The organism is Sphingosinicella rhizophila, assembly GCF_032378825.1.
Taxonomy (GTDB): domain Bacteria; phylum Pseudomonadota; class Alphaproteobacteria; order Sphingomonadales; family Sphingomonadaceae; genus Allosphingosinicella; species Allosphingosinicella rhizophila.
Window position 1 is genome coordinate 564809 of the sequence record NZ_JAVUPU010000002.1, and the last position, 47252, is coordinate 612060.

The following is a 47252-nucleotide window of genomic DNA, read 5'->3' on the forward strand; positions in this document are numbered from 1 at the left end:
TTTCACCCAATGCCATTCGATCTGGTGCGGCCTGGCCGCATCCAACAGCTCCTGCCACAGATCGGCATTCTTGACCGGCTTCCTGTCGGCCGTCCGCCAGCCATTCTTCTGCCAGCCGAATATCCATTTGGTGATACCGTCGCGCACATAGACGCTATCGGTCGTCAGCGCGACGCGGCACGGGCGCTTCAGTGCTTCCAGCGCCCTGATCGCCGCCAGCAACTCCATGCGGTTGTTCGTCGTCAGCGCCTCGCCGCCCGACAATTCCTTCTCGCGGCCGCCGGAGCGGATGACCGCACCCCAGCCGCCAGGCCCCGGATTGCCCTTGCAGGCTCCGTCGGTGAAAATCTCCACCTGCGTTAACTGACTTTCAGGCAGCTTCCAGTCCCCTGGGCAGCTTGAAAACCATGCGCTCGACAATGCCCTGGTTTTCTTGGTGATGCACGTCGAACTTCTGCCCGAGCCACTCCACGACTTCCCGCACCAATGTCTCGGGCGCCGAAGCGCCGGCGGTAATACCAAGCGTGGTCACGCCCTCCAGCCAGTCGAGATCGATATCGTCGGCGCGTTCGATCAGTACCGCCCGGGCGCCTTCGCGCCTGGCGACCTCGACCAGCCGCACGGAATTGGAGCTGTTGGGCGCACCGATGACAAGAACCGCATCCGCCCGGCGCGCAATCTCCTTCACGGCCGCCTGGCGATTGGAGGTCGCATAGCAAATATCTTCGCCGACCGGACCTTTGATCGCCGGGAAGCGGCGTTCGAGGATGCCGATGATCTCCGCGGTATCGTCTACCGACAAGGTGGTCTGGGTCAGGAAAGCGAGATTGTCCGTATCCGGCGGCGCGACCGACTCCGCGTCGGCAGCCGTTTCGATGAGCGTCATGCGGCCTTCGTCGACCTGGCCGAACGTGCCGACGACTTCCGGATGGCCCGCATGACCGATGAAGAGGATGTGCCGGCCCTGATCCACGAATCTTTCGGCCTGGCGATGGACCTTGGAAACGAGCGGGCAGGTCGCATCGAGATAATCGAGGCCCCGTTCGTCGGCCTTCGCGGGCACCGCCTTGGGTACGCCATGGGCGGAAAATACCACGGGCACACCGTCCGGAACCTCGTCCAGCTCGGCGACGAAGATGGCACCCTTGGCCCGAAGATCGTCGACCACATATTTGTTGTGGACGATTTCGTGACGGACATAGACGGGCGCGCCATAGCGTTCGATGGCCAGCTCGACGATCCGGATCGCACGGTCGACACCGGCGCAAAAGCCCCGCGGCGCGGCAATGAGCAGACTGAGTGATGCCTTGGAAATCGTCATCGCGGCGCATCTACGCCATTGCTTGCCTCAGCGAAACCCGCTTCCTATGATCCGGGCGGTCGGGTAGTGCATGCCGCCATGCCGTGAGAGTGAGGGTCCGAAACACGTGTTCAAGCTTAAAGCGGCGGCCGCCGCCCTGACAATATTGCTCGTCGCCGGCTGCAGCTCCGATGGTCAGCTCACCGCGACAGGAATCACGATTACCCGCTCGGCCTGTCCTGCTGTCGCGATTCCGGCGGCCACCGGCGACGTTACGCTCTTCAACCCGGAAAGTAGCCGTGACGCCAGCGCCATTGATGTCGTCGCCAACATCACCAACATCCGGACGACCTGCGACGAATCCGGCGAACATATCGTCAGCAACGTGACCTTCGACATCCAGGCGCTGCGCCGCGACACGCGCGGTGATAGAGAGGTTGTGCTGCCTTATTTCGCGACGGTCGTGCAGGCCGGCAGCAACGTCGTCTCCAAGAGCCTAAGCCGCGTCAGTCTTCGCTTTGCCGACGGGCAGGCGCGTGCGAGTGCGACCGGCAGCGCAACCGGCAGGGTGCTCGCCTCGGCTGCCGCCCTTCCGGAGGATATAAGGCGTCAGATCACGCGTCAGCGCAAGCCCGGCGATGCCGATGCGGCAATCGATCCGATGGCGGATCCGAATGTCCGGGCGGCTGTGCAGAATGCCAGCTTCGAGCTTCTGATCGGCTTTCAGCTGACCGAGGATCAGCTGCGCTACAACGCCACGCGATAATTGTTCCAACCGCGTTGACTCGGCCGTGCACTGCGGCCACAGCTAAATTGTCTTCGGCGGGAAACCGCTGGTGACCGTGCGGGAGAGTGTAATGGACTTTGTCCGTTGCCGCCGAAGGAGCAACCGCCCCGGAATCTCTCAGGCAGACCGGACCGCACGGGCTCAAGACACTCTGGAAAGCGGATGGTGCGGAATTTTTCGCAGCTTCCCACCGAAGGGGTAAACCGCCAATGCGGCGGTGAAAGCTCTCAGGTCCCAGGACAGAGGGGGTGAAGAATGGAACCGGGTGCCGCGGCATCCTGTTCCGTCATCGCCTTGGAGTCTGGGACATGAACGACACCCCACCGGCCCTTCTTCCTCTCGATTCGTGGCACTCGGCTCATGGCGCCCGCATGGTCCCGTTCGCCGGCTATGTCATGCCGATCCAATATGAAGGCATAATCGCCGAGCATCTTTGGACCCGCGAGCAGGCCGGGCTATTCGACGTCAGCCACATGGGCCAGCTGATCGTCGCCGGCCCGGAAGCCGAAAAGGGGCTGGAAAGCCTTCTTCCCGCCGATCTTGCCATATTGGACGAAGGGCGCCTCCGCTATTCGCTGTTGCTCAACGAGGCCGGCGGCATCGTCGACGATCTGATGATCACGCGGCGCGGCGATCATTGGTACGTGGTGGTGAACGGCGCCACCCGCCAGAAAGACATTGATTATCTCCGAGAGAAATTGCCGCGCAACGTCGTCGTCGATCATATGAAGGAGCAGGCCTTGCTGGCTCTGCAGGGCCCGCGTGCCGCGGCAGCGCTGGAGCGGCTGGTGCCCGGCGTCGATCGACTCCGTTTCATGACCGCCGGCTCCTTCGAGTTTGGCGGCGTCACCGCATGGATCAGTCGATCGGGTTATACGGGTGAGGATGGATTCGAGATTTCCATTCCCGCCGGAAGGGCCGCGACGATCGCGGATTTGATTGCGGATCAACCCGAAGTGAAGCCGATCGGCCTGGGTGCCCGCGATTCGCTCCGCCTCGAAGCTGGCCTTCCGCTCCATGGACATGATCTCGATCCCGGGATCACGCCGGTCGAGGCGGATCTCGTCTTTGCCATATCGAAAAGGCGACGCGGCGATGGCGGCTTTGCCGGCTGGCCGCGGATCCTCCGGGAATTGGAGGAGGGGCCGATCCGTCGCCGTGTCGGTTTCGTGGTCGAAGGCCGGCAACCGGTGCGCGAGGGCGCGCTGGTGGTGGACGGCGAGGGCAGTGAAGTCGGAAAAGTCACCAGCGGCGGTTTCTCGCCGACGCTCGAGACGCCGATCGGCATGGCCTATGTTCCCGCCGCGTCAGCCGCGCCGGGAACGGCGATCACGCTCACCCAGCGGGGCAGGATATTCCGGGCGGAGGTCGTTGCCATGCCCTTCGTCCCCCACCGATATCAGCGCAAGGGAACAGGGATATGACCATCTACTATACCAAGGATCACGAATGGCTGTCGGTCGAAGGCGATGTCGCGACCGTCGGCATCACCGATTTCGCGCAAGGTCAGCTTGGCGATATCGTATTCGTTGAAATACCTGCGGCCGGCACGCAGTTCGTCCAGGGCGGCGAAGCGGCCGTGGTGGAATCGGTGAAGGCCGCGTCCGACGTCTACGCTCCTGTCAGCGGTCAGGTCACCGAAGGGAATCAGAAGCTCGAAGAAGATCCGTCTCTCGTCAACAGCGACCCGGAAGGCGAAGGCTGGTTCTTCAAGATATTCCTGTCCGACAATCATCAGCTCAACGGGCTCATGGGTGCGGAAGAGTATAAGGCCTATTGCGAAAGCCAATGAGCGCGAAGGTTCCCAATGCGGCCTCGGTCTGGTCCCCGGCGGACTATGCGACCAATGCCGCCTTCGTCCCCGCGCTTGGCGCGGCGGCGCTGGCGCTGCTCGATCCGCGGCCTGGCGAGATCATTCTCGATCTCGGCTGCGGCGATGGCGTGCTGACCGCCGAAATCGCGGCGGCCGGCGCCAGGGTGATCGGCCTCGATGCCTCGGAAGCGATGGTCGAGGCTGCGCGTGCGAAGGGGGTCGACGCCTTCGTCGCGGATGCCCAATCCCTCGACCTCGACAGCCAGGTCGTTCGCTTCGGCCAGTTCGATGCCGCTTTCTCCAATGCCGCTCTGCACTGGATGCTCGATCCGGGCGCTGTCGCCGCGGGCCTGTTCAAGGTCCTCAAGCCCGGCGGGCGCTTCGTCGGGGAAATGGGAGGGGAAGGCAATATCGCGACCCTGCGCCAAGGCATCAGGGACGAACTGGTTGCGCGGGGCTATTCCATGCCGGCCGACGATCCCCAATGGTATCCCGGCATCGACGAATTCGTTCGCCTCTATGAGGCCGCCGGCTTCGTGAATATCCGTGCCCAATTGATCCCGCGACCGACGCCCCTTCCTGCCGGCGTGAGCGGATGGGTCAAGACGTTCCGCGCGGGCTGGCTGGATATTGCAGGCGTTTCGCCCTCGGCGCGCGACGAGGTTGCCGCCGCCATCGAGCGCCGCCTCGCTTCCCAGCTTCAGCGTCCCGACGGCAGCTGGTTCGCCGATTATGTCCGTCTTCGCTTCACGATGAGAAAGCCCGATTGATGCGTTATCTTCCGCTCGCCGAAAATGATCGGCAAGCCATGCTCGGCGCGATCGGCGCCGGTTCGATCGAGGATCTCTTCGTCGATGTGCCGAAGGCCGCACGGCTGTCCGGGCCAATCGAGGGTCTGCCCGACCATGCCGGCGAGCTTGCGGTCGAGCGGCAGCTTTCGGCGCTGGCGCGCCGTAATCTCGTCGCCGGCGAGGTGCCCTTCTTCCTGGGTTGCGGCGCCTATCGCCATCATGTCCCGGCGAGCGTCGATCATCTGATCCAGCGGGGCGAATTCCTTACCAGTTATACGCCCTACCAGCCGGAAATTGCGCAAGGGACGCTCCAGGCGCTGTTCGAATTCCAGACCCAGGTGGCGCGCCTCTATGGCTGCGATGTCGCCAATGCTTCCATGTATGACGGCTCGACCGCCTGCTGGGAGGCGATCGGCATGGCCCGGCGCATCACCCGGCGATCCCGGACGATCCTTTCCTCGGGTCTCCATCCTCATTATGTCTCGGTCGCGAAGACCATGGCAAGATTCACCGGCGACCTGCTCGAGACGGCGTCGCCGGAACTGACGAGCGAGACGGACATGGCGCGTCTGCTCGCGGCCGTCGACGGAGAGGCGAGCAGCGTCGTCGTTCAATATCCGGACATATTGGGCCGTATCGCCGATCTGTCGGAACTGGCGGAACGGGTCCATGCGGCGGGCGCCCTGCTGATCGTCGTCGTCACCGAGCCGGTGGCGCTCGGCCTGATCCGTTCGCCCGGTGAGATGGGCGCCGATATCGTCGTGGGCGAAGGGCAGGGGATCGGCGTCGGTCTCAATTTCGGAGGGCCTTATGTCGGCCTGTTCGCGACCCGCGACAAATATGTCCGGCAAATGCCCGGCAGGCTGGCCGGCCAGACGGTGGACGCCGAAGGCAAGCGCGGCTTCGTTCTCACTTTGTCGACGCGCGAGCAGCATATCCGGCGGGAAAAGGCCACGTCCAACATCTGCACCAACAGCGGCCTGTGCGCGCTTGCTTTCTCCATCCACATGACCCTGCTCGGCGAAACCGGTCTCAGGCGATTGGCGGCGATCAACCATGCCAAGGCGGTGCAGGCGGCGGATCGGCTGACCCAGCTGCCTGGGGTGGAACTGGTCACGGCCGGCTTCTTCAACGAATTCACCTTGCGGCTGCCGCGGGAGGCGCGGCCGGTAGTTCGCACGATGTCGGAACGCGGCGTGCTGGGCGGCGTGTCTCTCGGCCGCCTTTATCCGGGAATCGAGGCGTTGCAGAACGGTCTCGTCGTCGCTGTCACGGAAACCGTCATGGATGAGGATGTCGAGGCGCTCGCCGACGCTCTTGGGGAGGCGCTGGCATGAGCATGAATCGAGAAGGTCGCCCGACCCGCCCCGAAGCGGGCGAGATTATGCCGCCCCAAACGTGGACCGGCAATCGGGCGCTGATGCTGGAAGAGCCGCTCATCTTCGAGATGGACGAGCGAGGCGGCACCGGGGTCGATCTGGCGCCCGCGCCCCAGACGGTCAACCGGCTCGGGGGCCTGGAGCGCAACCGCCCGATCGGCCTTCCGGGTCTCTCGGAACCGCAGACGGTCCGCCATTATACCCGGCTCAGCCGTCAGAATTATGCGATCGACCTCGGTCTGTTCCCGCTCGGCTCCTGCACCATGAAGCACAATCCGCGCCTCTGCGAGAAAGTGGCGCGCATGCCCGGCTTCGCCGACATCCATCCGCTGCAGCCCACCGACACGGTGCAGGGCGCGCTGGCTCTGATTCGCATGCTCGGCGAATGGCTGGTGACGCTGACCGGTATGCATTCGGTGGCGATGAGCCCTAAGGCCGGGGCGCATGGTGAATTGTGCGGCCTGCTCGCCATCCGCGCCGCGCTGGAAGCGCGGGGCGACGCGCGCGCGGTCGTCCTGGTTCCCGAAAGCGCCCATGGCACCAATCCCGCCACCGCGGCTTTCGTCGGTTATCGGGTGGAAAGCATCCCGGCGACGGATCGCGGCCGGGTCGATTTCGACGCACTGAAGGCGAGGCTCGGTCCCGACGTGGCGGCGGTGATGATCACCAACCCCAATACGTGCGGCCTGTTCGAACCGGACATGGCCGCGATTTCGGAAGCGGTGCATGCGGCGGGCGGCCTCGTCTATTGCGACGGCGCCAATTTCAACGCCATCGTCGGCCGGGTTCGTCCCGGCGATCTCGGCATCGACGCGATGCACATCAATCTCCACAAGACCTTTTCGACCCCGCATGGCGGCGGCGGGCCGGGCTCGGGCCCAGTGGTCTTTTCGGAAGCGCTGACGCCCTTCGCGCCTTTGCCTTTCGTCGAACGGCAGGGGGACCAATATGTCTTGGTGGAGGAAGAGACTGCCGGGGACCATCATGGCTCGACCTTTGGCCGTATGACCGCATTTCATGGCCAGATGGGCATGTTCACCCGCGCCATGGCCTATATCCTGAGCCATGGCGCCGATGGCCTGCGTCAGGTTTCGGGCGATGCGGTGCTCAACGCCAATTATATCCTTCGCCGGCTCGAGGATGTGCTCGACGCGCCTTTTGGCAAGAGCGGGCCGTGCATGCACGAGGCCCTTTTCAGCGACAAAGGCTTTGCCGGAGATTTGACGACGCTCGATCTCGCCAAGGGCCTTATCGATGAAGGCTATCATCCGATGACCATGTATTTCCCGCTCGTGGTCCATGGCGCGATGCTGGTCGAGCCGACGGAGACGGAATCGAAGGCGACGCTCGATCAGTTCATCGGCGCGATGCGTTCGGTCGCCGAGCGGGCGAAGGCGGGCGACCAGTCGCTGAAGGCCGCGCCGGTCCATGCCCCGCGCCGGCGGCTCGACGAGACGCTGGCGGCACGGAGGCCCGTTCTTGTCTATCGGCAGCCGGAGCAGGCTGAGGCGGCGGAATGAAACTCAGCGCGCCTTCGACCGAGCGCAACCGGGAGCCCATTGCGGCGGTCCTGCGCGAAATTCTTCCCGGACATGGCGATGTGCTGGAGCTGGCCAGCGGAGCCGGCGAGCATGCCGTTTACTTTGCCCGGCTGTTTCCCAATCTCGTCTGGCAGCCGAGCGACCCGGACAGAGATGCCTTGGCGTCGATATCAGCGTGGCGGACCGAGGCCGGGCTCGACAATTTGCGCGAGCCGCTGATCCTCGATGTCGCAGCCGATCCCTGGCCGGTGCGGCGGGCCGATGCTCTCCTCTGCATCAACATGGTCCATATCAGCCCGTGGACGGCGACCGTCGGCCTGATGCGCGGTGCGGGGCGGTTGCTGCCGCATGATGGCCCCTTGATCCTCTACGGGCCTTATCGTCGAAGGGACGTTCCCACCGCCCCGAGCAACGAAGCCTTCGATCAGTCGCTCCGGTCACGCAATCCCGAATGGGGCCTGCGCGATCTGGACAGCGTCCGGGACGAAGCCGCAGCGAACGGGCTTGGCTTCGATCGGCTGTTCGAAATGCCGGCCAACAATCTGATCCTGGTGTTCCGGCAAAGCGAGGCCGGGCCGTCCGGGCGTTCAGCATCAGAAATGCCCGCCTCCGCTACACGGGACTGACTATGGTCCCCTAATTGCGTTCATTGAAGCGCGGCAGATCGGCTTCCTCGGGCTTGTCGCTGCCGCGGGCGCGGGTGATGCCACCGTCGCCAACTTCTTGGCGGATTTCATCCCTGCTGCCGATGTCGCGGTTGAGATTGTGTCCGCTGGCGCCGCCTTGGCTCGGGGCCTCTTGCATCCGATCGATGATGTCGCTGTCGTCATGATCGCGCGCGCTTTCGGTGCGGTCCTTGGTCTCGTCATTCTTCTTGTCCATCCGTCTTCTCCTTCATTCCACCAATGAAGGAGTCAGCTTGCCGTTCCGCCGGTCGGCGCGCATCGGCCCCGGCCAGCCGAACCAGCGCCAATGTCCAGGCCGCACCGAATGTCCAGCCGCCAATGACGTCGCTGGGCCAATGGACGCCGAGCACCAGACGACTGGCGCCGACCAGGAAAGCGAAAAGAACTGCGAGAGTGATCGCTCCGCGCCGCATCCCCGGATCGGCTGTGCAGACAAGGGCGATGCCGAGCGCGGCAGTCATGCTGCCGGCGGCATGGCCGCTCGGAAAGGCCATCGAATGGACCGCCACCAGATGGCCGGCCGGATCGGGCCGCGCTCGGTCGAAGGCCATCTTCTGGACCTCGACCAGCAGGCGCCCGACCAATACCATGCCAAGCAGCACGAAAGCGCGTCGCTTCTCACCCCGGATTGCCATTGCCAGCGACACCGCGACCGACAGCGGGACCAGCACCGCGCCGCCTCCGAGGATTGTCAGCCATCCGGCCGCCGGAGCCAGATCCGCGATCGCTGCCGCTTCGAGAATTCCAAGGTCCTGGACTGAGCCTGGCCCGCCGAACAGCAGCATGAGGAACCAGACCATTGCCAGGGCGACAAACAGGAGAGCGGCCGGCCGGGGAAGGAGAGTCATGGCCGGGACTGTCTGCGAGATGGCCGTCCCTGTCCAGAATCGTCGCGGCTCCGCGCCTCTGCAGCGGGCCTACCCGCCTGACTTTGCCGCACATTTTTGATTTGGGAATGTCCTATGTTAGGAATGCGAGTCGCCGGGGAGCGAAGTCGATGGAATCGAGCCTTAGATATTATGAAAGAAGGGCCACGGAGGAGCTCCGGGCCGCCGGCAGGGCCGTCACTCCGGCGGGGCAGGCGCGGCGCAAGGCGCTGGCCGAAATGTTCGCCCGGAAAGCCATGGAGCAGAAGGAGCGCCGCGCCGCGCTCGTTCAATGGTAGCTGAGATTTTCGGGCGTCCCACCTGGTCCTTTGATCCGCTGGATTAAAAGGGCCGGGAGCCGGGATCTTTGACGGCGGTGAAAAAGCGCGCCAAAGCACCGCCGGCTGCCGGAACCTGATATGTGCCGCAGCGACATCGTTTGAAATGCCCCGGACGGGGCCACAGGAGCAAGCATGGCCGACCTGGTGTTAGAGATGGAAGAAACGGCGAAAGCCGCGAAACAGCAATTCAACGTGCGACCGAACGCCCAGGCCATTTCCGCGGCCGAGCGCGCGACCCTGCTTGAGGATCCGGGCTTTGGTCGCGTGTTCACCGATCATATGGTGGTGATCAAATATTCCGACGATCGCGGCTGGTACGACGCCGAAGTGACTGCACGCGCTCCTCTCTCGATCGATCCCGCCTGTTCGGTGCTCCACTACGCTCAGGAAATCTTCGAAGGCATGAAGGCCTATCGGACGCAGGACGGCGGTGCCGTCCTGTTCCGCCCTGACGCGAATGCGCGGCGCTTCCGTCAATCGGCTGAACGGCTGGCAATGCCGCTCATTCCGGAGGAGCTTTTCCTCGAGGCCGTTCGCCAGATCGTCAGCATCGACCGCGATTGGGTCCCGTCGGGCGAAGGCGCCCTCTATCTGCGCCCCTTCATGTTCGGCAGCGAGGTGATGCTCGGCGTCCGGCCGTCCTCCGAATATCTGTTCCTGGTGATCGCTTCGCCGGCAGGAAATTATTTCAAGGGCGGCAAGGATGCCGTCACCATCTGGGTCTCGAACGACTATACCCGGGCCGCGCCCGGCGGGACCGGTGCCGCGAAATGTGGCGGTAATTATGCGGCCGGCCTGCTGCCCCAGGCGCAGGCGGTGGCGAATGGCTGCGATCAGGTCGTCTTCCTCGACGCGGTCGAGCGACGCTGGGTGGACGAGCTTGGCGGAATGAACCTGTTCTTCGTCTTCGATGATGGATCGATCAACACGCCGCCGCTCGGCACCATCCTTCCAGGCATCACCCGTGACTCGTTGCTCACCATAGCCCGCGACAGGGGCATCAAGGTCAGCGAGAGCCCATATGCGATCGATCAATGGCGCGCGGATGCCGAGAGCGGTCGCCTGCGTGAAACCTTTGCCTGCGGCACTGCAGCAGTCATCACGCCCGTCGGCGAGGTCCGCAGCGTGGACGGGAATTTCAAGATTGGAGACGGCGGTGCCGGACCGGTCGCTAAGGAATTGCGCAAGACCTTGACCGACATCCAGCGCGGCAATGCGCCCGATCCGCACGGCTGGGTTCAAAAAGCCTATTGATCCGGTCGATCCAGACTGGTCGCGGCCTCCGTTCACGGGCCGCGATCGGCGGCCGGATCCTGTCCAGTTATCCTGGCGCGACGTCGGCCAGAAGCCCAGACAGGATGAATGTCATTCCAAGGCAGGAGGATAGTCCTTGCGGCGCCGCCCGCCAGCCGGATATGCCTTGCCCTGATTTTGATCCCAGGCAGGACAAAAAGGGGCTTCCACAACCAGATTTCGCCTCAGGTTTTTCAAGGTCCTTCGAGATCATGGCTGGCCGATAAAGGTCAGCGGCAGGCTCGCCGTATTCTTGATATTGCTGACGACGACGCTGGAATTCACCTCCCGGACGACGGATAGCTGGGAGAGTTTCTGGAAGAAGAATTCCTCGTAACATTTGATGTCGGCGACCGCGATCTTCACCAGAACATCGATCTCGCCGAGCAGGATGTAGCATTCGAGCACTTCGGGCCACGCCTGGATCTGGTCGCGGAACGCGCGCACCGCCTCGGGATCGTGCGCCGCCAGCCTGATCGTCGCATAAACGATCAGGTTTACGCCGACCGCTTCGGCGTTCACCGTCCAGACCTGGCGTTCGAGAACGCCTTCATTCTTCAGTCGTCGAACCCGGCGCCAGACCGGAGGCGGGGTCATGCCCAGCCGGTCCGACAATTCGCTGATCGAAAGCGATCCGTCTTCCTGCAGCATTGCGAGGATGGCCTTGTCGACATTATCCAAGGGTAATTTCATTACCGTATACCGCGATTAACAGATAAATTAATAACCATCATAGCCTGAACATGATCATTTTTGTCAATGAAATTACCCGTGGTCTGGCCGATTCTCCCCGCGTCGATTCGGAGGGAAGAATGGGTTTCATGGGAGACGGGCCGAGGCAGGATGGTGTGGGCCATGAACCGCTGATCCGCGAATATTATCGCCGGATCGACGCCGTGGACGTCGATTGGGTGGTGGACTTGTTCGCGCCGGACGCAGTCTACGAACGGGCTGACGCGACCTATGACGGCATCGCCGCCATCTCCAAATTCTTTCGCGAGGACCGCCAGATCAGGGGCGAGCATGTGATCGACCGCATCTGGACCGACGGGGACAGCGTGGCGGCGACGGGTGAATTTCGGGGGCGGGGCGCAGCCGGAGACGCACGCAATGTCCGCTTCGCAGATGTCTGGATGTTCGACGCCGATGGCCGCGTCCGGTGCCGTCAAAGCTATCTGGCGCTCGGCCACGCTTATGTGGAGCGCTAAGGATCCTATTGACTGGGGCAATTTCGGAGGGCGTCAGCTCCGCCCTCGATCCTGTGACGCTCGAGGATTAGTGCCTCGGAAACATAGGCCGTGAAAGTACGGATCCTGGCGGTTCCACGAAGGTCCTCATGAGTGAGCACCCATAAATGGTGCTGCGTCCCGGGCGCGATCGTTCCTCTTGAGACGCGCCGCAATCGGGGCATCGCGTCGCCCAGATAGCATGGGAGGGGGGCCAGCCCAACTCCAACTGCCGCCGCTTCCGCCATCGTCACGATGCTATCCGCCTGCAGCACCATTTCCGTGCCTGAAAGACGTTTGTGCATCCAGTGCGCTATCGCTGTTTCCGATAACGCGTCCGATGTCCCGATCCATCTTTGCTGCGGCCATTCATCCTCGTTCGGCAAGGTTTCCAACCCGACAGCCTGGTAGACTGCCATTCCCACCGGCGCGATGCGGCGTCCGATCAGCGTGCCGGGCGGGTCGGCCGAGACCCGGATGGCGACATCGGCGTCTCGCCGGGTGAGGTTGGCGACCGCGGTGGTCACCGAAACCTCGAGCCGGACTGCAGGGTGTTCCGCCTGAAAGCCGGCAAGGATCGGGGGCAATAGCGAGACCATCAAAGTGTCGATAGTGGTGACTCGGATCAGTCCCTCCAGCCGCAGGTCCCGGCCGGCGAGGCGGCGTTCAAGCGTGGTGACCATGTCCGCGACCGACTGGGCTGCGGCGAGCAACTCCTCGCCGCCGGCGGTGAGCGCATAGCCCGAGGGCAGGCGGTCGAACAGGCGGATGCCGTGCGCGCCCTCGAACCGCGCGATCCTCCGCAGCACCGTCGTGTGGCTGACGCAAAGCGCGCGGGCGGCCGCCGCCAACGAGCCGTGACGGCCCACAGCGAGGACATATTGAAGGTCCGACCAGTCGATCTCATTGTGCATTGACGCACATTATGAGCGCATAAACTCAAACTCACAACCTGTGCATGCACAGCCTAGAGTCTCGCCAGGACTTTTGGAGGATCAAGATGACAAGGTCGGCGGACAAGGTGGCGCTCGTCATGGGCGCGCAGGGTGTGATCGGGCGCAACCTGGTCGATCATCTGGAGCGATCGGGCAATTGGGAGATTATCGGCGTTTCACGCCGCGGCGGCACGAGCTTCGGCCGCGTCCGGCACGTCTCGGTCGATCTTCTCGACCAATCGAATGTGGCGGCAAAGCTCGGCAGCCTGTCGGAGGTCACCCACATATTCTATGCGGCCTATCAGGACCGGCCGCGCTGGGCCGAACTGGTCGCTCCCAATCTGGCGATGCTGGTCAATTCCGTAACCGCCGTCGAACGGGCGTCGCCGCGCCTGCGGCATGTGAGCCTGATGCAGGGCTACAAAGTCTATGGCGCGCATCTCGGACCGTTCAAGACCCCGGCCCGGGAAAGCGATCCCGGCCATATGCCGCCCGAATTCAACATCGACCAGCAGGATTGGCTGGAGAAAAGGCAGCGCGGGAAAGGATGGACCTGGACGGCCCTCCGTCCCTCGGTCGTATGCGGGTTCGCGCTCGGCAACCCTATGAATCTGGCCATGGTGATCGCCGTCTATGCCGCCATGTCGAAGGAGTTGGGTTTGCCGCTTCGCTTTCCCGGCGGCCCGGGCGCCTATCACAGTCTCATCGAGATGACTGACGCCTGTTTGCTTGCCCGGGCCACGGTCTGGGCGGCGACCGATCCCGCTTGCGCGAACCAGGCGTTCAACATCAACAATGGCGATCTCTTCCGCTGGAGCGAAATGTGGCCGGCAATCGCGGACGCGTTCGGCATCGAGGCCGCGCCGCCTCTGCCGATGGCGCTCGAGGACATCATGTCCGACAAGGCGTCGCTCTGGGGCGCGATGATCGAAAAACATGGCCTTGTGCCGACACGCTATGAGGAAGTTTCGTCCTGGCGTTTCGGCGACTTCGTCTTCGGTTGGGATTATGACGTGATCGCCGACGGATCGAAGGCGCGCCGGTTCGGCTTCCACGAATTCGTCGACACCAAGGCGATGTTCCTCGGCATTTTCGAGGAATTGAGGAACCGGCGCATCATTCCCTGATGCCGCCGCGCGGGAACGGCTACCAGATCCGGATCCGGTTTTCGGGTGCCAGATAGAGCGCCCCTTTCGTAACGCCGAACGCCGAATACCAGGAATCAAGATTGCGCACCACGTTGACGCGCAGATGATTGGGCGAATGCGGATCTATCGTCAGAACCTGGAGCAAGGCTGGTGCGCGATATTTGGTGCGCCAGATCTGCGCGAAACCCAGGAAGAAACGCTGGTCGCCACTGAAACCGTCGTTCACCGCATCGGTCTTGCCGTTCAGCGAGAGCTTGTAGGCGTCATAGGCCATGTTGAGGCCGGCCAGGTCGGCCAGGTTTTCGCCAAGCGTGAGTTCGCCGTTGACGTGGGTGCCGGCAACCGGCTCGTAGGCGGCATATTGCGCAACCACCTGGGCGGAAAGGGCCTGAAAGCGGCTGAGGTCCTCAGGGCTCCACCATTCGGAGAGATTTCCTTCCGCGTCGAATTTTCGGCCCTGGTCGTCGAAATGGTGGCTGATCTCGTGGCCGATGATCGCGCCGATCGCGCCGTAATTGACGGCCATGTCCGCATTCGGGTCGAAGAAGGGTGGCTGCAGGATGGCGGCCGGGAACACCACCTCGTTCAGCGACGGATTGGCATAAGCATTGACCGTCTGCGGAGACATGATCCACTCGTCGCGCGCCACCGGCTTACCGAGCTTGTCGAGGTTGCGCTGATATTCGAACCGCTTGGCGCGCATCATATTGCCCAGATTGTCGCCGGCGACGATCCGCAGCCTTGAATAGTCCCGCCAAGTGTCGGGATATCCGATCTTGGGTTTGAACGTTGCGAGCTTGGCGCGGGCCTTCGCCTTGGTGGCGGGGCTCATCCAGGCGAGACGAGCGAGCCTCGCGTCCATGGCGGCGATGAGATTCCGGACGAGCTCGTCGGCCTTGGCCTTGGCTTCCGGCGGAAAGTGGCGTCGGACATAAATTCGGCCGACCGCCTCGGCCATCATAGTGCCGACGAGATCCGTTCCCCTTTTCCAGCGCTCCTTGAGCTCCGGCGTTCCCTGGATCGCCCGGCCCTTGAACGCGAAATCCTGCTCGACAAATGGCCGTGACAGCATCGGCCCGGCGGCCGAGATCGTCTGGTAGGACAGATAGTCGCGCCAGTTCTGGAGCGGCTCCGATTGAAGGAGCGACGCCGCGCCGGCGATCGCGCTGGGATGGGCGACGATGAAGCTGCCCTGCTTCCCGGCACCGGCGGCGGCGAGATAGATTGGCCAGGGGAATCCGGGCATCTTGAGGTCGAGCTCGGCCCGGCTCATCGGGTTATGGAGCTTGTCGAGGTGGCGCTGTTCGACCCTGCTCCAATGGGCCTTCGCGATTTTCGTCTCGAGGTCGAAAATGCGCCGCGCACGCGCTTCCGGCTCCGACAGGCCTGCCAGCCGAAGCATGGCCGCGACATGATGCACATAGGCATCGCGCAGTGAGGCAAATTTTTCGCTGCCGTCCTGAAGATAATAATCTCTGTCGGGCATCCCCAATCCGCCTTGGGAAAGATAGGCCGCATAAAGGCTGCTATCCTTATAATCCTGCCTGACGCTGAGATTGATCGGGACGGCGACGCCGGCCTGGTTGGCCTCGCCAAGCGCGCGGGCAAGGTCGGTGCGGCTCGCGATTTTTCCGATCGCCCCCAGATAAGGCTGCAGGGGATCGGCGCCGCGTCTTTCGATCGCCTCTTCATCCATGAAGCCGGCGTAGAAATCGCCGATCTTCCTGAGCTCCGTCCCGGCCGACGCGCTGGCCCTGGCGGCATCTTCCAATATCAGGCGAACGCGCTGATCCGACAGATCGCGTAGAATGTCGAAGCCGCCCCATCGAGCCCGATCCGACGGGATCTCGGTCCGCCGATCCCAACGGCCGCTCGCATATTGGTAGAAACTGTCGCCCGGCGCCGTATCTCTGTCCATGCCTTCCAAGTCCATGCCCCAGGCGCCAATCTTGGGGGCTTCGGACCGGATGTCGGCAGCCGAATGCGTCTGGCTTTGGCCGGATGTTGCCGACGCCAGGATCGCGAGACTCACGGCCGCCGCGGTCACCCGTGTGGGAAGCATGTCAGATACCTTTCCTTGGCGATTGATCGGAGCGGAGCCGCACGTTCAGAAATATGTCCGAATGACATCGATGACCCGATGGTCCCCGTCCACGACCAGGAGGGACCGCCATTTGTCGAAGGTGGTGCAAGGGTGGGAAACGCCGAAGGCCACCAAGTCCCCGATGGCGAAATCCTCGCAAGGGCCTTCCACATAGGCATGCTGATCATTGAGTCCCGTCACGACATGGCCGGGGGGAGGGGGCTGCACAATCTGATCTCCGCGCTTCAACCGGCCGACGAGCATGGGAGGGCCGCAATCCTCGCCAATGTCCCGCTTGCCCAGCGCGCAGATCATCCGGCCGGGCTCGGGCTTGGACTGGACGCGCGCCCAGACCTGCAGAGCGGACTTGAGACCTCCTTCGAGCTCGGGACAGGGGCCGATACGCCGCCGGAGCTTTTCGAACAGCATTTTGTACATGCCGTCGTCATGGACCAGATAGCATCCCGACCGGATCACCACCCTCACGGTCCGGCCGACATCGTGATTTGCCAGGATCTCCGTCGCCAGATCGAACAGTCCCGAGCCGCCGCCGGTGAGCAATATCTCGCCCGGCGCAAAGAGAGTGTCCTGGACGCAGCGGCCGGCGAGGGCGACGACCATGTCCAGCATCCGCCGTGCCCGCTGATCGCCGTCGGGCGCGGTCTGGAACAGGCCCTCGAACGTTTCGACGCCGCGCAAGGCAAGTTCGGGCAGTCCGGCCACCGCCGCTGCAACCTCCATTCCCTGGTCAACGGAACGGACACCGGCTCGGCCGCCCTTCGCGCCGACTTCGAGAAGCAGGTTCAGCGGCCGCTTCAAGCCCTGCTGGCGCAGGCAGGCCGCGATGTTCCTCGCGGCCTCCGCCGAGTCCACCAGGCAGTAGAAGTCGAAATCCGCATCGTCGAGCAGCTCGCGCGCAATCCAGCGCGTCTCGCCGTCACCGATCAGCTGATTGGCAAGGATGATGCGGCGGATGCCCCATCGGCGATAGGCCCTGACGTGATGCACCGTTGCCGCGGTCAGCCCCCATGCGCCGTCCCGCAACTGCATGTTCATGAGGTCGGGGCTCATCGTCGTCTTGCCATGGGGCGCGAAGTCCGCGCCGAAGCGCCGCAGGAAATTCATCATCCAGCGGCTGTTCGCCTCCAATATCGGCTGCTGCAATACCGCCGTAGGGAACAGGAAGTCGTCGGTAAAGAGATGGAGGTTGAGGTCTCGAATGGCCGCGCGGGACAATCCCTCCGCAACAGGCGGAATGCCTTTGTGGGTCCAATCCAGCGGGTTTTGATCGAAGGGGTCGCGGAGCACCAAGCTCTCTTTCGTCATATTCGTGATTTCCTCGGTCTGTCGGACGATTCGCCATTTGGCCGGCACACGTCCCTACAGGTCGTCGCTTTGTCGTCAATCAAAATTATCTGAAACAGAAAATATCACGCTCGATAAGCGCAGATAGTAGGATAATCGATAATTCGCAATCCTGTTCCTCGGCTCTTTGACGAATGTTGGGAGGAGCTGCTTGGGGAGGTTCCTGCTTTTTCGCCCATTGAAGCGACGATCCTCGCAGGAGGAGCGCAAAACTTTCATTTGCTGAAAGCTTCAAGCCTGAGATAATCGCCAGAAGGCAAGGGCAGGATTTTCGTGTTGGGTATGGACCTATGACATCTGGAAACGGCGACCGGGCGAGGCCCGCCGCACAACCGGGACTGATTCTTCGGCAGCTGCGGATTGCGAGAGGCCTCACCCAGACCGACCTGAGCAATCGAACCGGTCTTCCCGTGTCGACCGTGTCAAAGGTCGAGCTCGGCAAGATGGCGCTCACTTATGACAAGCTGGCTCGCATCAGTGAGGGGCTCAGCGTCGACATCGCCCAGATCTTCGGAGCTGCCGAAGAGGCGCCGCGCGACGAAGTGTCGAGCCACGGCATCCGAAGTGTGACGCGTTCAAGCGGAGGTGGAAATATAGACACTGCCACTTATAACCATGTCTATCACGCAACGGATCTGAGGCATAAGCAATTTATTCCCCTAATCGCTGAAATAAAGGCGCGTACCTTGGATGAATTCGGAGACCTCATCCGTCACAAGGGGGAAGAATATTCCTATGTACTGGAAGGAACCGTGGAGTTTCATTCCGATTTATACATGCCCGTCATCTTGGAGGTGGGAGATTCAGTCTATTTCGACAGCGGGATGGGACACGCCTATCTGAAGGTTGGTGACGCGCCCTGTCGGGTCCTGTCGATCTGTGCCGGGGGCGATATGGACGCGGTGGCCTATGAAGCGCGTGCTACTGCTTCGCCGGAAATCGTGCGCCGGGCTTCGGATCCCGCTGTCGAGAAAAATGCCCGTCTCGCACGGGCCGGCAACCCGCCCCCCGGCAAGGCGTCCGCACAAGCGATTACCAGGGGGAAGAGCCGGAAGGGCTGATCGCTCTTTCGATCTGCTGATGCGACGCGGGAGCTTGCCTGCTCTCTTGATCCTGGCCATATCCTGGCCGAAACGCGAGGCGTAAGGCTTCTGGCCGGTGAAACTCACAGCCCCTGGGGATGCTGGCATCGGCATCGGACAATCGAACCTCGTCGAGACTGGTCAGCAGCGCTTCCAGCGCGATCCTGGCCTGCATCTTTGCCAGGCGGAATCCGATGCAGAAATGCGGTCCCGCGGCAAAGCCCAGATGGGCATTGAGGTTCGGCCTGTGAATATCGAAAATCTCCGGATCGGCGAAGATCGCCGGATCCCGGTTGGCGGCCCCAGCAGGCAGGCGATCGTGTCTCCTTCACGAAAGCGAATGCCTGCGAAGTCGATGTCCCGCACCACGTGGCGGGTTGCCGTCTGGACGGGGCTGCGCCAGCGCATCGTCTCGTCGATCACCTTCGGGAGCAGTGAAAGATCCGCCTTCACGAGGGCATGAAGCTCCGGATGTGTCAGTAGGGCCCACCAGCTGTTGAGGATGAGCGCTTCCACGGTCGAAATGCCTCCGAAGAAGATGATCGACAGGTTCCTGATCACTTCCTCCCCGGTCAGGCGGCGTGCGTCACCATTTACCAGAGGTTCGAGAAACCGGCTGTCGGCATCTCCGTCCCTGACCCGGTTCAAGAAGGCTTGAACATAGGCATGGAATTGCCCGACATGGTCCCGTGCCCGATCACGCACATCATCCTGCCAGGTAAAGTTCTGAAGTGCACGTTCGAAACTGTCATACCAGAGCCGCATCGACGGCTCGTCCTCCAGCGGCATGTCGAATGCCGCCAGAATCGTCTGTACCGGCAGTCGGCTTGCAAAGGCTTCGCGCAGCTCCACCGAATCTCGCGATTGGAACGCGTCGATCAATTGATTGGCGGCTGTCCTTATTCTCGGTTCGAGATGCTGCGACATGTGCTGGGCCGAAAATATGAACTGCATGGCGGTTCGATAGCGGGTGTGAACCTCTCCTTCCGACGTGAGCATCTGGGCTCCGAAGGTATCGAATATCGTGGAATGTTCGAAAGCGGTCGTGAAATTCTGCCGATCGAGGAGGATGGCACGGACATCGGCGTGGCGCGCGATATACCACATTTCCAAAGGCTCGAACCATGTGATCGGCTCGCCTTGGTGCATCTCCTCGAAGAATGGATATGGATCGTCCGCCAGAATCTGCAGGGATATGCCGGCCCCCAAGGGAAACTGAATTTTGTGACTGGCGATCGTCGATTCCATGACCCGCTGACCCTCCCTGATTTTGCAGCGAGATTTAAGGGGGAAGAGTAGAGACGATCTCGCTTCATTTCGCCCGGAATCCAATCGTTCGGGAGAGAATCGACTTCGCCCGCGGCCCTTTTGCGGGTGTTTATGGCGGCAGGTCCATATCATCCCGGGCGGACGCCAAGGATGTTCATGTCTCCGGTGGGCGCTGTGCTTCGGTTAGAGGGGCAGGTTGTCGCCATCCACGAACTGCTTCAGGATCAGCGCCGAGTGGAGGTGGGCGACGGAGGGGAGCTTTGCCACTTTGACGAGGATGACCTGTTCGAGGTCCGGGATCGAAGCGGCAGCGACATGGAGGAGGGCGTCATAGCTTCCGGCCACGGAATAGGCTTTCAGCACATTGGGGATTTTCTTAACCTCGCTGACGAAATCGACGATCTGCGTATCCGCATGCTTTTCCAGCGAAACCTGAATCATCGCCTCGATCTCGAAACCCACGGCGGAGGGATTCACACGGCAGCTATAGCCCTGGATGACATCATTCTTCTCCATGTCGCGAATGCGCCTCCAGCAAGGCGTCGCCGACAGTCCCACCTTGCTGGACAATTCCGCCACCGTGATGCGGCCATTCTTCTGGAGTTCCCGCAGGATCCGCCGATCCGCGGCATCCAATCCGCTGTCGCTCGGCTTCTTGCTTATTCTCGCGCTCATGAGATCCCTGATCCAAGACTCGTATCCTCGAAAGCCTAGCACCCAGGAGGAAGAAGTGTCATCGCACTTTTCTGATGTGGTGAATTTATGCAAAACAGAAAGCCGAGCCCATCGAATCTTTCCCGCACGCTCCGGATCGGGAGCTTATTAGGCAGAATCGTGTCGTCCGCCGCCGCTAGATTCAAAGAGGGCTCCGACGGGGGCGGAAATGACGGAAAGGTGGCGAGGATGCGGTTTTGGTGTCGGAAGAAAGGCGTATCCCATTCGGTGGCCCTGAGCGCGGCGGTCGCCTGCATGCTTTCGTCGCTTACGGCGGCCCATGCCTCACCGCCTTCACCGGTCCCGTCCGTGAGCAGGCTGGACACGCTTGCCAATGATGTCGAGGTGGCGCGATCACGAAAGCCGGCAGCGGATGAACTTCCCGACAACAGTCCTGAGGCCCTGCGTGTCAGGCAGGCTGCGGAAGACCAATCCTATCGCCGGCTTCTGTCGATCGGCACGCCCGGCAGCGATGCCGACCGCATCACCCACGACATGCTGAAGGAAACGCTCGAAGCGGAGCGGGGGCTGAGGATTTGCCGTCGCGAATATTGGAACATGAACCATATTTCCGGATGGCATATCGCCTTGCCGGCCCTGGCGGCGCAGCAGGATGTCACGACGTCCGAGGCAAGGAAAATGGCGCTGCGCCGATGGGCCGGGCTTCCCGGATATATCGACAGGGAAATCGCCAATTTGCGGCTTGGCCTGGGCAAGGGATATTCGGTTCCCGTGCCGATCGTGACCCGCGTCATTGGCCAGCTGGACAATAGTCTCGCCTTGCCGGTCGAGCGGAATCCCTATTTCTCCCCTGCGGCGCGCAGCGCCGACGATGCGTTCAAGCGACAATTTCACGATCTGGTGGCGAAGCGCATCAACCCGGCATTGGCGCGCTACCGGGACTATCTGGAAGCCGCCTATCTTCCACGGGCCCGCGACACGATCGCCGTGTCCGCGCTGCCGGATGGCAGGGCCTGCTACAGCGCCCTGCTGCGCCGCGAGACGACATTGCTGAAAACGCCTCGGCAGGTCTTCGATGAAGGCCAGGAACTGATCCGGTCCAACCGGACCCAGATCGAAAGTCTCGGTCGCCAACTGTTCGGCGAGAGCGACTTTCTGACGATTACCGGCAAGGCCGAGGCTTCGCCCGAGAACAAATTCCAGTCCGCCAAAGACTCCCTTTCATTCATAGAGGCCTTTGTCGCCAGAGCGAGGAAGAGGTCGGAGCCGCTGTTCCTGGCCTTGCCGGAGGTGGAATTGGCCGTCCAGCCCTTCCCCGACTATCAAAGGGGATCCGGCATGAATCCCTATTACAAGCCAGCCGAGCGCGCCGGAGGCATGGCTCATTATATGGTGAACCCCGAAAGCTGGAAGAGCGACACCAGGGGTTTCACGGAGGTGGTGGCAGTGCATGAAGGCTGGCCGGGGCATCATGTGCAAGTGTCGGTGGCGAGATCCTTACCTTATTCCAACAGGTTCCGGCAGAATGCGGTCTATGGAGCGTTCGCCGAGGGATGGGCGCGCTATATCGAACGGCTCGCCGACGAGCAGGGCATTTATGAATCGCCTTATGCACGTATCGCGTGGCGGATAAAGCCGGGTATCGGGATGGTCGTCGATCCCGGAATTCACTGGCTCGATTGGTCTCGTGCCGACGCCGCCGCCTTTCTGAAAGCGACCGGGCTGTTTCCGAGCGAGCAGGGCATCCAGGATTTCATCGACCGGATCACGGTCATGCCCGGTCAGCTCACCGCTTATGATGCCGGCGGCAACGAATTCGTGGCCCTGCGCGACGAAGCTCGGCGGCGGCTCGGGTCACGGTTCGACCTCGCCCGCTTTCATGAGCAGATCCTTTCCGTGGGCTTCGTTCCGCTCAGCACGTTGCATCGGCATATTGTGGCCTGGATCGATGAGACGGCGCGCGATGCCCGATAAAATGCTTCCCTATAGGAACTTGGCCCCCTTCGCGCCTTCGCTCATGGGCCGCCGGCCGGACTGAGCGATGCGCATCTTTACCGCGACTCTGGTGACGGAGACCAACACCTTCTCTCCGTTCGCGACAGACCAAGCATCGTTCGACGCGTGTGGGATTTCCTGGCGGCGGGAGGATTATTCGGAAAAGACCTTCTTCACCGAAAATGTGCTGCACGTAAAAGAGCGCGCGGAGGCCGATGGCCATGAGGTCGTGCTCGGCCTGTCCGCTTATGCGGATCCCGGCGGGCCGACGCTCGACTCTGTCTACGAACATCTTCGCGACGACATGCTGCGGCAGATCGAGACGGAGGGGCCGTTCGACGCGATCAACCTTACGCTCCACGGCGCGATGGTGGCGTCCGGTTATGACGATTGCGAGGGCGACTTGTTGGGCCGGATACGCGGAATCGTCGGCGCCGAAGTCTTTCTCGGCGCCATGCTGGATCCGCATTGTCACCTTACCCGCGACATGGTGCGGGCGGCGGACGCGCTCATTTCGATGAGGGAATATCCTCATACGGACGGCGCCGACCGCTTGGACGAGCTGCACCGGCTGAGTGTTGCGACAATTGTCGGCGAGGTTCGTCCAGCGGCCGTGCTCGTGGATTGCCGCATGGTCGGGGTCTGGCCGACGACGAAGGCGCCGTTTCGCGCGCTCGTCGATCGGATGCAGCAACACGAACGGGATTCGGAGATTCTGTCGGTGAGCTTCGCACATGGCTTCCCATGGGGGGATGTCGCGGAATCAGGCGCCCGCATATTGGTCATCGGGGACGGTCGGATCGACATTGCCGAGCGTGTGGCGCTCGAAATCGCAGACGACGTCCGCTCGCTGCGGGAGGAGGCGCGTTTCGATTCCATGAGTATCGAAGATGCGCTGGATCGGGTCGGCCAGGACCAGGGCCTGCTCGTCCTCGCCGACATTGCCGACAATCCGGGCGGAGGCGCGCCGGGCGATTCCACCTTCATCCTGCGCGCCCTGCTCGATCGGGGCCTTTCCCGCGTCGCTTTGGGAATGTTCCATGATCCCGACGCGGTGGCGTGCTGCCGGGCTGCCGGCACGCGCGGGACGGTCGAATTCGCGCTAGGCGGAAAACATGGCGCAGTTTCGGGCAATCCCGTCATGATGCGCGGACGGGTGATGGGCTTCGACGAAAATCACCTGCAATCCGGCCCGGGTGGAGCGCCGATCCCGCTGGGACCCTCCGCCTGGGTTCGGGTGGACGGGAACGACATCATCGTCACGACATCGCGGCATCAGGTCATCCATCCGGACGCCTTCATGCGCCTAGGCGTCGATTTGGCGGCATTGGACGCAGTCGTCGTGAAGTCCACGACCCATTTCAGATCGGGCTTCCAGCCGATTGCTCGCACAGTCCTCGACGTGGCCACGCCGGGAGCCCTGTCTCCCGAATTCGCGAATATCGATTATCGGAAGAAATTGACCGCTTATTGGCCGAGATGCGAGACTGCCGGTGGGCCTGATGTCATTTTACGCAAGTCTTTCGGCAGCCGGTCATGAAAAGCCGTCCGCCAGCTGGAGCCTTCAACATGAACAGCGATCTGCACGCCTGCTGCTCAACCTGACGACGCCGCATCTTGCGGACGCACGCGCCCGCTGGCAGATTGAGGTTCGGTGCGATCCGCCGAAAATCCAGGCATTGGTCCGTTTCGTCCACTGCGGCTCGGTTCGTCCCGTGCGTCGCGGCGGAAGCGTCGTGCCCTTTCTCGATGCGATCGGGCATCCGCGAAGGCCGAGGTGCTCGTCATCGACAATGGCGGCCGTACGGACGAAGCCTGTGTCGGCGATCTGGTCGCGCTCGAGGCGGATCTTGTCCATCTGTCCGGCATGGTGATTTGGGGATTGCTCCGGGATACGCAGGAGCGTCTGCGGATCGGCATGCCGACCTTTTCGATGGGATCGTTTCCGAGTGGCCTGCGCCGGGTCGACCGCCGATCCGTCGACGATCTCGCCGGCGCCCAGATCGGGGAGTGGCGGGTCGATGGCGGTGACATCGCCGCTGCCGACGGCGACGGGATCCTCTTCCTTCCCGTCGAGCAGGGGGACACGATCGCCTGCGCTGCCGACGATATCAAGCGGATGGAGCAGGGGTGTGCCGAGGCGATGTGCGCCGGCACGTCCTTGGCCAGCAGCTGCATCTGGACGCCTATCGGACGCACCTCGATAGTGATCCCGACCTGGATTTCCGCGACTTCCTGAGAAATGTTGCGAGCGGCAAAGCATCGCGAGACTGTTGAACGCGGCGAGCGGATCTTCACGCCCGGAGCACGTCATCCCTCGAAAATTGCCGCTTCCCGTCGGAGCCGACCTGCCCGGCCCGTGGTGGCACGGTCCGTCCTTCCGCGCCCGTTTTCCAACGGCGTTGGAGAGCGATCGAAAGCGATCGTCCCTCCTTATTGACGCAGCAATGCATCGCTCGGGAACATTTTCTTTCTTTTGCACTTCGATCCGCCGCTCTTGGGCAAGAAATCACCTCGAAACTGCTTCTTCGAAGATGAATCTCGCTCTCCTCAGCGCCATGTCGAATTAATCCAAATATATCAAATATATAACGGAAGATTGCCGACTCGCTCGTTTCTGGTCACATAAGCTGTCTAAGAAAATAGATCGCATGATCAGAAAACTACGTAGCGGGGGTGATGTAACGATGTCCAAAAATGCTATTCAGGCCGGAGCCGACAGGAAGTTCATTTCGCAAAGGCGGGGCAGCTTGTTTTCGAGTACGACCGCGATTGCGATCTCGATGGCAATTCCGACGATCTTCTGCTCGAACGCGGCCTGGGCCCAGCGCGCAAGCGAGGCCGAGCCGGCTGCGCAGGAAGCCGACATCGTCGTAACGGCCTCCCGCATCCAGGGCCAGGAGGTCACGACGACACCGGTCCTGTCGCTGACGGCCGAGGATTTCAAAGCGAGCGGCGCCACCGATGTCGGAAGCTTCCTCAACGAAATACCGTCCTTCCTGGCCGGGAACACGCCTTCGGCGAACGATACGTCCGGCGGGGCGGGATCTTCCTTCCTGAACCTGCGCGGCCTGGGCCCGAAACGCACCTTGGTGCTGGTCAACGGCCGGCGGCATGTCCCGACGACGGCCGGCGGTTCCCTGGACATCAGTGTATTGCCGGCGGTAGCGCTCGATCGGATCGAGGTGGTCACAGGCGGCGCGTCGGCTGCCTGGGGTTCCGACGCGGTCGCCGGCGTCGTCAACGTCATCTACGATATGAATCTCAAGGGCATACGCGCCGAAGCCCAATACGGCCTCTCCCAGGAAGGAGATGCGCGCGACACGCATTTCGCTTTCGCGGCGGGTGACGATTTCGCGGACGGGCGCGGCCATTTCCTGATCGCGGCCGAATATCAAAAGAATAGCGGCATCGCCGATCAGAAGGATCGCGACTGGGGCGCCAAGCGCTGGGGCGTCATTCGCAACCCCGCCGACACCGGCTCCAATGACGGGATTCCCGCGCGCCTCATCCGGCAGAATGCGAATATCGGCATCGCTACCGAAGGTGGATTGATTCTCGGGCCGGGCCCGATTGCGGGACTGGAATTCACGCCGGGAGGCGGGGTGGTGCCGTTCCAGCCCGGCTCCATCATCAGCCCGCCTTACATGATCGGCGGATCGGGCGCCAATTTCGGCCAATATGCCACTTTGCTTCAGCCCTATAATCGGCACAATATCTTCGCGGCGGTGAACTATGAAGTCACGGAAGGGGTAACCGCGTTTTTCGAAGGCGGCTACGCGGCCACCGACGGCGATTTCGACGTGGTTCAGTCCTTTGCTTTGGGCAATCTGATCATCACGGCGGACAATCCGTTCCTGCCCGCCGCAGTGGCGACCCAGATGGCTGCGGCCAATCTCCCCTTCTTCGCCATGGGTCGCCTCAACACGGACATGGGCTTCATCAGGTCCGACAGGTCGCAGCGAATGCACCGCGCGCTCGTCGGGCTCAGGGGAGAATTGGGCGGCAATTGGTCGTGGGAGACTTATTTCCAATATGGCAAGGCGCGGACGACGGAACGCCTGACCAACAATTTCATGCCGGCCAGGTTCGCGATGGCAACGGACGCGGTTCGCGATCTTTCGGGCAATATCGTTTGCCGGGCTACCCTCAATCCCGCCACGGCCGCCGCTGCCGCAGGATGCGTCCCGCTCAACCCATTCGGCTTTGGTTCGCCCAGCGCCGAAGCGATCGATTATGTGTCGGGGACGGGTATTTACGATCAATCGCAGACGCAGACGGTCTTCGCCGGCGAGATACGGGGAGACATCGCCTCCCTTTGGGCCGGTCCGATCTCGGTGGCGGCCGGCTTCGAATATCGCAAGGAGAAGTTCAGGGGTGTTGGCGACGAGATGACCGCCAGCGGAGCCTTCCTGCTCGGCAATGGCCAGGATCTGGAAGGCGGCTTCGAGGCGAAGGAGCTTTTCGGCGAAGTGCTGCTGCCGCTGCTGGCCGACATGCCCTTCATCAAGAAGCTCGATCTCAATGCGGCCGCGCGGCTGACCGACTATGATACGGTCGGCAGCGTCACCACCTGGAAGATCGGCCTGCTCTGGGATACCGGGCAGTCGGTGCTGCTGCGCGGCTCCATCTCCCGGGACATAAGGGCGCCGAATATTGGAGAGCTTTTCTCTCCCCAGGGGGCCTCCTTCTTTACCCCCAACGATCCCTGTGATGCCGAAAGCCAGGCCGCCAATCCCGCTTATGCCTCATCGTGCCGGGCGGCGGGAATCCCGGCGGATTTCCAGGCCAATAACGGGCTCATCAAGCTGTTGACCGGCGGCAATCCCAATCTTCGGGAAGAAAGGGCAACAACCAAGACGGCTGGCATCGTGTTCCGCCCCGACTTCCTGCCGCGGCTGAACGCCTCAATCGACTGGTATGACATCAAGGTGGCCGATGCCATCCAGATCGGAACGCCCGCCGCGGCGATCCTGGAACGCTGCTATGGCGGGGAGTTCCCCAACAATTTCTGCGAAGGCATCGAACGCTCATCTGCGGGCCAACTCGTGAGCATCGCCAGCACCGGCCTCAACATCTCCGAATATCGGGTGAAGGGCATCGATACGCAGCTCAACTATTCCGCTCCGGTAGGTTCCGCCTTCGGCGCTCCGGCCACAATCAGGCTAAGCGTGATCGGAAGCCATATCATCGAGCAAAGCGACACGAGCCGTTTCGAAAGGATCGACCGGGCCGGAGAGTTGCGCCGCGACAATAGCGGACTGCCCAAATGGCGCGTGAATGCCACGGGAACCTTTTCGACCCGCAATTTCAACGTGACGACCCAGGTTCGCTACATCGGCGGCGGAAAATATGACAATACTTACGGGCCGGAGGATATCGAGGATAATAGTGTTCCCGCCCAATGGTATCAGGACATTTCCGCCAGCGTTCCCTTGAAATTCAAGAGCGCCGAGCTGGAGCTGTTCGTCGGTATCAACAATCTCTGGAACAACGACCCGCCGGTCGTACCTTATGAATTCGCGATATCCGCGCTCGCGACCAATCCGGGACTCTACGACACGATCGGCCGCTATTTCTATGGCGGCATCAGGGTCCGGATGTGATCGACTTTGAAAGGCGATTGAAATGAAAATGGGTAGCCCGATGCGAAAATACCTCATCTCCTCATGGATGGCGTGCACCGGCATGGCTTTGCTGGCGGCAGGCGCACCGGCCGCCGCGCAGCCGGCCACCGGGGCGGCCGATGCCACCGCGGCCAATCCGGTGGTCCTGCCCCAGACGCAGGAAATCGCGATGCGGTCGAAGGCGGGGCTCGATTATCGGATCTTCGTCTATGTTCCGGCCACGCCGCCGCCGCCGTCCGGCTTTCCGATCATATATGTCGTCGACGGCAATGCCTGGTTTACGCCCATGGCTCATATGATGCGTCTGATGGCCAACAAGCTGAGCGGGATATCTCCCGCGATCGTCGTCGGCATCGGCTATCCCAGCGATGTACCCTTCAACCAGCTGCGGCGCTTCTACGATTTCATCCCCGACATGCCGCTCTTGGAGAAGGTGCCCCCCGGTTACACGCCGCCGAAAATTGGCGGTGGTGATCAGTTTCTTCGCTTCATCCGCGAGGAGCTGGAGCCGGATATCGAGCGACGGTTTTCGGTCGACAAGGCAAAGCGGACCTTGTTCGGCCATTCGCTCGGATGCTCGTTCGCATTCCACGTCCTCTTCTCGGACAGCGGCGCCTTCCAGAATTATGTCTGCGCCAGCCCGAGCCTGCACTTCAACGGCGACTATATCCTCAAGGAAAGCGAGCGCTTCATAAAGGCGGCCGCGTCTAAACCGGTCGCCGCGACGCTCCTTTATGCAGTGGCCGAATATGACGAGAAGCTCCCGCCCTCCATCCCACCTGAACTCGCCGAGCGCATGGCAGCGGAACTCAAGCGGGCGAGTGTCGTCACCAGCGGCCGGGCGCTGAACGTGCGCCTGCAGAAGGTTCCGGGGCTGAAGACGACCTTCCTCGAAATCATGGGCGAAAATCACCTGTCCGAGGTGCCGGTGCTGATCAATCGCATGCTGCCCTTGGTGCTGGCGCCCGATGGCAAGCCATAAGGCTGCGGCTTCGGGATATTCTACAAAATGAGAAGGATCCTTCGAGCGGTTCGGTCGCCCGCTGCCGCCTTGCTGCGCCTCCTGTGCGTCCTCTGGCTCGGCTGTCAATCCGGCTGGGCCGTGGCGGCGCCGGCGCTGGTCCACCGTACGATCCACGGCGCTTCGCCGGTGGCGATGGCCGATCGTCCGCTCGACGCCGGGCAGATGGAGATATTCTTCGACGGCGTGATGGCCAGCCAGTTCGCGCAGCACAAGCTCGCCGGCGCGGCGATCCTGGTGGTGAGAGGCGACGAGGTCCTCTTCGAGAAGGGCTATGGCTATGCAGATCTGAAGGCGCGGGTTCCGGTCGATCCCACCCGCACGCGTTTCACGATGGGCTCCATAGCTAAGCTGATCGTCTGGACGGCCGTCATGCAATTGGCCGAGAAAAAGAAGCTGGACCTGGATGCGGACGTCAATCGCTACCTGACCAAGTTCAAGATCAAGGACGATTATCGCCGTCCGCTCACGCTCCGCGCTCTTCTCACCCATAGCGCCGGCTTCGAGGATATGGGCACGCCGTTCGCGCCCGACATAGCCGGCCGCTATCCGACTCTCGGCGATTTTCTCGCGGCGCATCTTCCAGGCCGGGTCATGCCGCCGGTGATCAACTACGCTCATGCGAGCCGGCCTTATTCCAACTGGGGTCCCCTGCTGGCCGCGCACATCGTCGAGAATGTCACCGGCCGGCGGTTCGACCTTTATGCGGCCCAACATGTCTTCCAGCCGCTCGGCATGACCCGGTCGCTCTTTCAGATCGCCCCCGGCAAGGGCGGCGGCAACCGAGCTTTGGGCTATTCGTTCCGCAACGGGGAAATGGCCGGCCTGCTCGAGAATATGACGACCAGCGGTCCGGCCGGAGCGCTCATCGCCACGCCCGACGACATCGCCCGTTTCATGATGGCCCATCTGGGGGACGGCGCTTATGGGGGGCGGCGGATCCTTGCCACGTCGACAGCCGCGCTGATGCACCGGCAAAGCGCCCAGGCCAGCCCCTATCTCAACGGGATGAGCCTGGGTTTTATCGAATCCTATCTCAACGGACGGCGGGCACTGCGCCATGACGGCTCGACCGAATTCAACCATAGTGAGCTCATGCTTCTGCCGGAAAGCCGGGTGGGTGTTTTCGTCACTCTGAACAGCCATGATGGCGGCTATGCGCGCAAGGAAATCATCAAGAGCTTCCTCAACCATTATTTTCCGGCGATGATTCCCGCCGTGGAACCGCCCGTCAATTTCCAGGACAGGGCTAAGGAATATGCCGGTGCCTATCGGAGCCTCCGCCGCTCATTCACCACCTATGAGAAATTGTTCGGTTCCTTCCCGATCCACGTCACGGCGCTGCCCAATGCCAGGCTGCTGGTCGCGAACGCACAATGGACGGAGGTTGCGTCGGATACGTTCCGCAACGATGCCGGCGAATTGCTCGGCTTCAATCGCGACGCGTCAGGAAAGGTCGCCTCCCTGAACCTCGTTCAATCGATCGTTCCGGCGGAAAGGATTGCCTGGTATGAAAACCCCTCGGCCCATCTCGTCGCGATCGGCTTGTGCCTTCTCTCGGCATTCGCTGCGATTGTCTTGGGCCTGAAGCGACGCCGATGGCGAAACGAGCAGAATTGGTGGTTGAGCTTGGCCGGCTGGCTGATCGCGAGCATGGGCGCGCTCAACATCTTTGCCTTCGTCTGCCTCGCGCTGACTTTCTCCGGCGGCATCTGGGCCGTCATGAGCGGAGGAATCCCCTTGAGCCTTTATATTGGCCTTTCATCTGCATTGCTTTCCGTCCTGGCGACGGTCGCGTGCCTGATCGTCGCGGCCGGGATATTCAGGAGCAAGACGACACAAGCCACGCGCCGCCTCTATCTTGTCCATACCGCCTTCTCGGTTCTGTTCCTTTTCATTCTATCATATTGGAATTTAATTGGTTTTCGCTTTGGCTGACGTGCGGCGAGGATGTGGCGGATCTTCCCGGCCTGGTGGGCCGGTTCGGCGTCGTGAACATCAAGTTCGAAAATGCGGAGGCCTGACACGGGCTCTTGAAATGGCGAGGGAAGCACGACGCCTCGGCTTCGGATTGATGGTCGGGTACATGGCAGGAACGGCTGGCCGCCGCTCCGCAATATCTGCTGGCCCAGATTTGCGACTTGGCCGATCTGGATGGGCCATTGATCTTGGCTGGTCGGTCTTCCTCGACCTTCCATTATCAGGACGGTCTGGTTTCGTGCAGCGATCCGGTCTGGACGGGCAATGATGACGCAGGCGCTGCGCGAGCCATCTGACCCTGGTTCCACGGAGAGGAGGACCAGGCGGCTCAAGCTGACCGGCTACGCGCTGGCTATATGGTCATTCGCCTACGCGCTGCCCCATCTTTACTGGGCGCTGGGCGGGAGAATGGGAATGATCGCCATCCACCCAGCTGCGCCGGACTTGCCGCAATGGCGACAGATCAACTGGGTCGCCACCATAGGCTTTTCCGCCCTGTCGCTGCTGGGTCTGGCATTTCGGCCTCTTGCGAATGGCCGGATCGGTCGTCCGATCATATTGCTCATAGCATTGATCGGATGTTCGCTCGCGGTATCGCATGCCTTTTACGGCATCGGCAGTCGCACATTGACCGTGATCCGCGCTTTTGCTCGATCGCAAGACGTGCCTGTCTTCGTCCTGGTCGATCTGCTCATCTTCGAGCCCTGGTTTCTGATCCAGGGTATGTTGCTCGGCCTGTGCGGCTGGTTCAGCCTCGCCAGCACGAAGGGCCGGCGCCGCTGGCTCGCGGCATGTGCCGGTGCAACGTTGGTGGCGTTGGCCGCCGCTCTGCTGAATCTGCGGATCTATTAGCGACAGTCCGGATGCGCTCACTCATGCGCATAGGTCAAAGTTCGGGTCAGCTCCCGAACGAATGGCGCTGGCACCCTTCACCAGGGAGATGCATGCTCGCAGAAAATAGGATCACCGGTGAAAGCCGGCTGCGAGGGGACATGGCTAGTGCGAGCAGTCAATGAGTTCGGGCAGACGGTACGTGCCAATGCGGCGATGGTGCCCGTGCCGCGCGCTTGATCCCGGCCAGGCGTGTCGCGATGTTGGTTCGGGCCAAACGGCCACCGGATCAACCGAAGCGCGATCTCCGCGACATTCCGATGATGTCGTAGACATCGTCCAGGATCGGATCGGCGATAGATCTCGCTTTGTCCGCGCCGGCGGCCAATATCCGGTCGAGATGCGCCTTGTCCGACAGCAGGCGCTGGAATTCCTGTGAAATCGGCGAAAGCTCGGCGACGAGACGATCGGCCAAAGCGCGCTGAAACCGCTCCGTGGCGCTACCGCCGAATTCCTCGACGACCTTGCCGACATCCTCTTGGGCAAGCGCTGCGTAGATTCTGACCAGATTCTCCGCTTTCGGGGATGTCGCCAAATCCTCCTGGGATCCTGAAATCTCGCCAAGGCCATCACAGGCGCGGGCGATCTTTTCGGAAATGAGGGACGGGTCATCCAGCAGGTTGATGCGGCTATTATCGTCCTGGTCGGATTTGCTCATCTTGGTCTGGCCGCTGACGAGCGACATGACCCGGGCGGCATCCTTGGGGATGACGGCTTCGGGCAGAGGAAAGAATTCGGTCGCATAGATCGTATTGAACCGCATCGCGATATCGCGTGCCAGCTCGATATGCTGGCGTTGATCCTCACCGACGGGAACATGGGTGGTCTTGTAGGTCAGGACATCCGCTGCCTGCAGAACGGGATAGGCGAAGAGGCCGACGCTGGCTTCCGCCTGGTCCTTGCCCGCCTTCTGCTTGAACTGGGTCATCCTGTTGAGCCAGCCCATGCTGGCGATGGAATTGAGGATCCACCACAATTCGGCATGGGCCGAAACCTGGCTCTGCCGGAACAGAATCACTTTGTCCGGATCGAGGCCGCAGGCGATCAGCGCAGCGGCGATCTCCCTTATGTGGCTGCGAAGCTCTTCAGGCACCTGGGGAATTGTGATGGCATGCAGGTCCACGACGCAGAATATGCAATTGCCTTCGTCTTGCATGGCGACCCAGTTGCGGATCGCGCCCAGATAATTGCCGAGATGGATCGTCCCGGTCGGCTGGATTCCGGAGAAGGTGAGCTCTTCGTGCCGGCTCGGGTCGCGCATGCGGATGAACCTCTTTGGGGATGCGGACGGGTTGGGCGCGAGGCCGCGCAAGATGACGCGCCGGCTCTATTGGCCGCCTCGAGGCTTGTCTAGGCTGTGGAATGGCGGCGGCGGCACGACCCCTTGCTCGTCGCTCGGGCGATGCGCCGAATTTTCAGTCGGGCTTCGACGCTGCACGCCGCTGGCCCCCCGTCGGCCACGGCAAGGGAGGACGACATACTCTATTCCTACGGACCTCCCGGTCTATATGACCGGGTACGCGGCCGCGCTCGCCGGCGGCCAAACCGGGGACGGCCAGCCTGCGATGATGGAAACGATCTTTGAACAATCGCGCGCCTTGGGTTCGGGAAGAATCTCGTCCGTCGAGCTGGCTCGGCGGAGCCTCGCCAGAGCCGAGGCCGCGGAAGCACTCAATGTCATTATTTCCCTTGATTCAGACCCTGCTCTGGACGCGGCCCGGGCGGCCGACGATCGCGCTGCGCATGGGGAGCGGCGCGGATGGCTGGATGGGATTCCGCTGGCCCACAAGGATATGTTCGACCGCGACGGTCGCCGGGCCAGCTTCGGATCGCGTCTCGGTCAGCAGGAGCCGGCGACTGCCACGGCCACTGTGCTTCGACGTCTGGACCAGGCAGGATCGCTTTGTGTCGCCCGTCTCAACATGGTGGAATATGCCCTGGGCGTGACAGGCCATAATGCGACCTTTGGCCATTGCCGGAATCTACGCGATCCGGCCAGGATTACCGGCGGATCCTCGAGCGGTTCGGCGGCGGCAGTTGCGGCCGGCATCGTCGCGGGTTCACTGGGTTCCGATACGGGCGGTTCGATCCGCATTCCCGCTTCCTGTTGCGGCCTGGTCGGCCTCAAGCCCAGTTATGGCCGCGTCAGCCGGCATGGCGCCATGCCCTTGTCCGTGTCGCTCGATTGCATCAGCCCGATCGCCCGCACCGTCGATGATTGCGCCCTGCTCTTGGCGGCCATCGCCGGACCCGACCCGGCGGATCCGAGCGCCGTTTCGGCCGCCGTGTCGCCAGCCGATGCCCCGATCGATGCCGAACGCCGGCCTAAATTGCTCTATCCGGGTTTCACGATCGCGAAAGAAGCCGACGAAGACGTCGCATCCAGCATCGATGCCCTCGTCCAGTCCGCGGCAGCCTCTGGCGCGACCATCGTCGAAACCCACCTGCCGGACCTCACCGGGTTTCACCACCTTGCCGAGACGATCCAGCGCGCGGAATCCGCGGCATTCCATGCGCCGCGCCTGGCGGACCATCGGGCAACCTATACTCCCCATGTGCTGCGTCGCATCGAAGCAGGCTTTGAGATCAGGGCAGTGGATTATCTGGCCGCGCTCGGGGGCCGGGCGGACCATCGATCCGCATTCGTCGATCGGGTCTTCGGCGATGCAGATGCCTTGATCGTCCCGACCCTCAACATGGCGGTTCCGACCATCGCCGAGACCGACGAGGAGGCAATTGGCGCGCTCCCTGAACTGGTCAATCGGATGACGCGATGGACGCGCTGGATAAGCTATCTCGGCCTCCCCGCTTTGTCCCTGCCATGCGGGACCGACCGTAACGGCATGCCGATCGGCGTGCAGATCGTCGGGCGCTATCTCGCCGAAGACAGATTGCTGCGGATCGCCCGGGGCCTGGAGCAGCTTTGCTGATCGCCGGACGCAAGAAAGTTTCCTGTGTCTCGGAAACTCACCGCGACCTACGCGTCCAGGCTGGACAGAAAATCAATGGTGAGCCCTGCTGGATTCGAACCAGCGACCTACTGATTAAAAGTCAGTTGCTCTACCGACTGAGCTAAGGGCCCTTGATGGCCGCCTGACTAGGAGGGGCGAGGGCTGGGGTCAACTGCTGGAGGCCGGCAGCAATCCACGACGTCGTAAGTGCGTCCGTTTCTCACCAAGGCATCTCACGAAACTTGACGGGACAGCCAAATCTCGGCGCGAACAATGCCGGCGAGCGACGTGAACTTGGTGATGATGATAGGAGGGCAGCAGGACCATGGGAGTGAGGGCCGCGATCCTGAACCGACATGAGCTGGGGCTGAGGTGATTGCGTTCGTGACCGTCGGGACGGATCGGCATGAGATCTCGCTCGACCTGCTTTAGTCTAGCCGGAGCTGGCATCGCGACGGATCGGCTTGGCCGCGCGCAGCCGCCACCGAAGCTGCCGCATGCTGAGGCCGAGGATAGGGTCGCGCCAGTCCGGCGCCAGTTCGGCGAGCGGATCCAGGACGAAGCGCCGGTCGCGCATGTGCGGATGCGGAATCAGGAGGTCTCCTTCTTTCCAACAGCCTTCCGACCAGAGCAGGATATCGAGGTCGAGGACGCGGGCCCCCCAGGAACGGCCGCGCCGTCGGCCGAACGCGCGCTCGATCCCTTTCAGCTTGGAGAGAAGCTCGGGCGGGGACAGGTCTGTCGTGACGATCGCTGCCGCATTGGCGAAGCTTCGTCCTGCCGGCCCCAGCGCCGGCGTCGCCCGAACGGCGGACAGACGCTCGGCGCCGATCGCATCCGCTGCGGCTCTCAGCGTCGCTTCGGGCGAGCCATGCCGGCTGCGGCGGTTGGAGCCGAGGGCGACGGCATAGCTTGTCTTGGCCATGTTGCGCCGATTAGACGATGCGCATGAATGCCGCCATCCCGTTCGCGATCAGCCCGGTGCCCCAGGTCGAAGCCCCGCGCGACTGTCCGCTTTGCCCTCGCCTGGTTGCCTTTCGGGAGGCGCTGCGAGACGAATTCCCAGCTTGGTGGAATGCCCCCGTACCGAATTTCGGTGACCCCGACGCGTGGCTCGCAATCTGCGGGCTGGCGCCGGGTAAGCAGGGGGCCAATCGGACCGGACGGCCCTTCACGGGCGATTTCGCCGGCATCCTGCTCTACCGGACCTTGCTCAAATACGGGCTCGCCGAAGGCGATTACATGGAACGACCTGACGACGGCCTGCGGCTGGTTGGCGCGGCGATCGTCAATTCGGTCAAATGCGTGCCGCCGCAGAACAAGCCCTTGCCGCAGGAGATCGCCAATTGCCGGACCTATTTCCGGCATTCGCTGGCGGCGCTTGCCAATGTGCAGGTGCTCGTGGCTTTGGGCAAGATCGCGCACGACGCCGCGGTGACGGCTGCGGGCGGCCGGCTTTCCGCTTATAAGTTCGGGCATCTTGCCGAACATCGCCTGCCGGACGGCCGGACGCTGATCGATAGCTACCATTGCTCGCGTTACAATCAGAACACCAACCGGCTGACGGCGGCGATGTTCGAGCAGGTGTTTGAAAGGGCGCTCGCTCTCAAGCCGGAGACAGGGAGCGGCCAGACCTGTCCTTGACCGGTTTGGACAAGGAAGACCATGAAAGGGATCGGTCGCGCGTGACGGGGGTAAATGGCGATGGTTGAAGCGGAGTTGATGGAAGAGGTCGCGGCATGGCGCCGTGCCATCCACGCCGATCCCGAATTCGGTTTTGAGGTACAAGACACCGCAGCCTTCGTCGCCGGCAAGCTGCGCAGCTTCGGCGTGGACGTGACGGAAGGCGTCGGGGGAACGGGCGTGGTCGGCGTGCTGCGAAAGGGCAATGGGCCGCTTCGCATCGGACTTCGAGCCGACATGGATGCGCTCCAGATCACCGAGCAGAACGTTTTTGACCATGTCTCGCGTCGGCCCGGTTACATGCATGCCTGCGGCCATGACGGCCATACCGCCATGCTGCTCGGCGCCGCCCGGATATTGGCGCGCGAGGTCGATTTCGACGGGATCGTCACCTTCGTCTTCCAACCGGCCGAAGAGCATGGCCGCGGCGCGGGCGCGATGATCGACGACGGATTGTTCGAACGGTTCGACATCGACGAAATCTATGCGGTTCACAATTATCCCGAATGGCCGCTCGGCACCTTGGCGACCCGCGCGGGCCCGGCCAAGGCAAGCGAGGACAATTTCGAGATCAGGCTGGTGGGCAAGGGCGGCCATGCCGCGCGTCCCCATATGCTCAACGAAGCGCTTGTCGCCGGCTGCCAGCTGGTCGTGGCCCTGCAGACCATCGTCTCGCGTCGTGCGGATCCGCTGGAGCATGCCGTTTTGTCGGTGACGGAATTCGTGACCGATGGCATCCGCAATGTGCTGCCCGGAAATGTAACGATCAGGGGCGATGTCCGCAGCTTCACGCCCAAGACTCAGGAACTGGTCGAAGGACAGATCCGCCAGATATCCGCGGGCATTGCCGCGACCTTCGGCCTGACCGAAAGCGTCGATTACAGCCACGAATTTGCGGCGACGACGAACAGCCCCGCGGAAACCGAGCGCGCCTACGCGGCCGCGCGCGCCGTCCGGGGCATGACGCTGGTCGCGGATTGCCCGCCCGTCATGGCAAGCGACGATTTCGGCCTGATGCTGCAGCACCGGCCGGGCAATTATGCGTTCCTCGGCAACGGGACTGACAGCTATCCCCTCCACAACCCGCTCTACGACTTCAACGATCGGGCCATACCGTTCGGAGTCGGCTATTTCGTGGAGCTTGTGCGCCAGTTCTCGGCCGGCTGATGTCGTGGCCGATCGGCGCCTTCGTCAGATGTCCTGCGTGATTCGTCCATAAAGTTCGGGACGGCGATCGCGGAAGAAGCCGAACGCGGCCCGATGGCGCTTCGCCTGTTCGAGGTCCAGTGCGGCGGTAATGACGCCTGTTTCCGTCGCGCCGAATTCGGCGAGGATATCGCCGCGCTCGTCGCAAATGAAGCTGTGGCCATAGAAACTTTGGTCTCCTTCCGTGCCGATCCGGTTGGCGGCGACGACCGGAACCACATTGGAGACGGCATGGCCGATCATCGCTCGTCGCCACAGGCGGCTGGTGTCCAGACCCGGATCATGCGGTTCGGTGCCGATCGCAGTTGGGTAAAGGAGGATCTCTGCGCCCATCAGGGTCATTGCGCGCGCCGTCTCGGGATACCATTGGTCCCAGCAGACGCCCGCGCCGATCACGCCATAAGGCGACGGCCAGACCTTGAAGCCCGTATTTCCTGGCCGGAAGTAGAATTTCTCGGAATAGCCGGGGCCGTCGGGGATGTGGCTCTTGCGATAAACACCCATCAGCGCGCCCTTGTCGTCGATCATGGCCAGGCTGTTATAATGGTGATGGCCATCCGCCTCGAAGAAGCTGGTGGGGATGACGACATTGAGCTCCGCGGCCAGCGCCTGCATCGCCTTGACGGCGGGATGGCGATCGACCGGCATCGCCCGTACGAAATGGCCCTCGTCCTGGGTGCGGCAGAAATAATGGCCTTCGAACAATTCGGGTGGCAAGATCAGCTTGGCGCCCTTTGCGGCGGCTTCCCGCACCAGCTCGGATACGGCAGCGATATTGTCCTCGACGCAGTCGCTGAAAGCGAGCTGGAGCGCGGCGACATGGATCATATTCATAAGGGCACCTGCTGGCTGATGCAGTGAAAGCTGCCGCCGCCCGTCAAAATGTGGTCGGCGCGCAGTCCGATGGCCTTCCGACCCGGAAAGAGGGCGCCGATCGCGTCGACGGCCGGCGCGTCGTTCGCGGCACCATAGACCGGAACCACGATCACTTCATTGCCGATATAGAAGTTCATGTAGGAAGCCGGGATCGTCTCGCCGTCGCGGACGACATGCCCGGGGGATGGCAGGGGGACGACCTCCAGGCGGAAGGCCTCGGCTTTGGACCTGGCGTCGGCGAAGACGGCGGCGTTGGGATCGTCACTGCCTGCCGCGACCGGAATGGCGATCCGCCCCTCGCCGACGAAGCGGGCAAGATTGTCGACATGGCCGTCCGTATGGTCGTTGAGCAGACCTTCGCCGAGCCAGAGCAGACGCTCGATACCGAGATGATCGCGCAGCCGGCATTCTATCTCCTGCCGGCCGATGCCCGGATTGCGGTTCGGGTTGAGCAGGCACTGCTCGGTGGTCACGGCAAGGCCGGTTCCATCCACATCGATCGCGCCGCCTTCCAGCACCCAGTCGTGACGGCGCAAATCCAGGCCAGCGCTCCGGGCCAGCCCGGCACCAACCTTGTCGTCATTGGGCAGCCGGTATTTGCCGCCCCAGCCGTTGAACAGGAAGCCCGCAGCGCGGCGCTCATCGCGTTGCTTGAGGATGATCGGACCGGTGTCGCGCAGCCAGATGTCTCCGAACGGCTCTTCGACGATATCGATATCGGGGCCTGCCAGCGAACGTGCGGTCGCGGCCGCGGCGGGATCGGAGGCGACGAGGCGTACCCGCTCCCCGGCCCCCTCGGCGTACACCGCCTTGGCGAAGGCGATCGTTTCCGCCTGCGCCGGCGCGAGATCGTCTTCCCAAAGATCCGCATGGCTGGGAAAGCCGATCCAGACCCATTCATGCCTCGCCCATTCGGCCGGCTGGCGTGCGATCACTTCTGGCCCGCTTCGGCGCGCGAACGTTCGCGGACGGCACGGAATTCCGCGGACGGGAGCCAATTGGGCCAGGCGCCGCTATCGGCGAGCTGCCGCCCGATCGAATAATAGAGGCCAACGTCCTGCAGTGCGCCGGACCAGTCCCAATTCGGGTCATATTCGTCCTTCGGCCCGTGATAGCGATTGGCGGTATAATCTTCAGCGGCGGCCTCGCCGGCGGCGGTACCGCCCTTCACGAGGCCCTGCCCGGCTTCGAAATAAGCCATCGGCACGCCTTCCCTGGCCAGGGCGAAATGATCGGACCGGTAATAGAAGCCGCGCTCGGGAGTAGGCTCGGCGACGGTCGTCCGGCCCTGGGCCGTCACGGCCCGCTTCACATAATCTTCGAGCTCCGATTTTCCGGCACCGACGATGACGATGTCGCGTGTCGGCCCGGCCAGGCTCAGCGCGTCCATATTGACCCCGCCGACCGTCTTGCCGAGCGGGAAAATGGGGTTCTCGGCATAATATTTCGCGCCGAGCAGGCCCGATTCCTCGGCCGTAACGGCCAGGAAGACGAGCGTCCGCTCTGCTGCTCCCGCCTTGGCATGGGCCTCCGCAAGGGCGACCAAGGCGGCGGTGCCGGTCGCATTGTCGATCGCACCGTTGCAGATGTCGTCGCCGTCCGGTGCCGCATCGCAACGGCCGAGATGATCCCAATGCGCCGTGTGGAGGACATATTCGCCGGGACGCTTCGTTCCCGGAAGGATTCCGATCACGTTGCGGGACGCCTGGCGCTTGATCTCGTTGGTGAGGGTGATCGACGCCTTGCTCTTCAGCGCCACGGGTTTGAAGCCCTTGCGCTTGGCGGCGGCGGAAAGGGCATCGAGATCCTGGCCCGAATTGGCGAGCAGTTTGCGCGCCGCATCGTTGGTGAGCCAGCCGATCACCTTGGACTGATCCATGTGATTGTTGGCAGCGTCGATATTATATTGCGCCCCCGTCCAGGACGATTGCACGACGTTCCAGCCATAAGCGGCGGGTTCCGTATCGTGGACGATGAAAGCCGCGGCCGCGCCCTGGCGGGCGGCTTCCTCATATTTATAGGTCCAGCGGCCATAATAGGTCATCGCCCGCCCTTCGAACTCTCCCTCCAGGCCCTTGGTCTGATAGTCGGGGTCGTTGACGAGGATGACGACCGTCTTGCCGCGCACGTCCACGCCTTCATAATCGTTCCAACCCCGCTCCGGCGCGTTGATGCCGTAGCCGACGAAGACGATGTCGCTGTCTTTTACCTCGATGCGCGGCTGGACCTGATAGGAATTGGCGACGAAGTCGCTGCGATGATCGAAGGTGAGCGGCTCCGCGCTGCCTTCGACGACGAGCGTGGAAGGGGTGGCGATCGATTCGACGAGCGGTACGTCCTGGAACCAGCTTCCATTATTGCCCGGCTGGAGGCCGGCCTTCTTGAATCGGTCGACGAGGTAGGCAATCGTCTTTTCCTCACCCGCCGTCGTGGGCGCACGGCCCTCGAACGCATCCGACGACAAGGTCTGCGTGACCTCCTTCAGCGTCTCCAGGGAAATCGGGTTTGCAGCCGGGACATCTGCCTTATCGGCAGTGCAGGCGGCGAGGGCGATCAAGCCGAAAGGGACGAGCAGTTCGCGAACGCGCATGGCGGTTTTCTCCTCTATTGCCTCTGGCAATGGCTCCAAGCGCCACGCGATTCAATAGCAGGAACGGAAAAGGGCGGCCCGATCGGACCGCCCCCATCAGGACCCGTAAGGGAAAAACTCAGCGCGAATAGAATTCGACGACCAGGTTTGGCTCCATCTTCACGGGGTAAGGCACTTCGTCGAGCGTCGGCACACGGGTGAAGGTCACCTTCGCATTGCCGTCCGGAGCGACATATTCGGGAATGTCACGCTCGGCCAGTCCCTGCGCCTCCATCACCAGCGCCATTTCCCGCGCCTTGGATCCAAGCGTGATCTCGTCGCCGACATTCACGCGGGCCGAAGCGATATTGCACTTGCGGCCATTGACGCGGATGTGGCCATGATTGACCATCTGCCGGGCGGACCAGATGGTCGGCGCGAACTTGGCGCGGTAGACGACCATGTCCAGCCGGCGCTCGAGCAGGCCGATCAAATTTTGTGAAGCGTCGCCCTTCATCCGGCTGGCTTCGGTGAAGGTCCTCTTGAACTGCTTCTCGGTCACGTCGCCATAATAGCCCTTGAGCTTCTGCTTGGCGCGCAGCTGGATGCCGAAATCCGACACCTTGCCCTTGCGGCGCTGGCCGTGCTGGCCGGGACCATATTCGCGCTTGTTGACCGGGCTCTTCGGACGTCCGAAGATATTCTCGCCCATGCGGCGGTCGAGCTTGTACTTGGCGCTGTTGCGCTTCGACATGATGATACTCCAATTCGCGTTATCGATGTCCCTGGGCCCGCACCGCCGGATCTTGCATCCGGCGCGGCTGCCGCTTCACCAGGGGTGCGGAGCCAATTGCGAAGGGCGGCACATGCCGAGAGAAGGTGTGGAAGTCAACCTCGACAGAGAGATAAGCGGCGCTAAAGAGGCCCCCATGACAGTCGATAGGGTGAGGCCGGACGCGTGCCGGACGATGGCGGAGGTGCGCCAGGGTATTGATCGCTTGGACGAGGAGCTCGTGGCGCTGCTCGGCGAACGCTTTCGCTACATGGAGGCGGCGGCACGGATAAAGCCGGACCGCGCTTCGGTCAGGGACGAGGTGCGCAAGGCGGAGGTGATCGCCAATGCCCGCCGCTCGGCGGCGGAAATGCGTGTTCCGATCGATCTGGTCGGCGATTTGTACGATCGGCTGATCGAAGGCTCGATCGCCTATGAGTTCGAGCATTTCGACGCGATCCGGTCCTGATCAGGATCCCGCCGGACCTTCAAGCTCCGCGATGCCGCGACCGAGGACATCGATCGCTTCGTCCACATGTTCGATATGGGTTCGGAAATTGAGTATGGCGCAGCGGATCATAAAGCGTCCGTCGATGCGCGTGCCGCTCAGCATCACGCGCCCCTCTTCCTGAGTCCGGCGAAGCAGCCGTTCGTTGAATGCGTCCGTATCGCCGCCTCGCGGCTGGTAGCGGAAGGTGATGACGGACAGGTCGGGAGGCGGACCTGGGTCGAAGTCGGGGATTTGCGTCAGTCGGGCATGGAAATACCGTGCGAGCGCCAGTTTCTCGGCCTGGGCCGCCCGGAAGGCGGATGCTCCGGCGAGCTGCAGCGGTAGCCAGAGGCGCAGCGCGCGGAAGTGCCGCGTGAGTTCGGGAGACAGGTCCGAAGGCGAAGGTCCGACCTCGGATTCTCCCAGCGGCTGCATATAATTTGGGCTGGCGCCGAAGGTGTCGACCAGATGCCGGCCTTCGCGCACGAGTACCGCGCCGGTTCCATAAGGGAGGAAGAGCGTCTTGTGGGGGTCGAGCGCGACACTGTCGGAAAGCTCGATCCCGCGCAGCACCTGCCGGCCGTCTTCGCACAAGGCGAACAATCCTCCGTAGGCGCCATCGATGTGGAACCATGCCCCATATCGCCGGCAGATTTGAGCGATCTCGAAGAGCGGATCGACCGAGCCCGTATCGACCGTTCCCGCCGAGGCGACGACCAACCATGGGCGGATGCCCGCTTCCCGGTCTTGCGCCAGCGCTTCTTCCAGCGAGGCGATGGACATGCGGAAACTTTCGTCGGTTGCGATCAGCCTGCGGGGGGCTTTGCCGCGGCCGGCGACGTGCAGGGCCTTGTCGACGCAATGATGCGCGAAGCGGGTGGTATAAACGGCGCCTCCGCCGGCATCGTCACGAGCGTCCCGCGCGGCCACCACCGCCGTCAAATTGGCGATGCTCCCTCCCGAGGTCAGGATGCCGAGGGTGCTTTCGGGATATCCGATCGCCTTTGCCAGCCACTCTATGGTGGCATTTTCCAGCCGCACCGCACCCGGGGCCGCAGAGGCGAAGCCGGCGAATTTATTGGACGCCGCCGCCAGCAGGTCGCCGAGGGCGGAGTGGAACAGGCCGCCGCCGGGTATATAGGCCATGAAGCGAGGCGAGGCGGTCGTGAAGCCGGGGCCTTCCACGCAAGTGGCGAGATAATCGAGCACGGGCGCGAAATCATGGCCTTCCTCCGGGAATTCCGGTTCCAGATGTCGCGAAAAGACATCCGCCCACGGCCCGTTGCTCGGCGCGTCGGGAAGGGCGTCGAGATAGGCGAGCGCATGGTCCAGCGCCTGGCGGCCGAGCGCCGCGCGTGTGTCTGCATCCGGCTCGAGCGGCTGCATCGCCTTGCGGTGCCCGTCGATCTGCAGTTTCAGTTCTTCGATCATGGGATGTCCATCGACGCAAGCTTCCGGCGGCGCAATGGTCTAACGTGGGCGCGGGTTGACGAGCGCTCTGATCATTCCGCGCAACGCCTGGATCTCGCGGTTCGACCAATCGGCCTTCGACAAAATGGTGCGCATTGTGTTGCGGGTGACGGGCGTGCGGTCCGGCGGGTGATAATAGCCGGCGGCGGCCAGCGATTCGTCCATCTGCCCGATCAGACCTTCGAGCTGCGCCTGGGTCGCGCGCGGTTCGCGCGGATCCCCTTCGGTGGGAATGGCCAGCTCGGCATGTTTGGACCATTCATATGCGATCAGGACCACTGCCTGGGCCAGGTTCAACGAGCGGAATTCCGGGTTGATCGGAACGGTGACGATCTTGGTGGCAATCGCCACATCGTCGGTCTCCAGCCCCGATCGTTCCGCGCCGAACAATATGGCCGCCGGTTCGGATTGGCGGCATATTTCCAACGCGGCGGCTTCCGGCGTCACCACGGGGATCACCAGACCACGCTTGCGGACGGTGGACGCATAGACGTGAGGGCAATCGGCGACCGCATCGGCGACACTGTCGAACACGCGTGCTTTTTCCAGGACGAGGTCTGCGCCGGAGGCCGCGGGCCCCGCGCTGGGGTTGGGCCAGCCGTCGCGCGGGGTAACCAACCGAAGATCGGTAAGGCCGAAATTCAGCATCGCCCGCGCCGCTTTGCCGATATTTTCGCCAAGCTGCGGTCGGACCAGCACGATGGCTGGTGCCGCCGTCCCGTCTTTCCGCTCCTCCCGTATCGAATTCACTCTTGCGCGGCCTCGCCGACGAGGCCCGCAAAATCCTCGAAATCCTTGGCTTCGCGGAAGTCCTTATAGACGCTGGCGAAGCGGATATAGGCGACCGGATCGAGAGCGCGCAGGCCGTCCATCACCATTTCGCCGATTCGGCTCGACGGCATTTCGCTCTCGCCGCTCGTCTCCAGTTGCCGCTGGATGGAGGAGACCAGTTTCTCGATCCGCTCCGGCGCGACCGGACGCTTGCGACAGGCGATCGCGACCGACCGTTCGACCTTCATGCGGTCGAAAGGTTCGCGGCGCTGGCCGGACTTGACGATCGTCAGTTCGCGCAGCTGCACCCGCTCGAACGTGGTGAAGCGGGCCCCGCAATCCTCGCACTGCCGCCGCCGACGGATCGACGCGCCATCCTCCGTCGGCCGGCTGTCCTTAACCTGGCTGGCCTCGTGCGAGCAGAAGGGGCAGCGCATCTAGGAAATTATCCTCACTGCTCCGAATAGATCGGAAAGCGCTGGCAGAGCGCGCGGACGCGGTTTTTCACCCCGGCTTCCACTTCTGCATTGCCGGCCTCGCCATTCTTGCCGAGTCCTTCCAGCACGTCGGCGACCATGTCGGCGATATCGCGGAACTCCGCTTGACCGAAGCCGCGCGTCGTTCCCGCGGGCGAGCCGACCCGGATGCCGCTGGTCTTGACCGGGGGCAGGGGATCGAAAGGAATGCCGTTCTTGTTACAGGTGATCGCGGATCGCTCCAGCGCCTCGTCCGCATCCTTGCCGGTAATGCCGAGCGGGCGAAGATCGACCAGCGCGAGATGCGTGTCGGTGCCGCCGGCCACCAGATCGGCACCGCGCTCCTGCAGGCGGCCGGCAAGCGTCTTGGCATTGGCGACGACGGCGCGGGCATAGCTTTTGAAACCGGGCTGTAGCGCCTCGCCGAACGCGACCGCCTTGGCGGCGATCACATGCATCAGCGGGCCGCCCTGGAGACCGGGGAAGACGGCGCTGTTGATCTTCTTGGCGATATCCTCGTCGTCGGTCAGGACCATGCCGCCACGCGGGCCGCGCAGGGTCTTGTGGGTGGTCGTGGTCACGACATGGGCGTGGCCGAAGGGCGTCGGATGCTCGCCCGCCGCGACCAGGCCGGCAAAATGGGCCATGTCGACCATGAACAGGGCACCAACCTCGTCGGCAATGGCGCGGAAACGCGCAAAGTCGATATGGCGCGGATAGGCCGATCCGCCGGCGATGATCAGGCGCGGGCGGGTTTCCTTGGCGAGCCGCTCGACCTGGTCGAAATCGATCAAATGATCGTCCGGACGCACGCCATATTGGACGGCGTTGAACCATTTGCCCGACATGGCCGGCTTGGCGCCGTGAGTGAGATGGCCGCCCGCGTCCAGCGAGAGGCCGAGAATCGTCTCCCCGGGCTTCACCAGAGCCAGCATGACGGCACCATTGGCCTGGGCCCCCGAATGCGGCTGCACATTGGCGAAGCCGCATCCGAACAATTGCTTGGCGCGCTCGATCGCCAGCGTCTCGACCGAGTCCGACGGGGCGCAGCCCTGATAGTAACGACGGCCGGGATAGCCCTCGGCATATTTATTGGTGAGGACCGATCCTTGTGCCTCCAGAACCGCGCGCGACACGATATTTTCGGATGCGATCAGTTCGATCTGGTTCTGTTCACGGTCCAGTTCGGCGGCGATCGCATCCGCGACCTTGCTGTCGGCCTCAGCCAGGCGATCAGTGAAGAATCCCTGATGCTGGACGTCGCTGAAATCAAAGGCGGAACGGCTGCTCATGCGGGCTCTTTCGTGAAATGGGGATGGGAAAGCTTTTCGACGCGGCGGAGATGGCGGTCGCCGCCAAATGGTGTGGCTATGAAGGCCTCGACGCATTCCTTGGCCATGGCGATGCCGATCAGCCGTGCACCCATGGCGATGACATTGGCGTCATTATGTTCGCGCGCCAGCCGGGCCGAGAGAGGTTCGGAAACCAAAGCGGCACGCGCGGCGGGGTTGCGGTTGACGGCGATGGAGATGCCGATGCCGGATCCGCAGATGGCGACGCCCATCGCGGCGTCGCCTGCGGCGATCGCGTCGGCAAGCTTATAGCCGTAATCCGGATAATCGACCGGATCCACGCCTTGCGGGCCCAGGTCGAGCACGTCGTGGCCGGCCAGCCGCAAATGCTCGGCGAGCGCAGCCTTCATCTCGATGGCAGCATGATCGGAAGCAATGGCGATTCGCATGGCCAAGGCAGGACTCCAATTCGATCGGAGCGCCTTCCCTAGTGGAACATCGGCGCCTTTGCCACCAGCTATTGCGCCCGGGGCGGCGAGCCCGGAACAGGTCTATTCAAACGTCTAGGCCGCGAGTTTCATTTCCATTCGGCTCCAGATTTC

General features: G+C 62.6%; 43 protein-coding genes, 1 tRNA gene, 1 pseudogene and 1 riboswitch (1 of these 46 cut by a window edge). Of the genes and pseudogenes, 23 read left to right on the top strand and 22 right to left on the bottom strand.

Features of this window, described 5'->3' with window-relative positions; genetic code table 11:
- Together rnhA and ispH are read right to left on the bottom strand one after the other, a co-directional pair.
- A protein-coding gene (rnhA, locus tag RQX22_RS05805) for a ribonuclease HI (RefSeq protein WP_315724493.1) crosses the window boundary here: on the bottom strand, positions 1-354 show its 5' portion. The gene continues 87 nt to the left of window position 1, outside the view; 354 of the gene's 441 nt are visible here — the first part of the coding sequence; it begins with the start codon at positions 352-354; the stop codon falls past the left edge of the window.
- Between the two features lie 16 nt (positions 355-370).
- Positions 371-1321 carry a 4-hydroxy-3-methylbut-2-enyl diphosphate reductase gene (gene ispH, locus RQX22_RS05810; RefSeq protein ID WP_315724494.1) on the bottom strand — a complete coding sequence of 317 codons (951 nt, stop codon included), beginning with the start codon at positions 1319-1321 and terminating at the stop codon, positions 371-373.
- Between the two features lie 106 nt (positions 1322-1427).
- On the opposite strand from ispH, the gene RQX22_RS05815 reads away from it, so the two are divergent.
- From RQX22_RS05815 to RQX22_RS05845, 7 genes are all read left to right on the top strand, one after another.
- Positions 1428-2066 carry a hypothetical protein gene (locus RQX22_RS05815; protein ID WP_315724496.1) on the top strand — a complete coding sequence of 213 codons (639 nt, stop codon included), beginning with the start codon at positions 1428-1430 and terminating at the stop codon, positions 2064-2066.
- A gap of 69 nt (positions 2067-2135) precedes the next feature.
- Positions 2136-2231, top strand: a riboswitch (glycine riboswitch).
- Positions 2232-2395: 164 nt separating this feature from the next.
- The gene (gcvT, locus tag RQX22_RS05820) at positions 2396-3511 is read left to right on the top strand and encodes a glycine cleavage system aminomethyltransferase GcvT (protein ID WP_315724497.1); all 1116 of its coding nucleotides are present in this window, start codon (positions 2396-2398) and stop codon (positions 3509-3511) included.
- The gene (gene gcvH / locus RQX22_RS05825; protein ID WP_315724499.1) at positions 3508-3879 is read left to right on the top strand and encodes a glycine cleavage system protein GcvH; all 372 of its coding nucleotides are present in this window, start codon (positions 3508-3510) and stop codon (positions 3877-3879) included. Before gcvT ends, gcvH begins: the two co-directional genes overlap by 4 nt.
- Positions 3876-4670: a class I SAM-dependent methyltransferase gene (locus RQX22_RS05830; RefSeq protein ID WP_315724501.1), complete on the top strand. Its 795-nt coding sequence runs from the start codon at positions 3876-3878 to the stop codon at positions 4668-4670. Before gcvH ends, RQX22_RS05830 begins: the two co-directional genes overlap by 4 nt.
- Positions 4670-6028, top strand: a complete 1359-nt coding sequence (gcvPA, locus tag RQX22_RS05835) for an aminomethyl-transferring glycine dehydrogenase subunit GcvPA (protein ID WP_315724503.1) — start codon at positions 4670-4672, stop codon at positions 6026-6028. Before RQX22_RS05830 ends, gcvPA begins: the two co-directional genes overlap by 1 nt.
- Complete coding sequence (gcvPB, locus tag RQX22_RS05840) at positions 6025-7590, top strand: aminomethyl-transferring glycine dehydrogenase subunit GcvPB (protein WP_315724505.1); 1566 nt, start codon at positions 6025-6027, stop codon at positions 7588-7590. Before gcvPA ends, gcvPB begins: the two co-directional genes overlap by 4 nt.
- Positions 7587-8237: a DUF938 domain-containing protein gene (locus RQX22_RS05845; protein ID WP_315724506.1), complete on the top strand. Its 651-nt coding sequence runs from the start codon at positions 7587-7589 to the stop codon at positions 8235-8237. Before gcvPB ends, RQX22_RS05845 begins: the two co-directional genes overlap by 4 nt.
- A gap of 10 nt (positions 8238-8247) precedes the next feature.
- Here the strand turns inward: RQX22_RS05845 and RQX22_RS05850 are convergent, their stop codons facing one another.
- Both RQX22_RS05850 and RQX22_RS05855 read right to left on the bottom strand, forming a co-directional pair.
- Entirely contained in the window at positions 8248-8493 is a 246-nt protein-coding gene (locus RQX22_RS05850; RefSeq protein WP_315724507.1) for a hypothetical protein, read from the bottom strand.
- A complete protein-coding gene (locus tag RQX22_RS05855) occupies positions 8477-9145 on the bottom strand; it encodes a phosphatase PAP2 family protein (RefSeq protein WP_315724509.1) in 669 nt (222 codons plus the stop codon). The genes RQX22_RS05850 and RQX22_RS05855 overlap by 17 nt, the downstream gene beginning before the upstream one ends.
- 149 nt (positions 9146-9294) lie before the next feature.
- On the opposite strand from RQX22_RS05855, the gene RQX22_RS05860 reads away from it, so the two are divergent.
- Both RQX22_RS05860 and RQX22_RS05865 read left to right on the top strand, forming a co-directional pair.
- On the top strand, positions 9295-9462 hold the full coding sequence (locus RQX22_RS05860; RefSeq protein ID WP_315724511.1) for a hypothetical protein: 168 nt from the start codon (positions 9295-9297) through the stop codon (positions 9460-9462).
- A 174-nt stretch (positions 9463-9636) separates the two neighbouring features.
- Complete coding sequence (locus RQX22_RS05865; protein WP_410001599.1) at positions 9637-10758, top strand: branched-chain amino acid aminotransferase; 1122 nt, start codon at positions 9637-9639, stop codon at positions 10756-10758.
- Positions 10759-11007: 249 nt separating this feature from the next.
- On the opposite strand, the gene RQX22_RS05870 is transcribed toward RQX22_RS05865, so the two are convergent.
- The gene (locus tag RQX22_RS05870; RefSeq protein ID WP_315724512.1) at positions 11008-11490 is read right to left on the bottom strand and encodes an Lrp/AsnC family transcriptional regulator; all 483 of its coding nucleotides are present in this window, start codon (positions 11488-11490) and stop codon (positions 11008-11010) included.
- A gap of 50 nt (positions 11491-11540) precedes the next feature.
- On the opposite strand from RQX22_RS05870, the gene RQX22_RS05875 reads away from it, so the two are divergent.
- Entirely contained in the window at positions 11541-12005 is a 465-nt protein-coding gene (locus tag RQX22_RS05875; protein ID WP_315724514.1) for a nuclear transport factor 2 family protein, read from the top strand.
- A gap of 5 nt (positions 12006-12010) precedes the next feature.
- Here the strand turns inward: RQX22_RS05875 and RQX22_RS05880 are convergent, their stop codons facing one another.
- Positions 12011-12937 carry a LysR family transcriptional regulator gene (locus RQX22_RS05880; RefSeq protein ID WP_315724515.1) on the bottom strand — a complete coding sequence of 309 codons (927 nt, stop codon included), beginning with the start codon at positions 12935-12937 and terminating at the stop codon, positions 12011-12013.
- 86 nt (positions 12938-13023) lie between these two features.
- On the opposite strand from RQX22_RS05880, the gene RQX22_RS05885 reads away from it, so the two are divergent.
- Positions 13024-14085: an SDR family oxidoreductase gene (locus tag RQX22_RS05885; protein ID WP_315724517.1), complete on the top strand. Its 1062-nt coding sequence runs from the start codon at positions 13024-13026 to the stop codon at positions 14083-14085.
- Between the two features lie 19 nt (positions 14086-14104).
- Here RQX22_RS05885 and RQX22_RS05890 read toward each other — a convergent pair whose 3' ends face one another.
- The gene (locus RQX22_RS05890; RefSeq protein WP_315724519.1) at positions 14105-16168 is read right to left on the bottom strand and encodes a M13 family metallopeptidase; all 2064 of its coding nucleotides are present in this window, start codon (positions 16166-16168) and stop codon (positions 14105-14107) included.
- 45 nt (positions 16169-16213) lie between these two features.
- Positions 16214-17515 (bottom strand): alanine racemase, encoded by a 1302-nt coding sequence (locus RQX22_RS05895; protein ID WP_315724521.1) that lies wholly within the window; start codon positions 17513-17515, stop codon positions 16214-16216.
- Positions 17516-17844: 329 nt separating this feature from the next.
- On the opposite strand from RQX22_RS05895, the gene RQX22_RS05900 reads away from it, so the two are divergent.
- Positions 17845-18615 (top strand): helix-turn-helix domain-containing protein, encoded by a 771-nt coding sequence (locus RQX22_RS05900; RefSeq protein ID WP_315724523.1) that lies wholly within the window; start codon positions 17845-17847, stop codon positions 18613-18615.
- Here the strand turns inward: RQX22_RS05900 and RQX22_RS05905 are convergent.
- Both RQX22_RS05905 and RQX22_RS05910 read right to left on the bottom strand, forming a co-directional pair.
- Positions 18587-20037: pseudogene (locus RQX22_RS05905) on the bottom strand (cytochrome P450). The gene RQX22_RS05900 and the pseudogene RQX22_RS05905 sit on opposite strands and share 29 nt — an antisense overlap.
- Before the next feature lie 51 nt (positions 20038-20088).
- On the bottom strand, positions 20089-20580 hold the full coding sequence (locus RQX22_RS05910; RefSeq protein ID WP_315724527.1) for an Lrp/AsnC family transcriptional regulator: 492 nt from the start codon (positions 20578-20580) through the stop codon (positions 20089-20091).
- A gap of 228 nt (positions 20581-20808) precedes the next feature.
- On the opposite strand from RQX22_RS05910, the gene RQX22_RS05915 reads away from it, so the two are divergent.
- The 7 genes from RQX22_RS05915 to RQX22_RS05945 all read left to right on the top strand — a co-directional run bounded on the left by RQX22_RS05915 (position 20809) and on the right by RQX22_RS05945 (position 32055).
- The gene (locus RQX22_RS05915) at positions 20809-22554 is read left to right on the top strand and encodes a DUF885 domain-containing protein (protein WP_315724529.1); all 1746 of its coding nucleotides are present in this window, start codon (positions 20809-20811) and stop codon (positions 22552-22554) included.
- Positions 22555-22621: 67 nt separating this feature from the next.
- Complete coding sequence (locus RQX22_RS05920; protein ID WP_315724531.1) at positions 22622-24115, top strand: M81 family metallopeptidase; 1494 nt, start codon at positions 22622-22624, stop codon at positions 24113-24115.
- A 114-nt stretch (positions 24116-24229) separates the two neighbouring features.
- A complete protein-coding gene (locus RQX22_RS05925) occupies positions 24230-24814 on the top strand; it encodes an RraA family protein (protein ID WP_315724533.1) in 585 nt (194 codons plus the stop codon).
- Positions 24815-25358: 544 nt separating this feature from the next.
- Positions 25359-28181: a TonB-dependent receptor domain-containing protein gene (locus RQX22_RS05930; protein ID WP_315724536.1), complete on the top strand. Its 2823-nt coding sequence runs from the start codon at positions 25359-25361 to the stop codon at positions 28179-28181.
- 22 nt (positions 28182-28203) lie between these two features.
- Positions 28204-29184, top strand: coding sequence for an alpha/beta hydrolase (locus tag RQX22_RS05935; protein WP_315724538.1), 981 nt, complete (start codon positions 28204-28206; stop codon positions 29182-29184).
- A 27-nt stretch (positions 29185-29211) separates the two neighbouring features.
- Positions 29212-31161 carry a serine hydrolase domain-containing protein gene (locus RQX22_RS05940; protein ID WP_315724539.1) on the top strand — a complete coding sequence of 650 codons (1950 nt, stop codon included), beginning with the start codon at positions 29212-29214 and terminating at the stop codon, positions 31159-31161.
- Positions 31162-31467: 306 nt separating this feature from the next.
- On the top strand, positions 31468-32055 hold the full coding sequence (locus RQX22_RS05945) for a DUF3995 domain-containing protein (protein ID WP_315724540.1): 588 nt from the start codon (positions 31468-31470) through the stop codon (positions 32053-32055).
- Positions 32056-32323: 268 nt separating this feature from the next.
- On the opposite strand, the gene trpS is transcribed toward RQX22_RS05945, so the two are convergent.
- The gene (gene trpS, locus RQX22_RS05950; protein WP_315724542.1) at positions 32324-33355 is read right to left on the bottom strand and encodes a tryptophan--tRNA ligase; all 1032 of its coding nucleotides are present in this window, start codon (positions 33353-33355) and stop codon (positions 32324-32326) included.
- 247 nt (positions 33356-33602) lie between these two features.
- Here trpS and RQX22_RS05955 point away from each other — a divergent pair, with 247 nt between their 5' ends.
- Positions 33603-35024, top strand: a complete 1422-nt coding sequence (locus tag RQX22_RS05955; protein WP_315724544.1) for an amidase — start codon at positions 33603-33605, stop codon at positions 35022-35024.
- A 76-nt stretch (positions 35025-35100) separates the two neighbouring features.
- On the opposite strand, the gene RQX22_RS05960 is transcribed toward RQX22_RS05955, so the two are convergent.
- Positions 35101-35176: transfer RNA gene (locus RQX22_RS05960), tRNA-Lys, on the bottom strand.
- Positions 35177-35478: 302 nt separating this feature from the next.
- Positions 35479-35970 carry a 2-amino-4-hydroxy-6-hydroxymethyldihydropteridine diphosphokinase gene (gene folK, locus RQX22_RS05965; RefSeq protein ID WP_315724546.1) on the bottom strand — a complete coding sequence of 164 codons (492 nt, stop codon included), beginning with the start codon at positions 35968-35970 and terminating at the stop codon, positions 35479-35481.
- 23 nt (positions 35971-35993) lie between these two features.
- On the opposite strand from folK, the gene RQX22_RS05970 reads away from it, so the two are divergent.
- Positions 35994-36689 carry a uracil-DNA glycosylase gene (locus RQX22_RS05970; protein ID WP_315724548.1) on the top strand — a complete coding sequence of 232 codons (696 nt, stop codon included), beginning with the start codon at positions 35994-35996 and terminating at the stop codon, positions 36687-36689.
- Between the two features lie 54 nt (positions 36690-36743).
- Positions 36744-37895, top strand: a complete 1152-nt coding sequence (locus RQX22_RS05975) for an amidohydrolase (RefSeq protein ID WP_315724550.1) — start codon at positions 36744-36746, stop codon at positions 37893-37895.
- Between the two features lie 24 nt (positions 37896-37919).
- Here RQX22_RS05975 and aguB read toward each other — a convergent pair whose 3' ends face one another.
- The 4 genes from aguB to rpsD all read right to left on the bottom strand — a co-directional run bounded on the left by aguB (position 37920) and on the right by rpsD (position 42133).
- Positions 37920-38768, bottom strand: a complete 849-nt coding sequence (gene aguB / locus RQX22_RS05980) for an N-carbamoylputrescine amidase (RefSeq protein WP_315724552.1) — start codon at positions 38766-38768, stop codon at positions 37920-37922.
- On the bottom strand, positions 38765-39745 hold the full coding sequence (locus RQX22_RS05985) for an agmatine deiminase family protein (RefSeq protein WP_315724554.1): 981 nt from the start codon (positions 39743-39745) through the stop codon (positions 38765-38767). Before RQX22_RS05985 ends, aguB begins: the two co-directional genes overlap by 4 nt.
- Positions 39742-41400, bottom strand: a complete 1659-nt coding sequence (locus RQX22_RS05990) for a M28 family metallopeptidase (RefSeq protein ID WP_315724556.1) — start codon at positions 41398-41400, stop codon at positions 39742-39744. Before RQX22_RS05990 ends, RQX22_RS05985 begins: the two co-directional genes overlap by 4 nt.
- A gap of 118 nt (positions 41401-41518) precedes the next feature.
- On the bottom strand, positions 41519-42133 hold the full coding sequence (gene rpsD / locus RQX22_RS05995; RefSeq protein WP_315724558.1) for a 30S ribosomal protein S4: 615 nt from the start codon (positions 42131-42133) through the stop codon (positions 41519-41521).
- A 175-nt stretch (positions 42134-42308) separates the two neighbouring features.
- Between rpsD and RQX22_RS06000 the strand changes: the two genes are divergently transcribed.
- A complete protein-coding gene (locus RQX22_RS06000) occupies positions 42309-42620 on the top strand; it encodes a chorismate mutase (RefSeq protein ID WP_315724560.1) in 312 nt (103 codons plus the stop codon).
- Here the strand turns inward: RQX22_RS06000 and RQX22_RS06005 are convergent, their stop codons facing one another.
- From RQX22_RS06005 to rpiB, 5 genes are read right to left on the bottom strand one after another with little or no spacing between them, the layout of a single operon-like run.
- The gene (locus RQX22_RS06005) at positions 42621-44072 is read right to left on the bottom strand and encodes a pyridoxal phosphate-dependent decarboxylase family protein (RefSeq protein ID WP_315724562.1); all 1452 of its coding nucleotides are present in this window, start codon (positions 44070-44072) and stop codon (positions 42621-42623) included. It lies immediately after the preceding gene.
- Positions 44073-44111: 39 nt separating this feature from the next.
- On the bottom strand, positions 44112-44861 hold the full coding sequence (locus RQX22_RS06010; RefSeq protein WP_315724564.1) for an RNA methyltransferase: 750 nt from the start codon (positions 44859-44861) through the stop codon (positions 44112-44114).
- Positions 44858-45319: a transcriptional regulator NrdR gene (nrdR, locus tag RQX22_RS06015; protein WP_315724566.1), complete on the bottom strand. Its 462-nt coding sequence runs from the start codon at positions 45317-45319 to the stop codon at positions 44858-44860. The genes RQX22_RS06010 and nrdR overlap by 4 nt, the downstream gene beginning before the upstream one ends.
- A 14-nt stretch (positions 45320-45333) precedes the next feature.
- A complete protein-coding gene (gene glyA, locus RQX22_RS06020; protein ID WP_315724568.1) occupies positions 45334-46650 on the bottom strand; it encodes a serine hydroxymethyltransferase in 1317 nt (438 codons plus the stop codon).
- On the bottom strand, positions 46647-47099 hold the full coding sequence (gene rpiB / locus RQX22_RS06025; protein WP_315724630.1) for a ribose 5-phosphate isomerase B: 453 nt from the start codon (positions 47097-47099) through the stop codon (positions 46647-46649). The genes glyA and rpiB overlap by 4 nt, the downstream gene beginning before the upstream one ends.
- Between the last annotated feature and the right edge of the window lie 153 nt (positions 47100-47252).

Coding starts and splice junctions, on each gene's coding strand:
- RQX22_RS05955 (WP_315724544.1), top strand. CDS start 33,603: ATGACCGGGTACGCGGCCGCGCTCGCCGGCGGCCAAACCGGGGACGGC.
- RQX22_RS05850 (WP_315724507.1), bottom strand. CDS start 8,493: ATGGACAAGAAGAATGACGAGACCAAGGACCGCACCGAAAGCGCGCGC.
- RQX22_RS05875 (WP_315724514.1), top strand. CDS start 11,541: ATGATCATTTTTGTCAATGAAATTACCCGTGGTCTGGCCGATTCTCCC.
- folK (WP_315724546.1), bottom strand. CDS start 35,970: ATGGCCAAGACAAGCTATGCCGTCGCCCTCGGCTCCAACCGCCGCAGC.
- glyA (WP_315724568.1), bottom strand. CDS start 46,650: ATGAGCAGCCGTTCCGCCTTTGATTTCAGCGACGTCCAGCATCAGGGA.
- RQX22_RS05945 (WP_315724540.1), top strand. CDS start 31,468: ATGATGACGCAGGCGCTGCGCGAGCCATCTGACCCTGGTTCCACGGAG.
- gcvPB (WP_315724505.1), top strand. CDS start 6,025: ATGAGCATGAATCGAGAAGGTCGCCCGACCCGCCCCGAAGCGGGCGAG.
- RQX22_RS05860 (WP_315724511.1), top strand. CDS start 9,295: ATGGAATCGAGCCTTAGATATTATGAAAGAAGGGCCACGGAGGAGCTC.
- RQX22_RS05940 (WP_315724539.1), top strand. CDS start 29,212: ATGAGAAGGATCCTTCGAGCGGTTCGGTCGCCCGCTGCCGCCTTGCTG.
- RQX22_RS05880 (WP_315724515.1), bottom strand. CDS start 12,937: ATGCACAATGAGATCGACTGGTCGGACCTTCAATATGTCCTCGCTGTG.
- rpiB (WP_315724630.1), bottom strand. CDS start 47,099: ATGCGAATCGCCATTGCTTCCGATCATGCTGCCATCGAGATGAAGGCT.
- RQX22_RS06005 (WP_315724562.1), bottom strand. CDS start 44,072: ATGATCGAAGAACTGAAACTGCAGATCGACGGGCACCGCAAGGCGATG.
- RQX22_RS05975 (WP_315724550.1), top strand. CDS start 36,744: ATGGCGATGGTTGAAGCGGAGTTGATGGAAGAGGTCGCGGCATGGCGC.
- gcvH (WP_315724499.1), top strand. CDS start 3,508: ATGACCATCTACTATACCAAGGATCACGAATGGCTGTCGGTCGAAGGC.
- RQX22_RS05895 (WP_315724521.1), bottom strand. CDS start 17,515: ATGACGAAAGAGAGCTTGGTGCTCCGCGACCCCTTCGATCAAAACCCG.
- gcvT (WP_315724497.1), top strand. CDS start 2,396: ATGAACGACACCCCACCGGCCCTTCTTCCTCTCGATTCGTGGCACTCG.
- RQX22_RS05920 (WP_315724531.1), top strand. CDS start 22,622: ATGCGCATCTTTACCGCGACTCTGGTGACGGAGACCAACACCTTCTCT.
- trpS (WP_315724542.1), bottom strand. CDS start 33,355: ATGCGCGACCCGAGCCGGCACGAAGAGCTCACCTTCTCCGGAATCCAG.
- RQX22_RS05935 (WP_315724538.1), top strand. CDS start 28,204: ATGAAAATGGGTAGCCCGATGCGAAAATACCTCATCTCCTCATGGATG.
- RQX22_RS05885 (WP_315724517.1), top strand. CDS start 13,024: ATGACAAGGTCGGCGGACAAGGTGGCGCTCGTCATGGGCGCGCAGGGT.
- RQX22_RS05870 (WP_315724512.1), bottom strand. CDS start 11,490: ATGAAATTACCCTTGGATAATGTCGACAAGGCCATCCTCGCAATGCTG.
- ispH (WP_315724494.1), bottom strand. CDS start 1,321: ATGACGATTTCCAAGGCATCACTCAGTCTGCTCATTGCCGCGCCGCGG.
- RQX22_RS05855 (WP_315724509.1), bottom strand. CDS start 9,145: ATGACTCTCCTTCCCCGGCCGGCCGCTCTCCTGTTTGTCGCCCTGGCA.
- RQX22_RS05890 (WP_315724519.1), bottom strand. CDS start 16,168: ATGCTTCCCACACGGGTGACCGCGGCGGCCGTGAGTCTCGCGATCCTG.
- RQX22_RS05930 (WP_315724536.1), top strand. CDS start 25,359: ATGGCAATTCCGACGATCTTCTGCTCGAACGCGGCCTGGGCCCAGCGC.
- RQX22_RS05970 (WP_315724548.1), top strand. CDS start 35,994: ATGAATGCCGCCATCCCGTTCGCGATCAGCCCGGTGCCCCAGGTCGAA.
- rpsD (WP_315724558.1), bottom strand. CDS start 42,133: ATGTCGAAGCGCAACAGCGCCAAGTACAAGCTCGACCGCCGCATGGGC.
- RQX22_RS05830 (WP_315724501.1), top strand. CDS start 3,876: ATGAGCGCGAAGGTTCCCAATGCGGCCTCGGTCTGGTCCCCGGCGGAC.
- RQX22_RS05990 (WP_315724556.1), bottom strand. CDS start 41,400: ATGCGCGTTCGCGAACTGCTCGTCCCTTTCGGCTTGATCGCCCTCGCC.
- RQX22_RS05910 (WP_315724527.1), bottom strand. CDS start 20,580: ATGAGCGCGAGAATAAGCAAGAAGCCGAGCGACAGCGGATTGGATGCC.
- RQX22_RS05900 (WP_315724523.1), top strand. CDS start 17,845: ATGACATCTGGAAACGGCGACCGGGCGAGGCCCGCCGCACAACCGGGA.
- RQX22_RS05915 (WP_315724529.1), top strand. CDS start 20,809: ATGCGGTTTTGGTGTCGGAAGAAAGGCGTATCCCATTCGGTGGCCCTG.
- RQX22_RS06000 (WP_315724560.1), top strand. CDS start 42,309: ATGACAGTCGATAGGGTGAGGCCGGACGCGTGCCGGACGATGGCGGAG.
- aguB (WP_315724552.1), bottom strand. CDS start 38,768: ATGAATATGATCCATGTCGCCGCGCTCCAGCTCGCTTTCAGCGACTGC.
- RQX22_RS05865 (WP_410001599.1), top strand. CDS start 9,637: ATGGCCGACCTGGTGTTAGAGATGGAAGAAACGGCGAAAGCCGCGAAA.
- RQX22_RS05845 (WP_315724506.1), top strand. CDS start 7,587: ATGAAACTCAGCGCGCCTTCGACCGAGCGCAACCGGGAGCCCATTGCG.
- gcvPA (WP_315724503.1), top strand. CDS start 4,670: ATGCGTTATCTTCCGCTCGCCGAAAATGATCGGCAAGCCATGCTCGGC.
- nrdR (WP_315724566.1), bottom strand. CDS start 45,319: ATGCGCTGCCCCTTCTGCTCGCACGAGGCCAGCCAGGTTAAGGACAGC.